Origin of the sequence: Janthinobacterium sp. BJB401, assembly GCF_013372745.1 — a bacterium.
Taxonomy (GTDB): domain Bacteria; phylum Pseudomonadota; class Gammaproteobacteria; order Burkholderiales; family Burkholderiaceae_D; genus Janthinobacterium; species Janthinobacterium rivuli.
Window position 1 is genome coordinate 1 of the sequence record NZ_JABXFH010000041.1, and the last position, 56,943, is coordinate 56,943.

50 protein-coding genes and 1 pseudogene are annotated in these 56,943 nt (G+C 61.3%); 23 read left to right on the plus strand and 28 right to left on the minus strand.

The window, feature by feature from the left end:
- Positions 1-21: 21 nt before the first annotated feature.
- The 12 genes from HWE17_RS21805 to aspT (HWE17_RS21860) all read right to left on the minus strand — a co-directional run bounded on the left by HWE17_RS21805 (position 22) and on the right by aspT (HWE17_RS21860) (position 15,570).
- Positions 22-1,785 carry a VWA domain-containing protein gene (locus tag HWE17_RS21805; RefSeq protein ID WP_176390208.1) on the minus strand — a complete coding sequence of 588 codons (1,764 nt, stop codon included), beginning with the start codon at positions 1,783-1,785 and terminating at the stop codon, positions 22-24.
- Entirely contained in the window at positions 1,782-2,753 is a 972-nt protein-coding gene (locus tag HWE17_RS21810; RefSeq protein WP_176390209.1) for a hypothetical protein, read from the minus strand. Before HWE17_RS21810 ends, HWE17_RS21805 begins: the two co-directional genes overlap by 4 nt.
- A 9-nt stretch (positions 2,754-2,762) precedes the next feature.
- Positions 2,763-3,230 carry a hypothetical protein gene (locus HWE17_RS21815; RefSeq protein ID WP_176390210.1) on the minus strand — a complete coding sequence of 156 codons (468 nt, stop codon included), beginning with the start codon at positions 3,228-3,230 and terminating at the stop codon, positions 2,763-2,765.
- Positions 3,227-4,804: an AAA family ATPase gene (locus HWE17_RS21820; RefSeq protein WP_176390211.1), complete on the minus strand. Its 1,578-nt coding sequence runs from the start codon at positions 4,802-4,804 to the stop codon at positions 3,227-3,229. Before HWE17_RS21820 ends, HWE17_RS21815 begins: the two co-directional genes overlap by 4 nt.
- A 281-nt stretch (positions 4,805-5,085) precedes the next feature.
- Positions 5,086-5,604, minus strand: coding sequence for a hypothetical protein (locus tag HWE17_RS21825; protein ID WP_176390212.1), 519 nt, complete (start codon positions 5,602-5,604; stop codon positions 5,086-5,088).
- Between the two features lie 2 nt (positions 5,605-5,606).
- Positions 5,607-6,755 (minus strand): ABC transporter permease, encoded by a 1,149-nt coding sequence (locus HWE17_RS21830; protein ID WP_176390213.1) that lies wholly within the window; start codon positions 6,753-6,755, stop codon positions 5,607-5,609.
- The gene (locus HWE17_RS21835) at positions 6,752-7,933 is read right to left on the minus strand and encodes an ABC transporter permease (protein WP_176390214.1); all 1,182 of its coding nucleotides are present in this window, start codon (positions 7,931-7,933) and stop codon (positions 6,752-6,754) included. The genes HWE17_RS21830 and HWE17_RS21835 overlap by 4 nt, the downstream gene beginning before the upstream one ends.
- A 6-nt stretch (positions 7,934-7,939) precedes the next feature.
- Positions 7,940-8,914, minus strand: coding sequence for an HlyD family secretion protein (locus tag HWE17_RS21840; protein ID WP_176390215.1), 975 nt, complete (start codon positions 8,912-8,914; stop codon positions 7,940-7,942).
- 2 nt (positions 8,915-8,916) lie between these two features.
- Positions 8,917-10,326 carry a TolC family protein gene (locus HWE17_RS21845; RefSeq protein ID WP_255206346.1) on the minus strand — a complete coding sequence of 470 codons (1,410 nt, stop codon included), beginning with the start codon at positions 10,324-10,326 and terminating at the stop codon, positions 8,917-8,919.
- Positions 10,327-10,503: 177 nt separating this feature from the next.
- Positions 10,504-12,108, minus strand: coding sequence for a bifunctional aspartate transaminase/aspartate 4-decarboxylase (locus HWE17_RS21850; RefSeq protein WP_176390216.1), 1,605 nt, complete (start codon positions 12,106-12,108; stop codon positions 10,504-10,506).
- A gap of 46 nt (positions 12,109-12,154) precedes the next feature.
- Positions 12,155-13,843 carry an aspartate-alanine antiporter gene (aspT, locus tag HWE17_RS21855; RefSeq protein ID WP_176390217.1) on the minus strand — a complete coding sequence of 563 codons (1,689 nt, stop codon included), beginning with the start codon at positions 13,841-13,843 and terminating at the stop codon, positions 12,155-12,157.
- A 44-nt stretch (positions 13,844-13,887) separates the two neighbouring features.
- A complete protein-coding gene (gene aspT, locus HWE17_RS21860; protein WP_176390218.1) occupies positions 13,888-15,570 on the minus strand; it encodes an aspartate-alanine antiporter in 1,683 nt (560 codons plus the stop codon).
- A gap of 522 nt (positions 15,571-16,092) precedes the next feature.
- Here aspT (HWE17_RS21860) and HWE17_RS21865 point away from each other — a divergent pair.
- Entirely contained in the window at positions 16,093-16,341 is a 249-nt protein-coding gene (locus tag HWE17_RS21865) for a heavy-metal-associated domain-containing protein (protein ID WP_158300164.1), read from the plus strand.
- A gap of 31 nt (positions 16,342-16,372) precedes the next feature.
- On the opposite strand, the gene HWE17_RS21870 is transcribed toward HWE17_RS21865, so the two are convergent.
- From HWE17_RS21870 to HWE17_RS21880, 3 genes are read right to left on the minus strand one after another with little or no spacing between them, the layout of a single operon-like run.
- The gene (locus HWE17_RS21870) at positions 16,373-16,900 is read right to left on the minus strand and encodes an SCP2 domain-containing protein (RefSeq protein WP_099402486.1); all 528 of its coding nucleotides are present in this window, start codon (positions 16,898-16,900) and stop codon (positions 16,373-16,375) included.
- A 20-nt stretch (positions 16,901-16,920) separates the two neighbouring features.
- Positions 16,921-17,817, minus strand: a complete 897-nt coding sequence (locus HWE17_RS21875) for a U32 family peptidase (protein WP_099388543.1) — start codon at positions 17,815-17,817, stop codon at positions 16,921-16,923.
- 9 nt (positions 17,818-17,826) lie between these two features.
- Entirely contained in the window at positions 17,827-18,861 is a 1,035-nt protein-coding gene (locus tag HWE17_RS21880) for a peptidase U32 family protein (protein ID WP_035826745.1), read from the minus strand.
- Between the two features lie 165 nt (positions 18,862-19,026).
- Here HWE17_RS21880 and HWE17_RS21885 point away from each other — a divergent pair, with 165 nt between their 5' ends.
- The 7 genes from HWE17_RS21885 (at position 19,027) to HWE17_RS21915 (ending at position 28,037) form a co-directional block, all read left to right on the plus strand.
- On the plus strand, positions 19,027-19,443 hold the full coding sequence (locus HWE17_RS21885) for a hypothetical protein (RefSeq protein WP_176390219.1): 417 nt from the start codon (positions 19,027-19,029) through the stop codon (positions 19,441-19,443).
- A 118-nt stretch (positions 19,444-19,561) separates the two neighbouring features.
- Positions 19,562-21,310 carry a ribonucleoside triphosphate reductase gene (locus HWE17_RS21890; protein WP_035817517.1) on the plus strand — a complete coding sequence of 583 codons (1,749 nt, stop codon included), beginning with the start codon at positions 19,562-19,564 and terminating at the stop codon, positions 21,308-21,310.
- On the plus strand, positions 21,307-21,504 hold the full coding sequence (gene nrdD / locus HWE17_RS21895; protein WP_035817515.1) for an anaerobic ribonucleoside-triphosphate reductase: 198 nt from the start codon (positions 21,307-21,309) through the stop codon (positions 21,502-21,504). The genes HWE17_RS21890 and nrdD overlap by 4 nt, the downstream gene beginning before the upstream one ends.
- Entirely contained in the window at positions 21,497-22,201 is a 705-nt protein-coding gene (locus tag HWE17_RS21900) for an anaerobic ribonucleoside-triphosphate reductase activating protein (protein ID WP_176390220.1), read from the plus strand. The genes nrdD and HWE17_RS21900 overlap by 8 nt, the downstream gene beginning before the upstream one ends.
- A 148-nt stretch (positions 22,202-22,349) precedes the next feature.
- Positions 22,350-26,405 (plus strand): Pls/PosA family non-ribosomal peptide synthetase, encoded by a 4,056-nt coding sequence (locus tag HWE17_RS21905; protein WP_176390221.1) that lies wholly within the window; start codon positions 22,350-22,352, stop codon positions 26,403-26,405.
- A 9-nt stretch (positions 26,406-26,414) separates the two neighbouring features.
- Complete coding sequence (locus tag HWE17_RS21910; RefSeq protein WP_176390222.1) at positions 26,415-26,942, plus strand: 4'-phosphopantetheinyl transferase superfamily protein; 528 nt, start codon at positions 26,415-26,417, stop codon at positions 26,940-26,942.
- A gap of 198 nt (positions 26,943-27,140) precedes the next feature.
- Entirely contained in the window at positions 27,141-28,037 is an 897-nt protein-coding gene (locus HWE17_RS21915; RefSeq protein WP_035817505.1) for a LysR family transcriptional regulator, read from the plus strand.
- Here HWE17_RS21915 and HWE17_RS21920 read toward each other — a convergent pair.
- The gene (locus HWE17_RS21920) at positions 28,034-28,711 is read right to left on the minus strand and encodes a phosphoribosylanthranilate isomerase (RefSeq protein WP_176390223.1); all 678 of its coding nucleotides are present in this window, start codon (positions 28,709-28,711) and stop codon (positions 28,034-28,036) included. The two genes, HWE17_RS21915 and HWE17_RS21920, sit on opposite strands and share 4 nt — an antisense overlap.
- 221 nt (positions 28,712-28,932) lie before the next feature.
- Here HWE17_RS21920 and HWE17_RS21925 point away from each other — a divergent pair, with 221 nt between their 5' ends.
- Positions 28,933-29,337 carry a hypothetical protein gene (locus HWE17_RS21925; RefSeq protein WP_176390224.1) on the plus strand — a complete coding sequence of 135 codons (405 nt, stop codon included), beginning with the start codon at positions 28,933-28,935 and terminating at the stop codon, positions 29,335-29,337.
- Between the two features lie 89 nt (positions 29,338-29,426).
- Here the strand turns inward: HWE17_RS21925 and HWE17_RS21930 are convergent, their stop codons facing one another.
- From HWE17_RS21930 to HWE17_RS21940, 3 genes are all read right to left on the minus strand, one after another.
- Positions 29,427-30,461: an RNA methyltransferase gene (locus tag HWE17_RS21930; protein ID WP_176390225.1), complete on the minus strand. Its 1,035-nt coding sequence runs from the start codon at positions 30,459-30,461 to the stop codon at positions 29,427-29,429.
- A gap of 64 nt (positions 30,462-30,525) precedes the next feature.
- Positions 30,526-30,867 (minus strand): zinc ribbon domain-containing protein YjdM, encoded by a 342-nt coding sequence (locus HWE17_RS21935; protein ID WP_034756972.1) that lies wholly within the window; start codon positions 30,865-30,867, stop codon positions 30,526-30,528.
- A 98-nt stretch (positions 30,868-30,965) separates the two neighbouring features.
- Positions 30,966-31,844, minus strand: coding sequence for an alpha/beta fold hydrolase (locus tag HWE17_RS21940; protein ID WP_255206347.1), 879 nt, complete (start codon positions 31,842-31,844; stop codon positions 30,966-30,968).
- A gap of 169 nt (positions 31,845-32,013) precedes the next feature.
- On the opposite strand from HWE17_RS21940, the gene HWE17_RS21945 reads away from it, so the two are divergent.
- Together HWE17_RS21945 and HWE17_RS21950 are read left to right on the plus strand one after the other, a co-directional pair.
- Positions 32,014-32,589, plus strand: coding sequence for an ABATE domain-containing protein (locus tag HWE17_RS21945; protein WP_035817497.1), 576 nt, complete (start codon positions 32,014-32,016; stop codon positions 32,587-32,589).
- Positions 32,590-32,635: 46 nt separating this feature from the next.
- A pseudogene (locus tag HWE17_RS21950) lies at positions 32,636-34,017 on the plus strand (NAD-dependent succinate-semialdehyde dehydrogenase).
- Between the two features lie 23 nt (positions 34,018-34,040).
- On the opposite strand, the gene dmeF reads toward HWE17_RS21950, so the two are convergent.
- The 5 genes from dmeF to HWE17_RS21975 all read right to left on the minus strand — a co-directional run bounded on the left by dmeF (position 34,041) and on the right by HWE17_RS21975 (position 37,645).
- Positions 34,041-35,000 (minus strand): CDF family Co(II)/Ni(II) efflux transporter DmeF, encoded by a 960-nt coding sequence (gene dmeF, locus HWE17_RS21955; RefSeq protein ID WP_176390226.1) that lies wholly within the window; start codon positions 34,998-35,000, stop codon positions 34,041-34,043.
- Positions 35,001-35,010: 10 nt separating this feature from the next.
- Positions 35,011-35,286 carry a metal/formaldehyde-sensitive transcriptional repressor gene (locus HWE17_RS21960; RefSeq protein WP_176390227.1) on the minus strand — a complete coding sequence of 92 codons (276 nt, stop codon included), beginning with the start codon at positions 35,284-35,286 and terminating at the stop codon, positions 35,011-35,013.
- Positions 35,287-35,323: 37 nt separating this feature from the next.
- Positions 35,324-36,154 (minus strand): TlpA disulfide reductase family protein, encoded by an 831-nt coding sequence (locus tag HWE17_RS21965; RefSeq protein ID WP_176390228.1) that lies wholly within the window; start codon positions 36,152-36,154, stop codon positions 35,324-35,326.
- 74 nt (positions 36,155-36,228) lie between these two features.
- Positions 36,229-36,765 (minus strand): DUF2325 domain-containing protein, encoded by a 537-nt coding sequence (locus HWE17_RS21970; RefSeq protein WP_255206348.1) that lies wholly within the window; start codon positions 36,763-36,765, stop codon positions 36,229-36,231.
- A gap of 274 nt (positions 36,766-37,039) precedes the next feature.
- Positions 37,040-37,645 carry a hypothetical protein gene (locus tag HWE17_RS21975; RefSeq protein WP_176390229.1) on the minus strand — a complete coding sequence of 202 codons (606 nt, stop codon included), beginning with the start codon at positions 37,643-37,645 and terminating at the stop codon, positions 37,040-37,042.
- Between the two features lie 223 nt (positions 37,646-37,868).
- Here HWE17_RS21975 and HWE17_RS21980 point away from each other — a divergent pair, with 223 nt between their 5' ends.
- From HWE17_RS21980 to HWE17_RS22035, 12 genes are all read left to right on the plus strand, one after another.
- Entirely contained in the window at positions 37,869-41,033 is a 3,165-nt protein-coding gene (locus HWE17_RS21980) for a type VI secretion system Vgr family protein (RefSeq protein ID WP_176390230.1), read from the plus strand.
- Complete coding sequence (locus HWE17_RS21985) at positions 41,030-42,790, plus strand: hypothetical protein (protein ID WP_176390231.1); 1,761 nt, start codon at positions 41,030-41,032, stop codon at positions 42,788-42,790. The genes HWE17_RS21980 and HWE17_RS21985 overlap by 4 nt, the downstream gene beginning before the upstream one ends.
- Positions 42,791-42,792: 2 nt before the next feature.
- The gene (locus tag HWE17_RS21990; protein WP_176390232.1) at positions 42,793-43,818 is read left to right on the plus strand and encodes a PoNe immunity protein domain-containing protein; all 1,026 of its coding nucleotides are present in this window, start codon (positions 42,793-42,795) and stop codon (positions 43,816-43,818) included.
- The gene (locus tag HWE17_RS21995) at positions 43,781-45,115 is read left to right on the plus strand and encodes a PoNe immunity protein domain-containing protein (RefSeq protein ID WP_176390233.1); all 1,335 of its coding nucleotides are present in this window, start codon (positions 43,781-43,783) and stop codon (positions 45,113-45,115) included. Before HWE17_RS21990 ends, HWE17_RS21995 begins: the two co-directional genes overlap by 38 nt.
- Positions 45,116-45,141: 26 nt before the next feature.
- The gene (locus tag HWE17_RS22000; protein WP_176390234.1) at positions 45,142-46,395 is read left to right on the plus strand and encodes a type VI immunity family protein; all 1,254 of its coding nucleotides are present in this window, start codon (positions 45,142-45,144) and stop codon (positions 46,393-46,395) included.
- Positions 46,396-46,531: 136 nt separating this feature from the next.
- Positions 46,532-47,557: a PoNe immunity protein domain-containing protein gene (locus HWE17_RS22005; RefSeq protein WP_176390235.1), complete on the plus strand. Its 1,026-nt coding sequence runs from the start codon at positions 46,532-46,534 to the stop codon at positions 47,555-47,557.
- 90 nt (positions 47,558-47,647) lie between these two features.
- Positions 47,648-48,673, plus strand: a complete 1,026-nt coding sequence (locus HWE17_RS22010) for a PoNe immunity protein domain-containing protein (RefSeq protein ID WP_176390236.1) — start codon at positions 47,648-47,650, stop codon at positions 48,671-48,673.
- Positions 48,673-49,749, plus strand: coding sequence for a type VI immunity family protein (locus HWE17_RS22015; protein WP_176390237.1), 1,077 nt, complete (start codon positions 48,673-48,675; stop codon positions 49,747-49,749). Before HWE17_RS22010 ends, HWE17_RS22015 begins: the two co-directional genes overlap by 1 nt.
- A complete protein-coding gene (locus HWE17_RS22020; protein WP_176390238.1) occupies positions 49,746-50,627 on the plus strand; it encodes a PoNe immunity protein domain-containing protein in 882 nt (293 codons plus the stop codon). The genes HWE17_RS22015 and HWE17_RS22020 overlap by 4 nt, the downstream gene beginning before the upstream one ends.
- A gap of 1 nt (position 50,628) precedes the next feature.
- Positions 50,629-51,546: a PoNe immunity protein domain-containing protein gene (locus HWE17_RS22025; RefSeq protein ID WP_176390239.1), complete on the plus strand. Its 918-nt coding sequence runs from the start codon at positions 50,629-50,631 to the stop codon at positions 51,544-51,546.
- 2 nt (positions 51,547-51,548) lie between these two features.
- Positions 51,549-52,385: a PoNe immunity protein domain-containing protein gene (locus HWE17_RS22030; protein WP_176390240.1), complete on the plus strand. Its 837-nt coding sequence runs from the start codon at positions 51,549-51,551 to the stop codon at positions 52,383-52,385.
- Positions 52,382-53,485, plus strand: a complete 1,104-nt coding sequence (locus HWE17_RS22035) for a hypothetical protein (RefSeq protein ID WP_176390241.1) — start codon at positions 52,382-52,384, stop codon at positions 53,483-53,485. Before HWE17_RS22030 ends, HWE17_RS22035 begins: the two co-directional genes overlap by 4 nt.
- A gap of 18 nt (positions 53,486-53,503) precedes the next feature.
- Here the strand turns inward: HWE17_RS22035 and HWE17_RS22040 are convergent, their stop codons facing one another.
- From HWE17_RS22040 to HWE17_RS22055, 4 genes are all read right to left on the minus strand, one after another.
- On the minus strand, positions 53,504-55,147 hold the full coding sequence (locus HWE17_RS22040; RefSeq protein WP_176390242.1) for a DUF2235 domain-containing protein: 1,644 nt from the start codon (positions 55,145-55,147) through the stop codon (positions 53,504-53,506).
- A gap of 3 nt (positions 55,148-55,150) precedes the next feature.
- Complete coding sequence (locus HWE17_RS22045; protein ID WP_176390243.1) at positions 55,151-55,813, minus strand: hypothetical protein; 663 nt, start codon at positions 55,811-55,813, stop codon at positions 55,151-55,153.
- On the minus strand, positions 55,810-56,745 hold the full coding sequence (locus tag HWE17_RS22050) for a DUF4123 domain-containing protein (protein ID WP_176390244.1): 936 nt from the start codon (positions 56,743-56,745) through the stop codon (positions 55,810-55,812). Before HWE17_RS22050 ends, HWE17_RS22045 begins: the two co-directional genes overlap by 4 nt.
- 2 nt (positions 56,746-56,747) lie before the next feature.
- On the minus strand, positions 56,748-56,943 hold a 196-nt coding region (locus HWE17_RS22055; protein ID WP_176390245.1), incomplete at its 5' end, for a DUF2345 domain-containing protein.

Here is a 56,943-nt window from a genome sequence, read left to right on the forward strand (position 1 = left end):
AGGTTTAGACTTTGGGGTAATTTAAACATAATGCCTGCGGCTGAACGCCCGCGCAAAGTCCAGCAAGTCCTCGTAGCGCTCGACGGCGTGGATATCCCAGCCCTGCTCGCGGCGCGCGCGCTTCAAATCATCGTAGGTTTTCTGCAGCCATGTGTGGCTGGCCGCGCCCTCCCAGTCGCGCTCCAGGTTCAGGGCCATGGTGCCACCCGCGCCCCCCTGCGCCAGCGCCTTGGCGGAAATATCCCAGCCGCTGTTGCCCAGTTCATCCTTGTCGAACATGGTGGTGATGCCATCATCGGAAATCATCAAAATGTGCGCGGGCCGCTCGCGCTTTGCCGCATAGGTCTGGCGCAGGCGGTGGATGGGGAAACAGGTGCCGCCGCCGAAAAATTCCGTCAGCACACCCAGGATCAGGTCTTCATCGCGCACGAAACCGGGCGTTTGCATCACTTCGTTCTTGCCGCTCCACAGGGTCACCTGCACTTTCGCGCCAGCGCGCAAGGCCGATAGCGCGATGACGGCGCCAGCCAGTGTCAAAAACGAGGTGTGCGCCTGCGGGTTCGGCATGGAACCGGAACTGTCCACGTACATGTCCAGGTCCACGGGCACGGCGTCGATGGCGCGCGCCGGTTCGCGGCCGTACACGCGGCGCACGGTGGTCACACCCGGCACGGGGCGCGGCGATTGCATCACGGATTGCAGCCAGTCGATGTCTTCCAGCGGGTCGCCGATTTCCCATGGCTCCAGCCCTTCCATTTGCGGCTCCTGCGACTCGGGTGCAGGACGGCTGGGGAATGCGACCAGGTGCGGCAAGGCCCGCTCGCGGTAATAGCGGATGGCGATTTCATGGTCGCTCAGGTCCACGCCCGACGCCTTTAGAATGTCGCCCAGCTCGAACGGTTCGCGCAGCTGACCGGCACCCTGCCTGGCCGGCGCCTCGGCTGGCGGTTCTTCACCATCAAGGCCCGAGATGCGCTTGTCGTGCACGGGATGGATGGCGCCATCCGCCTCGTCATCCTCGATCTGCTGCGCGCCATACGTCTGGCAGCCACGGGCCGCATCGCGCGTGTCGAACAGGTAGCGGCTGGGGCTCAGAGCGTCGGTATCCTCGACCAGGTAAGGCAGCAGCAAGGTGGCGAAGCGGCCCGCCGCCAGCATCCAGTCGTTCGCGTAGACGCGGATCAGGCGCGCACCGAGCCAGGCATCCGTGTCCAGGCGTTCATCGGCCTGGCCGCCTCCCAATTCACCCTTTTCCAGCTGCCACAGGTTTTCATAGATGCGCATGTACAGGGTCCATACGCCGCCGCTGCTTTTTGCGTTAGCATCCGCCGCGCGCCCATGCTGCAGCTTGCGGTAGATGTCGGCCATGCGCAGATTCGCCTGGCGTTGCAGACGGTCGTTGATGAACAGGTCCGTGTACAGATTGGCCACCATGGGCGCGTGCTGCTCCAGGGTGGGCAAGGCGCGGCGCATGCGCGCCAGCAGGCGAAACTGGTCGCTGGCGCTGCCCGGCGCGAGGATGTGGTGGCCGATTTCATGGGCGAGCACTTCCAGCGCATAGTCGTCCAGACCCAGCTCCGTCACCAGCGGCAAGTCCACCACCACGCTCTGGTCCAGCAAGCGGATCATGGCAAAGCTGCCGGACAAGCCCTGCTTGCTGGCCTCGACGCGGCTGGCGCACAGGTTCGGATCGCGCAAGCGCGTAAATTTGCTCCACACGGCCAGGGCCTCGGGCCAGGCGGCGCGCCAGGCGTCGATCAGCGCGGTGTCGGCGGTCGTCTTCATGCGAGCGGCAGCAGGCGGATCGCGTGCGTCCACGGCGACGTGATGGCCAGCGTATGCGCATTCGCGGCAAGCGCGATGTCGCCGGCCGGCAGGTCGAGCGCGATGCTGCGCGCGCCGACGTGCACGGTGGCGCCATCGAGGCGCACGGATGATGGCATGCCGGTATTGGCCTGTTCATACTCCTGCGCCGTGGCGCTGTGCAGCACGGCGCCATAGGCGTCGGCCACCAGCAGGTAGTGGCGCTCGGCGCTGCGCACGACAAAACCATCGTTTGTCGCGCGCACTTGCGGCGGCGTGCCGAAATCGCCACCGAGGCCACTGAAGCTGCCGAACTCCCTGCCCTCGGCATTGCCGCGCCATGGATTCGCCATGAGCTGCGCATGCACCTGCGGCCATTGCGCACCCGGCTCGTCAAACGCGGCCAGCGCCAGCGCGGGCGGCAAGGTGTCGGCGGCGGCCAGCGCGCCCAGGCGGAAATGCGCGACGCCGGCGCGCCAGGCCAGCACCTGCCCGACGGCGCGCAGCTGCGCGACGCTGCCCACTTGCGGCGCCACGGCAGCCATCCCGGCCTGCCACTGCGCGGGCCGCGCGCCAGCCACGGTGCAAATGTGGATGGCGGCGTTGCTGAGCATGCCCAATACATCCACGGGCGCCGTCGCCAGCAGCGGCGCAAACTGCGGCGCCAGTTCTCGCCAGACGGTATTCAAGAAGGTATTTTTCGCGACCGGTCCGGCCAGGCCATGGCCCACCAGTTCCAGGGCCATGTCGTAGGCGGCCAGGGTCACGCCGCCCACGCGCTCGGGCGCGGCGGCTGCCACGGCCTGCACCAGCGGATCGACGCCGTCGTGCAAGAAGACGCCAAAGGAGGCCATATCGAGCGAGGGGAAACGCCGGCGCGCTTCCACAGCGCGCGCATTGAACTGGGCGCGGCCGCTGGCAAGTATCGAGGCGAAGGCAGGAGAAATCATCGCAGCCTTTCAGTCGCTGTGCGACAAGTGCAACAGATAGCGTTCGCCATCGCGCTCGAATGCGATCTCGTTCCAGTGGATCGCGTACCACATTGGTGGCGTCATCGTCACGGCGTGCAGGGAAAATCCGCCGAGCGCGTCGTCGAGCGATTCCAGGAAGGCGGCCACCAGCTGCGCGCGAAAGCGCCCGGGGGGCGCCGCCTGCATGTGCCGCGATGAGAAAAACCAGCGCTGGCATACCTGTTCCAGCTGCGCGCGTCCGCACGGCGCCGCACTAATGTGCCACAGCGGCGCCGGCAAGTCGCGCGCGGGTGCGATGACGCGCAAGGCGTAATCTTCCACGCGCAAGCCCAGCGCCGTCGTCAAATCGGGCGCATCGGGCAGGCGCTGCAACTCGTAGCTCGCGCACAGGTCGCTCGCTTCACTATTCAGTAGCGCCAGCGCTTCCAGGAAGCCTTGACAGCGAAGGACGCTCATTGCGAACGCAGCCAGCTGCGGTAATTCGTATAGCGCTGGTGCAGATACTTGAGTTTCAACAGATCGTCGTACAGGGGACCGTACAGTTTTCTCCCCTTCGTGCGTTCGCCGATCAGCTTTTCGATGCGGTTCAAACGCGCCAGGGTTTCGCGCTCGCTGACGCCGTCGAGGCCCAGGTCGAATTCGGCCGACAGCACGCCGACAGGATCGTCGCGGTCCAGGTCCAGGCGGTTGAATTCATCGTTCGACAAATCGAACAAACGGCGCAGCCAGCCCAGTCTGTCGCTGCGGTAGGCGGCGTTTTCCGGCAGCGCGAAAAATGGCGCGTCCGAGTCCGGCTGCAGCTTGTTATGCAGGACGAATGGCAGCACCTGGCGCAAGTCTTCCAGCTCCACCTCGCCATTGCCGCGGAAATACGCCATGGCCTTGGCGTAGATCATCAGCGCCATCAGGGTGCGCACGGAGATGCCGTTCAGGGTCTGGCAGCCCAGGTCCTTCAGGCGGTCGCGCCCATTGTCGGCCGCCTGCGCCTGCCCCCGGTCGGCGCCGGCCAGGCGGGCCGTATCCTTGGTCATGTATTCGAACTGGCCACCGGCCGTCTCGAACAGCTCGAACTGGCTGGCGAAGAATTCCAGGCGCCGGCGCACGGCGTCGGGGATACCCACCTGGCGGATCGCTTCGCCGATCTGGTCCACTTCCGCTTCCGTGAAGATGATATCGGGCGGTACCAGCTCTTCGGGGCGCACGTTTTCTTCCACGCGCAGCAGCAACTCGTTCAGAAAGCGCGGGTTGAAGGCCAGCGCCTGCACCGTCACGTCGACCCGGTCGCGCAGCGCTTCGATCACCTGGTAGGTGCCGCCGCCCTGGTCGTCGTTGGCCGTCAGATACCAAGCCGCTTCCGGGCATTCGTAAATATGGTTCAGCACTTCCGCGTAATTGTCGCCCATGACGGTGAGCAGCGCGCTTTGCGTGCGCGTGGGGATGCGGTTGTATTCATCGACGATCTTCACGCGCATGCCCAGCCAGGCGCGCCAGGCGATGCGGATATCGTCCATGCTTTGCGCGTTCACCAGATCGGCGGGCAGCGGATTGCCAAGCAAATCGGCCACCGTCATCTGCGGGTGGCCATGCTGCATGGCGCGTTTGACTTCCTTGACGGTGGAACCGGCCAGCACGCCCATCAGCAAGGCGCTGGCCGTCTTGCCCCGCCCCGGTCCGCCGACGAACAGACATTTGCGGCGCGTGGCGAACGTCAGCAGCGGCAGCAAAATGAAGCTCGAATAGCTTTGCGCCGACGGCAGATTCAGGGTGCGGCGGCTGTCGCCCACCGAATACGTCTGCGACGGGCCATCGTTGTATTCGATATCGTAATGGGGACTGATGATGGCGTGGTTGACGATCCAGAAATACGCCTGGCGCAGCTTTTCATCGAAAGGCCGCGCCTGCGTCTCGCCTTCCGCTCCCAGCGCGATGGGGCCCTGGTACAGGTCGGCCACGTCGAACTGCCGCGCAACGGGCGCGGACTTGGGTTTGGTGGGGGCCTGGGACAGGCGCTGGAAGAGGTTGAAAGCCATGGACAATTTTCAGAAAATCAGTAATTTCGAACCCAGCCATTTGCCGGGTTCACCTAAGTAAAATTATTACATAAAGTACCAGCTAGCATTGTTCAGTTCGCCAGCCGCGCGCGCCAGTGACAAGCTGCCCGATCCCGTGCGTGACGGTTTTTGCCGGCTGCTGCCGGCAGCATTGCAGAAAAAGAGCCAAGCGACCATGAGCCTGCCTTGCCCCACCACGACAGCACGCCACCGCCCTGGTGTGCCAAGCTTGCATGGTGTACACATGATGGATACCGTCGCTAGCGTTGCGGCCAGAGTACATCAACCTTCTCGTCGTCGGTCAACCACAAGCGCTTTCCGTCCTTGTCCTTGTGCGCACCGAATATTTTCTTGTAGTTATAGCTCTTGCAGTGCAGCTTCAACCAGGCGTGGTAGTAGTCATCAAGAAAAGCGCTGAATGTCTGCTGGAAGCCTGGTTCGCTTGCGTCTTCTTCGGACAGCTCGAAGCGGCCTATCCTGGCAACGATGTGTGCGATGTCCATCCTGCTGACATCGTCAAGTTTCACGGGGTCGGGCAAGGCGATCCTGAACGCCAGCACTTCCGCGCCCTCCTCTTCCCACCACTCGCGCAAATTGAAGCGGGAGATATCTTTTCCCGTTAGCGTCTGCAATTGATCCGCGAGTCTGTCGTATTCGGCATTGTCGTCGTCGCCATGTACGTCACAGAACTGTGCAAAAGCCTGGATCGATGCCAAAATCATGGCATATCTTTCTTCCGCCACGGCCAGCTGGGGCTCCAGCGCTTTCTCTGGTTTCATGCTCATCCTTGCTGGACGATGGTCGCTGGCGCCTCGGCGCACCAGCGCCACCAGCCCAGCGCCACGCACGCTACCAGCAAGGCCAGCAAGCCCGCCACTTCATGGCGAATTTCATACAGCGAAGCGCCCATCTGGTTGAGCGCGACAAAGCCCTGGATGCCGGCCGTCGATGGCAGCAGCCAGCGCAGCCATTGCAGCACGACGGGCATGGACGACACGGGCCACGTCAGGCCAGCGAGGAACAGCACGGGCATCGAGGTGGCGATCATCAGCTGCGTGCCCCGCTCGCGCGTGCGGAACAGCATGCCCAGCAGCATGCCGAAGGCCGCTTCCGCCAAGGAGAACAGCACCAGCAGCAAGAGCATGCCGCCGAAGTTGCCGCCACGGGGGTAATCCTGGAACCAGAAGACGAAGCCGAAGAAATAGCAGCAGTTGAGGAACGCCACGCAGGCAAACGCCAGCAGCATGCCGATGTAAGCACCCGCCGTGCGCTTGCCGGTCACGGGGAAACTCTTGCGCTGGTACCAGGTGCCAAACAGCATGGTCATGCCGATCAGCAAGGTCTGCTGCACGATCAAGGTCGCCACGCCGGGTACGACATACGCGCCATAACCTTCCTTAACGTTAAACAGGGGCACGGCGTCGAAGGCGATGGGCGAGCGCTGCTGGTTGGCTTGGATGGTGGATGGCGTGCCCGCCCCCAGACGTTTCAATTCAATACCGGCCGACACCGTGCCCACCACTTCGGCCAGGCCATTCAAGGCCACCTTGTTGAGCATCAGATACAAGCCATTGCCCGCCACCTGCGCGTGGGCGGCGCGCCCGGCCAGCACGTCCGTCTGCAAGCCGTCGGGAAGGATCAAGACGCCCATGACCTCGTCGCGCCACAGCAAGTCCTGCGCGACGGGCAAGTCCGGCGTGACGGCGATCACTTGCAGCGATGGATGGGCCATGGCAAAGCGCGTCAACTGGCGCGACATGGCGCTGCGGTCCTGGTCGACGACGGCCACGGGCACGCGCTGGACGATTTCCGTCGAGTACGGCAGCGGATAAAAGAAGGAATAGATGATGCCGCCGATGAACAGCAAGGTCAGCGCGCCCTTGTCCGTCAGCATGGCGCGCCAGGTGGCGAGAAATGCCGGCCACATCATGCGCGTCCCCAGGCGGCAGGCGCATTCGCGCGGCGCGCCAGCAGGAGTATGCCCACGGCGCCGCAGCCGATGGCGATACCGGCCAGTATCAGCATTTCCTGTACGCCATAACGCCACGGCGCGCCGGCCAGCCAGTATTTCGTTTGCAGCTGCAGATAATGCGTGAGCGGCAAGGCTTGCGCCCAAGCGCGGGCCGGCGCCGGCATGGCCATCAGGGGAAAGGCCTGGCCCGCAAACGCGAAGGCCGGCGCCGTGATGAAGGCCGCGCCCGACAGGGCCAGACGCAGAGACAGGGTGGCGCCGATCAGCAAGGTGGCCAGGCCGCAATAGGCCAGCACCAGCAGCAGCATGCTCAGTAGTAACGCCGGCAAGCTGCCCGCCACGGCCCAGCCTCGCACCAGGCTGAAGAACAGCAAGTACAGCAGCGCCAGCGCGCAGTAGGCGATGAGGGGAAACAGCAGCTTGGCGCCGATGGCGCGCAGCCAGCTGCCATGGGCCGAGGCCAGCCATTGCGGCACCGTGCCGTCGCGTAACTCGCGTCCGATGCTCGTGACGATGGCGACGACGATGAAAATCTGCAGCATGGCCGGCATCAGGGCCAGGGTCAGAAACGCTTCATAGCTGGTGTTCTCGTTGTATAAACTGTTCAGTGTCGTGCGTATCGGTTCGAACTGGGCGGCAGCCTGCACGCCCGACATGCCCTTTTTCACCCGCGCCGTCATCTCGATGCCGGCCGACAAGGTCGTGCTGACCGTGCGCACGTCGCGCAGCAAGGCGCCCGCGTGCGAGGAAAACTGCGCGTTGTACAGCCATTGCACGGTGGCTTGGCGTCCGCCCAGCAGTTTCTGCTCGAAATCGTCGGGGATCAGCAGGTAGCCGAATGCCGTGCGTTCGCGCAAGCGGTGCAAAGCTTCGTCGCTGGACGCCACTTTCGCCGCCACGGCGATGCCTGGCGAGGCGTCGAGCCAGCGCGTCAGCTGGCGCGACAAGGTGGAGTTATCGTTGTCGATGACGACGATGGGCAAGTCGCGCGCGATGCCGGCCGAAAACACCAGCCACAACATGCCGCACAGCACGACTGGAATCCAGCTGAGCATGCCAAAGTCCCAGAAGTCGCCGCGCAAGCGCCGCCACTCGCGTGCCAGCGCCGCCGGCTGCTCTTTGTCAATCTCCCTCATCTCGTATCAGAGCGGTGGAAACACGACCGACATGCCCGGACGCAAGCCCTCGACCTTGATGGCGGGACGCAAGCGGATCTCAAACGTGCGCAAATCCGTGCCGCCCGGACGGGCCGCGCGCCACGTGGCGAAGTCCGGCAGCACGGCGACCGAACTGACCTTGAAGCTCAGCTGCTGTTTCAGCGCCGGCACATTCGCCGTATGCGTGCTGCCCATGGCAAACGCGGCCATTTCATCTTCGCGCACCTGCAGCACGGCCCAGGCGTCATCGAGGTTCACCAGGGTGATTACGGGAAAGCCTTGCGGCGCCAGTTCACCCGGCTGTATCTGTATCTTGCTGACCTGGCCCGCCACGGGCGCGGCGATCTTCGTTTCCGCCAGAGCGATCTGCGCTTCCGTCAGCACGGCCCCCACCTGGCGCGCCTGGGCGGCGGCGGCCGTCTTGTCTTCCGGACGAGCGCCCTTTTGCGCCATGTCATATTGCGCGCGGGCCGCCTGCGCCAGCTGGTCGGCGGCGCGCCATTGCGCTTGCGCCTCATCGCGTTTCTGCTGGGCGATCACGCCTTGCTCGTACATATTGTTGACGCGGGTGTACGTGGTTTTGGCGATGGTGGCGCCCGTTTGCGCCCGCTCCCAGTTGGCTTTGGCGGCGGCGACTTCTTCCGGACGCGCCCCCGCTTGCGCCTTTTGCGCCACGGCCTCGGCCGCTTGCGTGGCGGCCGTCGCCTGCGCGATCTTCGCATCCACTTCCGGACTCGTCAGCTGGAACAGCAGCTCACCTTTCGGCACCGTCTGGCCCAGTTTGACGTACAGCTCGCCCACCCGACCCGGCACTTTCGACGAGACATTGACTTCCTGCGCATCCATCTGCCCCTGCAAAGGCAGGCGCTGCGGCTGGAACGCCTGGTACAAGCCCCAGCCGACGAAGGCAATCACGATCACTGCGGCGACTATGGCCAACGGTTTTTTGGAGGTGCTCATTATTATTTGTCCACAGGTAATTGGATATCGGCCGCGGCGGCCAGGCTGCCCAGGCGCTGCGTCTCGCCCGTCGCTTCCAGCAATTGCGCCAGGCCCATCACATAGTTATAGGCAGTCTGCGCCCGCTGGGTCTCGACCTTGGCCAGGTTCAGGCGCGCGTCGACCACTTCCAGCGACGTCACTTGCCCTTGCTGGAAAGCCACCGTTTGCAAGCGGATATTTTCGTGCGCCAGTTCCACCGACGACGCCGTGGACAGGTACTGGATGCGGGCGTTTTCCAGCGCGCGCCAGTTCTTTTCGATCAGGGTCGGAATGTCGCGCTCGGCCTGGCGCGCCACCACTTCCACCCGCTCCTGGTCCAGCTTGGCGGCGGCGATCATCTTGCCCGTATTGATACGGTGCACGAGCGGCACGGACACGACCAAGCCGATGGCCCAGTTCGAGCGCACGAGTTTTTCATTGCCGCGGTTCAAATTGTAATTACCGATGGCAAAGACGGTGGGCGCGTATTCCTTGCCGTGCAGCTTCAAGGCTTGCTCGGCCTGCACGCGCTTGCTGTCGATCTTTTTCCAGTTCGCATTTTCCCGCATGCCCGTGCTGATAAACGATTGCAAAGTACCGACCGGCAAGCTGTTGACGAACAGCGGCGTGCTGGGCAGCACTTGCGTGTTGACGGCAAGCAAGCGATCAAGCGCCACCTGGGCGATTTCCTCGTCGCTGCGCGCCTGTGCTTCGTCGCTGCGGGCGCTGTCGAGGGCCACGTCGGCGCGCAGGCGTTCCGCGCGCGAAATCAGGCCGCCTTTTTCCAGCCTGGCCGCGTCACGCTGGTGCTGCGTCACGCCGGCCGTCACTTCGGCCCGCACGGCCACCACTCTTTTCGCCAGCAGCAACTGGAAGTAGCGCTGCGCCACCAGGGTGGCCAGCTGCTCTTCCGCTTCCGTACGCTCGGCCTGGGCGGCCAGAGTCAGACTCGATGCGAGTCCCTTGACGGCGTCCAGGCGCCCGCCCGTGTAGATGGGCCACATGCCCAGCAAGCCGAACGACGTCAAATCCGTCACCACTTCGCGGTTCAGGGAATTGGGAATGTGCGGCGTGGGCAAGCCGGGAATCGCCGGCAGCGCGGATTCGATGCCGCCCACCACGCCGGCCAGGCCGCTCGTATCGATACTCAAATCCGTCGACAACCGGCCGCGAAACGCCGTCAAGTCCACGGAAGGACCATCGATATTCGACAAGGCTTCGGCCTTCAGTGTTTTGGCCCGCGCGTCGAGCGCGGCGCCCTGCACGGCGCCCGAAGCCTTGGCCGCTTGCTGCAGCGCTTCGTTAAAGGTCAGCGGTTCCGCCTGGGCGGGTATGGCCGCGCCGAGCGCGCCCGCCAGCAATAATGATATGTGTCCTTGCAATCTGCCCATGTAGCGTCCAGTCAATGAATGAGGGGAAAGCACGGGGTTGCCATGTTTATACTTTCACAATAACAATTATATCCACGGATGTCCATTCCAGCCTGCACTATTGGTTACTGGAACTGAAACAAAAAAACGGGCGCCTCTTGCGGGGCGCCCGTTGCGCTCAAACCTCTGCCAAGCCAGTTATTTCTTGGCCTTCTTGCCGCCCTTCTCCTTTTCAAACACGGCAAAGAACTCGGACGCCATGTTGCGGATGGCGCGGCCGATGTTGGCGTAGTCGTATTCGTTCAGGTTGGCCAGCGACACGCGGCCGGACGGGTGCGTGGTGCCGAAGCCGCGGCCCGGCAACAGGATGACGCCCGTCTCCTCGGCCAGGCGGAACAGGGCTTCGTTGGGTTTGAGCTTTTTCAGCAGCCACTGCGAAAACTCCACGCCATGCATCTGCGCGGCCAGGGACTCCATGTCCAGCAGGTGGTAGTAGCGCACGGAATTGGCGTCGTGCACCATTGGCAAGCCCAGTTCGCGATACAGCGCTTCCTTGCGGCGCAGCACGATGCGCTTCATCGACTGCTTGTACTTTTGCTCTTCATCCATCAGCGAGAACAGGGAGAACAAGGTCATCTGCGCCTGCACGGGCGTGGACAGGCCGGCCGTGTGGTTCAGCGCCACCGTGCGGCTGTCGGCCACCAGGCGGTCGATGAATTTCAGCTCGCGCGGCTCCGTCGTGATGGAGTGATAGCGCGCATCGAGCTGCTTCTTGATGGTTTCCGGCAACTTGGCAATCTTGGCGTCAAGCACATTGTCTTCATGCGTGGCCACGACGCCCATGCGCCAGCCCGTCGCGCCGAAATATTTCGAGAACGAATACACGAGGATGGTGTTGAACGGGCAAATGGCGAACAGCGAAACGAAATTGTCGGCAAAGGTGCCGTACACGTCATCGGTCAAAATGATCAGGTCCGGGCGCTTCTTGATGATCTTGGCGATGTATTCCAAGGTTTCGTCATCGATCTTGACGGATGGCGGATTGCTGGGGTTGACGAGGAAGAAAGCTTTGACTTTGGGATCGAGCAGCTTGTCCAGTTCCTTCTTGGTGAATTGCCAGTTATTCGATTGCGGCGCATCGATGTGCACGGTGTTCAGCTTGTAATCGTTCAGCTGGGGAATTTCAATGTAGGGCGTGAAGATCGGCATGCCCAGGGCGATCGTGTCGCCTTCCTGGATGATGTGGTTCGATTTCAGGCTGGCGAACAGATACGTCATGGCGGCAGTGCCGCCTTCGACGGCGTACATGTCGAAGTTGCCGACGAACGGGTGCTTGCCGATCATTTCGCGGTGGATATACTGGCCGACGATTTTCTCGGACAGGCGCAGCATGCGGTCCGGCACCGGATAGTTGCAGCCGAGGATGGCTTCGCACATCTCGTAGAGGAAGTCGCCCGCGCTCAAGCCCAGCTGGTCGCGCACATACGACACGGCCGCCTCGATGAAATGCACGCCGGGGTTGCCTTCGTGTTTACGCACGAAGATTTCAAAGCGCGCCTCGATGCCCTCGCGCGTGGGGAAACCACCCACATCGTCCATGTACACATAGGAACGTTCCGCTTCCGTCATGGCGAACTGGCCGAACTGGAAGAAGCCGTGGCGCGGCGTGGTCGCCAGGAAATTCGGGTTGCCGCGGCCCGCATTGAGCATCAAACGGTTGCTTTGCTTGGCCGTCTGGATCAGCGCATCCTTTAATTCGAATGGGCTCAACAGGGCGAGTTTGCTTGGGTTACTGAAATCCATGTGTGCTACTCCTTATAGACAGACAATGTGCAGGGTTCTTGCAGACTCAAACGAAGGCCACGATGAGCGGCCCCAGCAAGGTCAGGAAAACGTTGGCCAAGGCATACGTGATGGCAAACGGTACGGTGGGAATCGAGTTTTGCGCCGCGTTCAGCACTTCGCCGAACGCGGGATTGGCGCTGCGCGAGCCGGACAAGGCGCCCGCAAACACGGCCACGTTGTCATAACGCAAGATGTAGCGGCCGATCAGCATGGTCAAAATCATCGGCAGGATGGTCACCACCACGCCGACGCCAAACAGGGTCAGGCCATGTTCGCCCACGGTTTGCACGGCTTGCAGGCCGGACGTGAGGCCGACGACGGCAACGAAGCCGGCCAGGCCCAGGTCTTTCAAGATTTGCACGGCGCCGCTGGGCATGTAGCCGAAGGTCTGGCGCTTGGCGCGGAACCAGCCGAATACCAAGCCCGACAGCAGAACGCCGCCGCCGCTGCCCAGGGTCAGCGGAATCGAACCGATGCGCGCCACCAGCAAGCCCACCAGCAACCCGACGACGAGGCCGGCGCCCATGTAAACAAAATCCGTCTTGGCGCTTGGCACGATCATGTAACCCACTTCGGCCGCCACGCGCTTGACGTCCTGCTCGGCGCCGTAGATGGTCACCACGTCGCCCGTCTGCACGATGGTTTCCGCCTGCATCGGCAGGATCTTGCCCATGCGGCTCAGTTGCACGACAAAGATGCCGTGACGCACGCCCGGCGCCGTGGCGCTGCGGATCTCGCCCACCGTCTTGTTGTGGTAAGCCTTGTTGGTCAGCACCATGTCGCGGCGCTGCATCACCAGCTCCATGCCTTCGACGGCCAGCAATTCCTTGCCCAGCTGGGAAGACACGCTGAGCATGGCTTCGCGCCGGCCCACCAGCAGCACGATATCGTCGGCCGCCAGCACCAGATCCGGACTGACGTCGATGATCTGGCCATTGCGTTTCACGCGCTCGATGGTAATCGCCGTGTTCGGATGGGCGCTTTCGATCTCTTCCACGGAGCGCCCGGCACCGGGGCCCACGTCGTAGATGCGGCCGATCAGGTCGGGCGCGGCCGGCGTCTGGCCCGGCCCCAGCACCTGCACGCCCGCCTGCAGCGCCGTTTCCGCCTTGATCGCATCTTCGCGGATGGTGCGCCCCATGAGCTTTGGCAAGATGTTGACGCAGACGATGATGGCGCCAAACGAACCGAACACATACGTGACGGCATAGCCGACGGCCACGTTGCCCTGCAGGCGCGCCACTTCCTCGGCCGCCAGGCCCAGCTTGGTGATCGCGTCGCCGGCCGTGCCGATGATGGCCGACTGCGTCAAGCCGCCCGCCGCCACGCCGGCCGCCAGGCCCTTGTCCAGGCCAAAGAGCCTGGCCAGGATGACCACCGTCAGCAGCGACGTCACGGCCAGCACGACGGCCAGAATGATTTCGCGCACCGACTGGCGCCCCAGCGAATTGAAAAATTGCGGCCCGCTTTCATAGCCGACCGCGTAAATGAACAGGGCGAACAGCACCGACTTGACGCCAGGATCGATGGCGACGCCTACCTGGCTGACGAGTACCGCCACCAGCAATGAACCGGCGACCCCGCCCAGCTGAAACGAGCCGAACTTGATCTTGCCGATGTAGTAACCCGCTGCCAGGGAGAGAAACAAGGCAATTTCAGGCGACTTCTTGAATAACTCATGCAACCATTCCATGCGGACCGCCTTTCATGTTGAAGGATTTCTTTACTGCATCTGCCTCAGGCGTGCACCGAGCCGGCCAGGGCCACGATGAGCGGCCCCAGCAGGGGCAGCACCACGTTCGAGATCGCATACGTAATCGTGTAGCCCAGCAAGGGCGTGGAATTGCCGGCCGCGTTCTGCACGGCCGACAGGGCCGGCGTGCTGCATTGCTGGCCGGCGATGGCGCCCAGCAGCACGGGCGCTTCCAGCTTGAGGAAAAAGTGCCCCACCAGCAGGGACAGCGAAGCGGGGACGACGGCGATCAACACGCCCATCAGCGGCAGCGACAGGCCGTACTGGCGGATCAGATCGATCGCCTGCGGCCCCGACGCCAGGCCCACGCAGGCGATGAAGGTGGCCAGGCCGATATCTTTCATCATGTCGAGCGCGCTCGGGTGGATGCCCGGCATGCCCGGTTTTCGCGCCTGGTACCAGCCGAACACGAGGCCTGTGAGCAAGGCGCCGCCGCCCGTGCCCAGCGAAAACGGGATGCCGCCCAGCTTGGCACTGAAGCCGCCGATATACACGCCCAGCACGATGCCGATGCTGGCGTAGACGATATTGCTGCGCTCGCCCGTGGGCACGCGCTTGCCGATGGCGGCCAACGCCGTGTTCAGCTCGCGCCCTTCCGTCGTGCCATACAGGCGCAGCACGTCGTCGCGCTGCAGGGACAGATCGGGCAGCGGCGGCATGCTGTGCTCGCCACGGACGACGGCCGCCACGTGCACGCCGGACGGCAAGGCCAGCTGACGCAAGGGCTGGCCCAGCAGCGCCGCTTGCTGCAGCACCACTTCGACGGCCGAGACGGCCATGTTCAAGCCCGTCGTGTCGGCAAATTCCTCGCCCAGAATGGCTTCGGCCGCCACCAGCGCGGGACGGTGGCCGATCACCAGCACTTCATCGTTGTTGCGCAGGCGCAGTTCCGGTTCCAAAGGCAATACCTTGCCATGCCGGCGCACACGCGTGATGCTGGCGCGGCCCGCGAAAATATGCTGCAAGGCATCGAGACGCCGCCCCGCGTCGCGGCTGATGCGGTAAGCGCGCCCCACCATATCCGGCGTCGCCTGCACGCCGTCGCCATCGCTCTGCGCGCCGCCCATCTTTTCCCACAATTTATCGGCTTCCTCGCGCAGGTTGACGCGCAACAACAGCGGAAAAATCTGGCTGGTGGCGATGACGATGGCGATCAGGCCGAAAATATATGTGATGGAATACGCGGTCACCACGTTGGCCTGCAGCTCGGCGATGCGGGCGGCTGGCAGCGCCAGCTTCGAGATGGCGTCCGTGGCCGTGCCGACGACGGCCGATTCCGTCGCCGCGCCCGCCATCATGCCGGCCGCCGTGCCCTGGTCCAGGCCCAGGAAACGCGTGGCCAGCAGCACCAGCGCCAGCACCACCACCACTTCGATCAGGCACAGCAAACCCAGGCGCAAGCCCTTGGCGTTGAGGTTGGCAAAGAACTGGGGACCGCCCGCATAGCCGAGGGCAAAGATGAACAGCATGAAAAAGACATTCTTGACGCTGGCGTCCAGGGTGATGCCCAGCTGGCCGATCAGCAGCGCGGCGATCAGGGTGCCGCACACGCCGCCCAGCTGGATGGGACCGAAGCGTATCTGCCCTACCGCATAGCCGAGCGCCAGCGCCAAAAACAGGGCCAGTTCCGGCACTTGATGCAATACCGACGTGATCGAATCGAACATGGGCAAACCTTCGAAAAGATAACGGATGGTTACAAGGGGGACAGAGCGTTCGGCGGCTGGCGGCGGCTGACTTTCGAACGGGCGCACGGGTCCCGCACGACACCTGCGGTAAACGCTTGTGCTGGGAGAGTCTTGCAAAATGTTGCAACGTGGAATTATGTTCGGTGAAAATTTTATAAGTGTCAACAGGTGTTCTGTTGAACTCGTCTTGCGTTTTATCAAACATCGTGCGCACGATTCAGCGCTTGTTTGACATTGATCAATAAAACCATTAGTAATGTTTTGGACGATACCAAAGCGCCTGGCGCGCCAGCGGCGTTGCCTCCGGCAAACGGAAATAAGGCAGCCATGGATGGGGCAACAGCACTTCCAGGCTGGCCAGCAGGGTTGGGAATTAATCCAGATCAATAAAACCGCAAATACAAAATAAATCTTGCGTGCTGCTCTGGACGGCATGCGCGCCCCTCGCCTACGCTGTTTTTTTTATTTGAAAAACAAGAGGAACCCATGCGGACAGCGCGCTTGAATATTATTGGAATGGATCACGAAGGCTGCGCCGACAGGCTGACGGGGGCGCTCGAAGCCGTCACGGGCGTGGCCACCGTGTGCGTCTCGCTGGCGCGCCACGGCGCCACGGTGCAGTTCGATGAACGGCTGGCCACGCAGGAGCGCCTGCTGGCCGCCGTCAATGACGCCGGCTTCATGGGCGAGGCCTCCAACGAAGAACAACTGCCGTCCTGCAGCGGCGCCTGCGGCCACTGCCGCCATTGAGTACCGTCACTGCGCGCCGCCATCTTCCCGCTCAGCCTTCCCGCGCGCCCCGGTCGCGCAGATGCGCCAGCACGCGGCGCGGTCCCAGCGCCTGCAGGTCGAACGGCGGCAACTCGATGGCGTCGAGCGTATTCTTGAACAGCAGACCCAGTTCCGTGTCCCCTTCCAGGCTCAGGCGGCGGCTGAAGAACAGGGTGTCGGGATCTTCCTGGCGCCGCGCCAGCAGCATCAGATCATGCACGCTGGCGGCGATGCACAGGTCCGGTACATCGACATAGCGCTCGGCCACGAACACCGTGCCCTGCCACTCGAAATCGAAGGCGATGCCCGCGTCCAGCAGCCGCAAACGCAGGCTGCGCCCTTCCAGGCTGCGCCGCACGTCGTCGGGCAATTGCGGCGCCAGCAGGCGGTTCAAACCCTGCACGAACAGCCAGGAGGCGGGATACGGCGGCAGCTTGGACAGCAATTCGGCCAGCGGCTCGGGCAGCCGATACGACACGGCGGGCTTGCTCGCGGGAGGCTTGGCCGGGACGGGCAATCTTTCCAGTTGATCTTGCATGGTGCTTCCTTTCAATGCGTTCAATGGGCGGCGTGCTGTTCCATGCCGGGCTGGCCGTGCCAGTAACCGTCACAGGCGCCGGCCGGCTGGCAGGCCGCCAGCTGGGCCTGGGCGCCGATGCCGCTGACCTGGCCGCGGCGGGCGCGGTCAAAGATGGCGATCACCTGTTCCGTATGCATGGCCTGCGGGCTGATACGCGCCACCGCCACGCCCATGTCGCGCATGGCGTCGAGTTCGCGCACCAGGTTGTAGACCAGCGCCGACTGCGTCTGCGTGCCGTTCAACACGAGGAACGGCACTTCGTCGCGCGTGCGCAGCAGCAGGCCGTCCGGCTCTTCCAGGCAGCTGTAGCCGCAATCGTCTTTCGGCAGGTTGCGGTTGCGCGCCGTGAAGCAGCGCGCGGAAAACGCCAGCGGCATGCGGCCGTAGGCGAACACTTCCGTCTCCAGCCCTTCCGGTTTCTGGCGCTGCATCTCGGCCAGCGCCGTCTGTCCCATTTCCAGCGGCATCACCCAGCGCCGCGCGCCCAGGCGCGCCAGCAACTGCAGGCTGGGGCCATTGAACAGGTTCAAATGGGGGCCGGCGACGAAGGGCGTGCCCTTTTCCATGCAGTGCACGGCGCCCATGTCGTTGGCCTCGACGCCGTAGCGGCCATTGCCCGTGATGCGGCGCAGGGTCGCCAGTTCCGCACCCGCCTCGATCAGCGCCTGCGTCGACAGCACCACTTCCTTGCCGGCAGCGGCCAGCATGTCGGCGATATCGAGCCAGTCGGCCAGGCGCACCTCATGCCGGCGCGAGCACACGGTTTCGCCCAGATACACGATATCGACGGCCGTGCCGGCGATCTGCTGATAAAACTCGAAAACGGTGGCGCGCGGCCAGTAGTACAGCAAGGGGCCCAAAGAAAGCTTCAGCATGTTCATCCTTTATTTCCAAGATCTATGGTAAGCGCCGAGGGTGTGCTGCTGGCCCTCGGCCAGCTTGTCCATGGCCGCCATCCAGCCCGGCTTGACGGCGTAGCGCGCATTGCCTTCGCGGCAGGCGTCGATCGCTTCGCGCCACACGCGCGTCACCTGCGCCACGTAGGCGGGGCTGCGCTGGCGTCCTTCGATTTTCACGGCGCGCACGCCCATGGCGATCAGCTGCGGCAGCAGCGCCAGCGTGTTCAGACTGGCCGGCTCCTCGATGGCGTAATACTCTTCGTCATTGACTTCGAAACGTCCCTTGCACAGGGTCGGATAGCTGGCGTTTTCGCCCGGTGCATAGCGGTCGATCAGCACGCCGTTCAGGCGCGATTCCAGGCCGTTCGGCGTTTCCAGCCAGCGCACGGATTTCGCCGGCGAGCACACGCCGTGCGTGTTCGGCGCCTCGCCCGTCGCATACGACGACAGCGCGCAGCGCCCTTCGACCATCACGCACAGGCTGCCAAAACCGAAGACTTCGATCTCGACTTCCGTCTTGCTGATCAACTGTTCCACCTGCGCCATCGACAGCACGCGCGGCAGCACGGCGCGGGCGATGCCGAAGTGTTCATGGTAAAAATTGATGGCTTCGTAGTTGGTGGCCGAGCCTTGCACGGACAGGTGCAAACGCAGCTGCGGGTGGTGCTGGGCCGCATACGCCATCAGGCCCGGATCGGCCACGATCATGGCGTCGATGCCGGCCTGCGCGGCGCGGTCGATGGCGCTGCGCCACACGGCCCAGTTGTGCGGCTGCGGATAGGTGTTCAGCGCCAGCAGCACCTTGCGTCCATATTGATGGGCGTAGCGCACGCCCTCGGCGATGGCCTTCTCGTCGAAATTGAGGCCGGCGAAATTGCGCGCATTGGTGGCGTCGCGAAAACCCAGATAGACGGTATCGGCGCCATTGTCGATGGCCGCTTTCAGGGCAGGCAGGCTGCCGGCGGGGCAGACCAGTTCCAGCGGTCCGGCCACGCGGGTGGCGGTGGTTGAATCAAGCATCATGATATTCACAGTCCTGTATCGGCTCAGGGTGCAGACTATAGCCCCGCCCATGCCGCCCAGTCCTTGACGCAGGTGAAGGAATGCATGCATGGCTGGCGCGCGTTCAACTTGCTTGACCTGGCTGTAAAATGCCCCACTTTTCACCCTCGTCGATTGACCGCCATGACCCGCAAACCGCTGCTGATTTTCCTGCTCACCCTGTTCCTCACCGCGCTGCAAGTGCAGTGGGCCGGCCCGGCCGATGGCTATGACGCAAACACCATCTCCGTGCTGTCGCCCGAAGTGCTGGGCGCGTATCCGGGCGTGCTGCTGCTGTTCCTGCTGGCCGTGTTCGCGCGCCGCCAACTGCCGCTGCTGCGTCAGGCCGCCATCTGCACGGGCCTGCTGGCCGTCTACTGGCTGCTGGCGAATTACGTCACGTTCGACGCACGCGTGGCCAGCTGGAGCACCTACTCGCCGCTGGAAATCTGGGCACACGTGCTGCCCGCCTCCGTCGCCAGCATCGCCGCCTGCGGCGTCGCATTCTTTTGCGCGAGCTGGCTGATCCTGCGCGAAACGCGCTGGAACAAAACCGGCTGAGGTGGTTTTTTCACCTGCATCAAGGATTCGTCACGCAACTGCACGCACCCTTTGACGCCACTATATTTAGTTATTAATCTCCATAAAAACACCGCATGTTGTGTTTATTGGAGGTTTCATGACGACAAATGCAGTTTCCCCCACACGCGGCCAGGTCGATGTCGCCGCGTCCATCAATGAATACCTGGACCGGCGCGACTGGCGTGTCAACGCCAACGCCAACCAGGGCTACTCGCTGGGCGGCCTGATACTCAATGTGTCGGGCAAGGTCATCGCCAACTACTGGCTGGACCAGGTGTATCCGCCGGAAGTGGGCGCAGCGCACCGCGAAGCGGCGCTGCACATCCACGACCTCGACATGCTGGCCGGCTATTGCGCCGGCTGGTCGCTGCGCACCTTGCTGCACGAAGGCTTGAATGGCGTGCCGGGCAAGATCGAATCGGGCCCGCCGAAGCACATGTCGAGCGCCATCGGCCAGATCGTCAACTTCCTCGGCACCCTGCAAAACGAGTGGGCCGGCGCGCAGGCGTTCAGCTCCTTCGACACCTACATGGCGCCCTACATCCGCAAGGACAGCCTGCGCTACGAAGACGTGCGCCAATACATGCAGGAGCTGATCTTCAACCTCAACGTGCCATCACGCTGGGGCACGCAGACGCCGTTCACCAACCTCACGTTCGACTGGGTCTGCCCGGACGATTTGCGCGAACAGATTCCCGTCATCGCCGGCCAGGAGATGGACTTCAGCTATGGCGAGCTGCAGGCCGAGATGGACATGATCAACCGCGCCTACATCGAGATCATGATGGCGGGCGACGCCAAGGGCCGGGTCTTCACCTTCCCCATCCCCACCTACAACATCACCGAGGATTTCGACTGGCATAGCGAAAACGCGGAACGCCTGTTCGAGATGACGGCCCGCTACGGCCTGCCCTACTTCCAGAACTTCATCAATTCGGAACTCAAGCCGAACATGATCCGCTCCATGTGCTGCCGCTTGCAGCTGGACTTGCGCGAACTGCTCAAAAGGGGCAATGGCCTGTTCGGTTCCGCCGAGCAGACCGGCTCCCTGGGCGTGGTGACGATCAACTGCGCGCGCCTGGGCCACTTGTGGCGCGGCGACGAGCCTGCGTTGCTGGCCGACCTGGACCGCCTGCTGGAGCTGGGCAAGACCAGCCTGGAAATCAAGCGCCGCACCATCGAGGAACTGATGCAGCAAGGCCTGTTCCCGTACACGAAACGCTACCTGGGCACCTTGCGCAATCACTTTTCCACCCTGGGCGTAAACGGCATCAACGAGATGATCCGCAATTTCAGCGGCGATGCTTACGACATCACGTCCGCCGAGGGCCATGCGCTGGCGATACGCCTGCTCGACCACGTGCGCGCCCGCATGGTGCAATTCCAGGAAGAGACGGGCCATATGTACAACCTGGAAGCGACGCCGGCCGAAGGCACGACGTACCGCTTCGCCCGCGAAGACCGCAAGCGCTATCCCGCCATCCTGCAGGCGGGAACAAGCGACAACCCGTATTACACGAATTCATCGCAGCTGCCCGTCGGCCATACGGACGATCCGTTCGAGGCGCTGGAATTGCAGGACGCGCTGCAGCGCAAGTACACGGGCGGCACGGTGCTACACCTGTACATGACGGAAGCGCTGTCGGACGCCAACGCCTGCCGCGAGCTGGTCAAACGCGCGCTGAGCCGCTTTTCGCTGCCCTACATCACCGTCACGCCCACGTTTTCCATCTGCCCGCGCCACGGCTACCTGGCCGGCAAACATGAATTCTGTCCCACCTGCGACGCGGAACTGATCGCCCGCAAGCAGTCCGATCTCGCTCACCCACTCAAGGAAACGCCATGAACGCACGTCCCGACTTCACTCCCGCCATCACCCTGCTCGACACCGAACGCCAGCGCTGCGAAATCTGGACCCGCGTGATGGGCTACCACCGCCCCGTCGCCTCGTTCAACATCGGCAAGCAGGGCGAATTCCACGAGCGCCAGTATTTTACGGAAGCGAGCGCCAAGGTTGGCCAGCCCGCCTGCCATGGCTGAGTTGAAAGTGGGCGGCCTGACGCCCTTTTCCGCCACCGACTACCCGGGCAAGCTGGCTGCCGTGGTGTTCGTGCAGGGCTGCCCCTGGCGTTGCGGCTATTGCCACAATCCGCATTTGCAGGCGCGCACGCCGGAAGGCGCCATGCCCTGGCAGGACGTCCTGACCTGGCTGCGCCGCCGCGTAGGCCTGGTCGACGCCGTCGTCTTCAGCGGCGGCGAAGCGTGCATGGACCCGGCGCTGGCGCGCGCCATGCAGGACGCCAGGGAACTGGGGTTCGGCATCGGCCTGCACACGGCCTGCATCTATCCGCAGCGCCTGCAGGAAGTGCTGCCCCTGGTTGACTGGGTCGGCTTCGACATCAAGGCGCCGTTTGCCGACTATCGTCATGTGACCCGCGTGGCCGGCAGCGGCGACCCGGCGCGCGCCTGCCTGGACGCCATCCTCGCCAGCGGCGTGGCTTACGAATGCCGCACCACCACCCACCCGGACCTGCTGCCGGACGAGCAGTTGCTGGCCCTGGCCGCCACCCTGGCCGCCAAGGGCGTCGAGAACTACGTGCTGCAGCAGTTCCGCGCCGAAGGCTGCGCGGACGCGGCGCTGTCCGGCCGCCCCTTGCACGGCTATCCGGCGGCGACTACTGTGGCGCAAATCGGCGCCATGTTTCCGCGATTTACATTCCGTAATCATGGCGGTTGATCCTGCAGCCACATAATTGTTGAAAGTCCCACAAAATTCCCCGTTCTGCAACGCTGAAACGTCTTGCGTGCTGTAATGTATCAACTGTGCCGCGCACCCTGCGCGGCCCGACAGATTCCTCACTCCGCATTACAGATAAGCGTCATCCATGAACGATTTCACCGCAGTCAGCCCAGGCCTTCCTTCCACCCACGCCGACATCCTGTACGGCCCGCCGCGACCGGATTTGCTGCGCGAGGAAGTACTGGCCGACCTGCTGGAAGCGACGGCCCGCCGCTGCCCGGAACAGATCGCCCTGATCGACGGCGCGCGCCGCATCACGTATGCGCAACTCGACGCGCAGGCGGGTCTGGCCGCGTCGCGCCTGGTGGCGGCCGGCGTCAAGCCCGGCGACATCGTGGGCCTGTGGCTGCCGCGCGGCGCCCATCTGCTGCTGATGCAGGCGGCGATTGCCAAGGCGGGCGCCGCCTGGCTGCCCGTCGATGAAGACACGCCCGTCGAGCGCCTGCAGGTGTGCCTCGATGATGCGAATGGCTTTGGCGTCGTCAGCTGCGCGCAGTTCGCGCCGCGCCTGGCCGATGCCGGACTTGGGCGTCCCGTGTGGACGGCGGAAAGCCTGCTGGCCCCCGCCGCGCCGGGCGAAGTGCTGCCGACGCGCGGAGCCGTGCTGCCCGAGCACCCCGCGTATGTGATCTACACCTCCGGCTCCACGGGCAAACCCAAGGGAATATTGATCAACCAGCGCAGCATCTGCCACTTCCTGCGCAGCGAAAACGCCGTGCTGGAAGTGACGCAAAGCGACACCGTCTACCAGGGATTTTCCGTCGCTTTCGACATGTCGTTCGAGGAAATCTGGATCGCCTACCTGGTGGGCGCCACCCTGTGGCTGGGCCCCAAGGAGATTTCGGGCGACCCGGAAGCCTTGCCGCGCGCGCTGGCAGCCAATCACGTCACCGTGCTGCACGCCGTGCCGACCTTGCTGGCCCTGTTCGCCGAGGAAGTGCCGAGCCTGCGCCTGATCAACCTGGGCGGCGAGATGTGTCCGGAGTCCCTGGTCGAACGCTGGTCGCGCCCTGGCCGCGCCATGTTCAACACCTATGGCCCGACGGAGGCGACCGTCTCGTGCAGCCTGGCGCGCCTGCAGCCGGGCGAACCGGTGACCATCGGCACGCCGCTGCCCAACTACGGTTTGCTGGTGCTGCAAGTGGCAGAAGCGGGAGAAAACCGTCCATTGACTTTGCTGGCGCGCGGCGAGACGGGGGAGCTGTGCATCATCGGTCCCGGACTGGCCGAGGGTTACCTGGGCCGGCCCGACCTGACGGTGGAAAAATTCCTGCCCAATCCCTGGAGCACGGGCCCTGACGATGTGCGCCTGTACCGCACGGGCGACCTGGCCCGCATCGATCTTGATGGCCAGGTGCTATGCCTGGGCCGCGCCGACGACCAGGTGAAAATACGCGGCTTCCGCGTGGAGCTGGGCGAGATCGAAGCCGTGCTGGCGCAGCAAACGGGCGTAGGCACGGTGGCCGTCTTGCTGCGCAAGGATGACGGCATCGACCAGCTGGTGGCGTACATCGTCGGCAGCGACGAGGCGCCGGCCGACGCCCTGGCCGCGAAAACCCTGCGCGCGGCCCTGAACCTGCACTTGCCGCCATATATGGTGCCGGGCCGTTTTGAATTGCTGCCGCTGATGCCGCGCCTCACTTCCGGCAAGATCGACCGGAAAGCCTTGAAAGCCATGCCCCTGTCCGCCCCGCCGGCTGGCGAAGCGGGCGAATCGGACGTGCCGGAAACCCCGGCCGAAGCGGCCCTGTTCGCGGCGCTGGCCAAGCTGTTCCCGGGCCAGGCGATCTTGCGCCAGCTGGACTTCTTCAGCGACCTCGGTGGCCATTCCTTCCTGGCCGCGCGCCTGGCCTCCGCACTGCGCGCCGATCCGGCCTACGCCCACATGACGGTGCGCGATATTTACCAGAACCGGCAGATCGGCAAGATCGCCGCCGTGCTGAATGAAGCGCCGGCGCTGGCCACACCAGAAGCGGAGTGGACGCCGCCATCGACCGTGAAACGCTGGCTGTGCGGCGCGGCGCAGGCGGCGGCCGTGCCGGGTCTCGTCACCCTGCGTATGGCGCAGTGGATGGCGCCGTTCTTTACGTACCACTTCTTCACGGGCGACACGGGCGACACCGTGCCGCGCGCCATCGCCGCCTCCATCGGCGTGTTTTTACTCGCGACCCTGGCCGAATTTGCCATCGCGATTGCCGGCAAGTGGCTGATCGCGGGGCGCTTGAAACCGGGCAGCTATCCGCTGTGGGGCGTTACCTATTACCGCTGGTGGCTGGCCGACCGCCTGGTCGAATCGGCGCCCGCCTACCTGCTCAGCGGCTCGTCGCTGAACAGCTGGTGGCTGCGCGCGCTGGGCGCCAAAGTGGGCAAGGAAGTCGTCATCGGCTCGATGACCCTGCGCGCGCCCGACCTGCTGTCCATCGGCGACAACGTCAGCGTGGGCAATGCCGTCAACTTTGAAAACGCCCGGGTCGAGCGGGGCCGTTTGCTGCTGGGCCGGATCAGCATCGGCGACGATGCCTGCATCAGTTCTTACGCGATCATGGAAGGCAATACCACAGTGGGCGCGTTTGGCCACCTGGAAGGTCAATCGGCGCTGGCCGATGGCGCGGCGGTGCCGGCTGGAAGAGTCTACACAGGTTCTCCCGCGCGCGACATTGGCGCGTTCGACCCTGCCAGCCAGCCGCCGCGCCCCGCCGTCTCCCGCCTGCGCCTGACGGGCGAAACCGCGTTCTTTTGCTTCGGCATGGTCCTCATCGCCGTGCTGTTCTTCATGCCCGTTTTCCCCAGCTTCGTGCTGATCGACTGGTTCGACGAGCGCGAAATGATGCCGTGGCTGCAGGGCCGCGACGTGACGACCCAGCTGGCCCGTTACTTCCTGCTGGCCTTCCCCGCCAGCGCCGTGCTGATCGTACTGACCGCCCTGCTGTCGGCCGCCATCCGCTGGGGCGCGCTGCCCCGATTAAAGCCGGGCAGCTCGCCCGTGCACAGCAATATCTATTGCGCCAAGTGGCTGGTCAGCCATATCCAGGAATCGAGCCTGAACGTCCTGCACGGCATCTACGCCACCGTCTACGCGCCGTACTGGTACCGCCTGCTGGGCGCCAAGGTGGGCAAGGGCGCCGAGATTTCCACGGCGCTGGGCGTGGTGCCCGACATGCTGACCCTGGGCGACGATACCTTCATCGCCGACGCCGTCATGCTGGGCGACGAGCAGATCGACGGCGGCTGGATGACCATGCGCCCCACCGTCATCTCGCACCGCAGCTTCGTCGGCAATGGCAGCTATATCCCGGATGGCACGGTGCTGCCCGAACACGTGCTGATCGGCGTGCACACGCATGCGCCGCGCAATGAACAGATGCACAGCGGCGACACGTGGCTCGGCTCACCGCCCATGCATTTGCCCGCGCGCGAACAGGTCAGCGGCTTTGCCGAACACCTGACGTTCAAGCCGTCGCTGTTGCGCCGCCTGGGCCGCAGCCTGATCGAAGCGTTCCGCATCGTCGCGCCGCACGCCGTGGTGATCGCCGTCGGCTATACCCTGGTGCTGGACGTGATGCCGATCGCGGGCGCGGGACGCTGGGGCGAAGTGGTGAGCGACCTGGCGATTGCCGGCCTGGCCTACGGCGTCGGCAATTTCCTGGTGGTCGTACTGTTCAAGTGGCTGCTGCTGGGACGCTACCGCAAGCACGCGGCCCCCATGTGGACACCGTTCGTGTGGATTTCGGAAGGCGTGACCAATCTGTACGAAGGCATCGCCGTGCCCAACTTCATGCGCTACCTGCGCGGCACGCCGTGGCTGCCGCTGGCCTTCCGCCTGTTCGGCTGCAAGATCGGCCGCGGCGTCTACATGGACACGACGGACATCACGGAATTCGACTGCGTGCACATCGGCGACTACAGCGAATTGAACGCCCTCACCTGTCCGCAAACGCACTTGTTCGAGGACCGCGTCATGAAGATCGACCACGTGGAGATCGGCCAGCGCGTCTACATGGGCCCGCGCAGCTCCGTGCTGTACAGCGCCAAGGTAGGCGACAATGCGCGCCTGGGACCGTTGACCCTGGTGATGAAGGGCGAGCACATCCCCGCCGGCAGCAACTGGGCGGGCTGCCCGGCCGCGCCGCTGCGTAGCTGATCGCAGCTGATGGATGCCACGGTGTTCTGGTCAACGGATGGCGTGCTGGTGATCGGCATTGCCGCCGTGCTGCCGCGCTTGGAGGCCCGGTTGCGCATCCGCGATGCCGTGCGCGAGGCGATGGCGACATGGCTGAAGATGGATATCGAGGCGATCTCGGTGGAGTCAACGCCGGGCGCCCCTCCCCGCCTGCTGTTTCCCGGCGGCGTTGCGGGCCTGTCGTTCAGCCATGACGAGGGCATCTCGCTGGCCGCCATCGGCCTGCATGGCCCTGTCGGCATCGACGTGATGCGGGTGCAGGACATCCCCGACTGGTTGAATCTGGCGCGCGATTATCTGGGGCCGCAGGTGACAGCGGAACTGGTCGCCTGCACCGATGCGCAGCGCCCATTGGCGCTGGCGCAAGCATGGACGGCGCGCGAGGCGGTGCTCAAGTGCGCAGGGCTGCCGCTGGCGGAGTGGAGCGGGGTAGCACCGGCTTGCCGCCTGCAAGCGCTGGCCTTGCCGGCACTGTATGTCTCGACTCTGGCATATTAATCTTCCTTGCCTTTGCCAGCTCCGCCGATCTGGACGAAAATCAATTTTACGATAATACTGACGAACAGTCCCAGCACCCCGATCAATTCCAGCATGGCCATTCCTTTGCAGTGACAGCAGACCAGGCCACTGTAACGCGAATACCGGGGCCAGGCTAATATCAAATCAGGCAGTCTCCGATCTCGAAAAGGCATACGATTGATTTCCATCAGACAGTTCCGCTATTTTGTCGAAGTCGTCGATGCGGGCAGCTACTCGCGCGCGGCGGAAAAGCTGTACATCGCGCAGTCGGCCCTGAGCCGCCAGATCAAGGAGCTGGAAGGTGAAGTGCAGGCCCTGCTGCTGACGCGCGACTCTCGCCATATCGAACTCACGCCCGCGGGCCAGGTCTTTTATGAGCGGGCCAAGCGCATCCTCGACGACATCGAGGAAACCGTGCGCCAGACGCGCCACGTGGGACAAGGCGAGCAAGGCATCATCCGCCTGCTGCATTCGAGCTCCGTCACCCTCACGCCCGCCATTGGCGCCGTGCTGAACCGGCTGCTGGCGCAGTTCCCCGGCGTCTCGCTCGATGTATCGAAGGGATCGTCGGAAAACCAGGCTGCCGACATCGAGGAAGGCCGCGCCGACCTGGGCCTCGTGCGCCTACCCACCCTGCGCAAGCATGCCAATATCGTCGTGCGCGAACTGTTTGCGGAAAAGCTGGTGGTGGCCGTGTCAGCAATATCGCCGCTGGCCGCGCTGGAGCGTACGACGATAGCCGCGCTGCGCGACGAAGCGTTCGTCTCGATCCCGCACAAGGACCGCGGAGGCCTGAGCTACCTGGTGGCGGGCCTGTGCCTGGCACAGGGTTTCTTCCCGAAGGCGGCGCGCGCCCTGTCGCGCAAGACCTCGCAGCTGAACCTGATCGAGGCCAACATGGGCATCGCCATCGTTCCCGACAGCATGCGCCTGGTAGCGCCGCCCGGCGTGCGTTTTATCGCGCTGCCCGACGAGGAGTCGCACTCCGTCGTCGGCCTGATCTCGCCGCGCGCGGCCAGCGGCATGGTGGCCGCGTTTACGGAAGCGTTCGTGCGCGAGATGAATACACTCTAGCCTTCCGCATACAGCGCCGCATCCACGTCGCGCACGGCCGCCATCAGCAAGGCCAGCTTCATGACATCGAGCTTGCCATCCGTGCGCACGCGCGAGCACAGGTCGATGCCGTAGGGGCGCACCTGGCGCAGCGCGTCGGCAACGTTGGTGTCGTCCAGCCCACCGGCGAGGAAAACGGGACGGGGGCTGGCGCGCACGAAGCGCGCGCTGACGGACCAGTCGTGCGTGCGGCCCGTGCCGCCCAGTTCCGGGACCAGCGCGCCAGGGCGGCCCGAATCGAGCAGGAAAGCGTGCACGTGGGGCGCGTAGGCCGGGATCAGGTCCAAAGCCTGCGGCCCCTCCACATGGATCACCTGCACGCGCCGCACGTGCGGCAGCAGGCGCGCCAGTTTCTCGACTTCGCCAGGGTCGATATGGCCGACGATCTGCACGGTGGACGGCTGCGTGGCGCGCACGTGTTCGGCGATGGCTTGCGCCGTCGTCTCGGACGTCAGCAGGAACGTGGCCACGGGCGGCGGCGTCCAGGCGGCGATCTGCGCGATGCGCGCGTCGGGAATCGGGCCGGGGCCGGACGGCATGGCCGCCACCAGGCCCAGCGCGTCGGCGCCGGCAGCTATGGCCAGTTGCGCTTCGTCGATGGAAGCGATGCAGCAAATCTTGATGCGGGTTCTCATGGCCTTGCGTGTTCAAATGGAATGAGCAACATTACAACACAGGGCGGCACGCGCGCCAAGACACGCGGTCAAGGCCGCGTCATGCCGCCGCAAACCCATCACCAGCATAGCAACGAGCAAGGGCAGACTCTTTGGCGTCTGATCGTCAGCCCGCGCTGATTGACATGCGCCAGGTGGCGGACGATACTTGATTTATCCGGGATCGCCATTGGAAGCCGCACATGCGTATCGTCGACTTTGAAGTCCGCAAGGAGTGCCCGCCGCAGTTGTGCGACTGCGCGCGCGAGCGACTGCTCGGCGATGCACAGGCGGACCTGTCCATCCTGCGCCTGAACCTGACGGAAGAAAAGCGCCTGCTGGCGCACATCGACGGCATCGCCACCCTTGCCCAGCTGAGGAAGCTGCAATTGCTGTTGCAGAAAAACCTGGGCGTGGAATTGCAGATCGCGCCTGGCAGCGGCGAAGTGCGCACCGTGCGCGGCTTCCAGATCCGCCTGCTGGAACGGCCCGGCCTGTGCCGCAAGACGCGTGCCGCCATTCCGGCCGCCGTGCGGCGCTGCCTGGTCGCGCACCCAGAGATCGCGTTTGCGATATTGAATGAAAACGATTTGCTCGGTGGGGGCTGAGCCGAGTAGGTCGGATTAGCGGGCACCGCGTAATCCGACACCATTCTTGGCGTATGTGCGAATGTCGGATTACGCTACGCTAATCCGACCTACGCCGCCACGCTGGCGCGGATGGGAATGACCTTGCCCTTCGCTTCGCGCGCCCGCAGCTGCCCGCAGCCGCCTTCCACGTCCTGCCCGGCCGAATCGCGCAATTTGGTCAGCACGCCGCGCGCGTGCAGGGCGGCGGCAATGGCGCGCGCCTTTTCCCAGCTGGGGCGCTTGAACGGCAAGTCGGCGATGGTGTTATACGGGATCATGTTCAGCACCGCGTACTTGCCCTGCAAGAGCGCGACGATGCCATCCATCTCGTCGTCGCCATCGTTGACGCCTTCCATCAGGGTCCACTGGTACTGCACCGGGTAGCCGGTCAGGCGCGCATATGATTCGCCGAAGTCCACCAGTTCGCGCGGAGTGAGCTTGGGCGCGCGCGGCAGCAGTTGTTCGCGCAGTTCCGGCTTGGTCGTGTGCAAAGACAGGGCCAGCGCCGGCTTGACCCTGCCTTGCGGCAGGCGCTCGAAGGCGCGTGGGTCGCCCACGGTGGAAAACACGAGGTTCTTGTGGCCGATATTTCCCTCGGTGCCCAGCAGCTCGATCGCTTCCATCACATTGTTCAGGTTATGCGCCGGCTCGCCCATGCCCATGAAGACGACTTTTTTCACGGGACGCATGGTGCGCGCCAGTACCACCTGGGCGACAATTTCTCCGCTGGTGACTTGCCGGATCAAGCCGTCGCGGCCCGTCATGCAGAACTGGCAGCCGACGGCGCAACCGACCTGGCTCGATACGCACAAGCCGTCGCGCGGCAGCAGCACGCTTTCCACCGTCTGGCCGTCGTGCAGTCCCACCAGCAGGCGCGCGGAACCGTCCGCGCCCGGGTGCGTGCTGAGCAATTTCAGCATGCCCTGCAACTCGAGGTCGAGCGCGGGCAAGGCCACGCGCACGGGCAGCGGCAAAAAGTCTTCGGCGCGGCGCCGGCCCTGGTCATGCGGCTGCCCCTGGATCCAGTCGCGCAGCACGCGCTGTTCGTGCAGGGGCTTGGCGCCCAAGGCGCGCAGGCGCTGGCGGAGATGGTCGATTTGCATGGCGTCTGAATAAAAAAACGGCGCGCAGGAATGAAACCGGCGCGCCGTGTTAGGGGTAAAAGCGTTAGACTTTCTTGACGAATTCCGTCTTCAGGCTCATGGAACCGAAGCCGTCGATCTTGCAGTCGATATCGTGGTCGCTGTCGACCAGGCGGATGTTCTTGACCTTGGTGCCCATTTTGACGACACCGCCGCCGCCCTTCAATTTCAAGTCCTTGATGACGCTGACCGTGTCGCCGTCCTGCAGGATATTGCCGGCCGAATCGCGGTACACCTTGGCGCCCTCTTCGACCGCTTCGCCAGCCGTGGCCGACCATTCATGCGCGCATTCAGGGCAGATCAACTGGCTGCCGTCTTCGTACGTGAATTCGGATTTGCATTGCGGGCATGGTGGTAATGTGCTCATTTTATTCTCTGTCTGGTGAACAGCGCGTGCTGTAAAAGCCGACATTATAAGCGCTACGCCCGCCATCGGCGGGCTTTTTCGCATATGACGTCGCAGCCTTATTTGATATTTTTATCCAGGAAGGCGCGGATCACCTGCCCGATCTCGCGGGCATGCGTTTCAAGGGCGAAGTGGCCGGTGTCGTAGAACCGGATATCGGCGTTGGGCAAATCGCGTTTCCATGCCTGCGCACCGGCTGGCAGGAAAAACGGATCGTTCTTGCCCCAGACGGCCAGCAGCGGCAGTTGCTGCTGGCGGAAATAGGCCTGGAATTGCGGGTACATGCGCACATTGGACGCGTAATCGAGGAGCAGGTCGAGCTGGATGTCGGCGTTGCCAGGACGCGCCACCCGCATGCCTTCCAGGGTATAGCCGTCGGGAGAAACGCTGCTCGGATCGGGCACGCCTTCCAGATATTGCCATTTTATCCCGGCCGGCGTCGGAAAGTCGGCCAGCGCCGCGCGGTTTTGCGCCGTCGGCGCCTGCCAGTATTGCCTGATGCCGTCCCAGCCCTTCGACAGTCCCTCTTCATACGCGTTGCCGTTCTGCGAGATGATGGCCGTGATGCGCGCAGGATGGGCCAGCGCCAGGCGCCAGCCCACTGGCGCGCCGTAGTCGTGCACCATGATGGCGTAGCGGTCCAGCTTCAACTGCTCGGTAAAACGGTCCATGGTCCGGGTGATGTTGTCGAAGGTGTAGGCGTAGTGTTCGCGCGCCGGCGCTTCGGTGTAGCCGAAGGAAGGCAGGTCCGGCGCCACCACGTGATAGCGGTCGCTCAGCGCCGGGATCACGTCGCGGTACATGAACGAGGACCCGGCAAAGCCATGCAGCAGCACGATGGTCGGCGCGGCAGGGTCGCCCGCCTCGCGATAAAAAACATTCACGTCGCCGACTTTTTCAAACCGGTAGTGTACTTGCGCCTTGTCGGCTGCCGACATCGGGGCGGCGCCGGCGCTGGCCGCCATGGCCACGGTGGTGGCGGCGGCGAGAGTGGTGGTCTTGATATTCATGGCAATGTCCTTGTAACCTTTAAAGTGAGTATTTGAAGGTTACAAGCATTTCTGGTAACCTGTCAATATTATTTTCAGAGGTTACAAAGGATTTCAAATGACGCCGCATCCCGAGCACGCTCCGCACTTCATCGGCAACCACCTGGCGCTCGATTTCATCAACAGCGCCTTTGGCATGGGGGATGACAGCTGGGATTGCCTGGCCGACAACGCCGGCGCGCTGGCCTGGCTCAAGGCAGCGGGCCTGCTGGCACCCGACTTCAATACACCGCCTACCGGACTGGCAACGCTGGCACAGTCGCTGCGGACGGCGGCGGGACGGCTGATCGATTTGAACATGCCGCGTGAGCCAACCGACTTCGCGGTGGTGAACCGGATACTGGAGGCTGGCCGCCCTGTGCGCACGCTGGCGCAGGGCGAAGGCGATAACGTCGTATTATGGAAACGGCGCCGCGACGACAGCGCGGCCAGCTTGCTCGAACCGGTGGCAGCGGCGCTGGTCCAGCTGCTGACGCAGGGCGAGCTGGCGCAAGTGCGCCAGTGCGAAGCGCATGATTGCACGCTGCGTTTCCTCGATGTCACCAAATCGGGCCGCCGGCGCTGGTGCAGCATGGCCGTTTGCGGCAACCGGATGAAGGTCGCCGCTTTCCGGGCGCGCAAGGATGCCAGATAGCGCCGGCAGGCAACACCCTAATTTTCACTGACAGGAGTGACCAGTAATGACGACATCCAGCTATCCCGATACCCGCCTTTGATCGCCAACGCATGGGTGGAGGCCAGCGGCGGCAAATCCATACCCGTGCTCAATCCTGCCACCGGGCAGGCCATCGGCACGGTGGCCCATGCCAGCATCGCCGACCTCGATCGCGCGCTTGCCGCCGCCCAGCAGGGTTTCGAAACGTGGCGCGCCGTCGATATCGCCCGGCAGATGACGCAGGAGCAGGGCAAGCCGCTGACCGAAGCGAAAGTGGAAATACTGGCCGGCGCCGACATCATCGACTGGTTTGCCGCCGAAGGCATGCGCGTCTATGGCCGCATCGTGCCGTCGCGCAATCCGGCCGCGCAGCAACTGGTGCTCAAGGAACCAGTCGGCCCGGTTGCCGCCTTCACGCCGTGGAATTTCCCGATCAACCAGATCGTGCGCAAATTGTCGGCCGCGCTGGCCACCGGTTGCTCCTTCCTGTGCAAGGCCCCGGAAGAAACGCCGGCCTCGCCTGCGGCGCTGATGCAATGCTTCGTCGACGCCGGCCTGCCACCGGGCGTGGTGGGCCTGGTGTTCGGCGACCCGGCCGAAATCTCCGGCTATCTGATCCCGCATCCGGTGATACGCAAGGTGACGTTCACTGGCTCGACGCCGGTAGGCAAGCAGCTGGCCGCGCTGGCCGGCGCCCACATGAAGCGCGTGACGATGGAACTGGGCGGCCACGCCCCGGTGATCATTGCCGAAGACGCCGATGTGGCACTGGCCGTCAAGGCCGCCGGCGGCGCCAAGTTCCGCAATGCGGGCCAGGTGTGCATTTCGCCGACCCGCTTCCTCGTGCACAACGCCGTCAAGGCCGAATTCACCAGCGCGCTGGTCAAGCACGCCGAAAGCCTGAAGCTGGGCGATGGCCTGCAACAGGGCACCACGCTGGGGCCGCTGGCCAATGCGCGCCGCCTCAGCGCCATGGCGAAGGTAGTCGAAGACGCGCAGGCCAGAGGCGCCACCCTGGCCACCGGCGGCAGCCGCATTGGCGACACCGGCAACTTTTTCGCGCCGACCGTGTTTGCCGACGTGCCGCTCGACGCGAGCATATTCAACGATGAACCGTTCGGCCCGATCGCCGGCATCCGCGGTTTCGACAGTCTGGAGGAAGCCATCCTTGAAGCGAACCGCCTGCCGTTCGGCCTGGCCGGCTACGCTTTCACGCGCTCGATCAAGAACGCCCACCTGCTGATGAACCGCATGGAGGTGGGCATGTTATGGATCAACCAACCCGCCACCCCGAGCGCCGAAATGCCCTTCGGCGGCATCAAGGATTCGGGACATGGCACGGAAGGCGGGCCGGAGGCGCTGGAGTCCTACCTCAATACCAAGGCCGTATCGCTCGTTGGCGTGTAAGCGGGTATCGGCGACGCCGTCGTTCAGCTACGCAGCACTATCTCGATGGTGCTGTGGACGATTTCCTCGTGGATGCTTATCCGTGCGCGCAGCCGCGCAGCCGTCAGGGTAGGGTCGCGGCTGACCACCGACAGCGCGCACGAATACAGCTGCTTGCCAACGCGCCAGACATGCAGGTCGACGATGCGCGGCGTGTCGCCCCCCTCTTCCACCTCGACCGCCTCGCGGATTTCCTGCACCACCGGGTGATCCATTTCGCGGTCCAGCAAGACCTTGCCCGTCTGCTGCATCAGCTTTTTCGCCCACAGGGCCACCAGCACGGCGCCAGCGATGCCCATCACCGGGTCGAGCCACTGCCAGCCGTAAGCCCAAGCGCCGCCCAGCGCAAGGATGGCCAGCACGGACGTGGCGGCGTCGGCCAGCACGTGGATGTACGCGGCTTTCATGTTCAGGTCTTCGCCGTGGCCATGGTCGTGATCGTGGTGATGGTCGTGGCCGTGATGGTGATCATGGTCGTGATGGCCACCGAGGATCAGCGCGCACACGAGGTTGACAGCCAGGCCGAAGGCCGCTACCGCCATGGCCTGCGCATAGTGGATGGGCTGCGGCGAGAACAGGCGCTCGACTGAGGCGGCCACCATCAGCACGGCCACCCCCAGCAGCAGGATGGCGCTCGTGTAGCCGGCCAGCACCTCGATCTTCCACGTGCCGAAGGCAAAGCGCGGGTCGCGCGCATAGCGGCGCGCGGCCGCATACGCAAACGCGGCCAGGCCGATGGCCAGCGCGTGCGAACTCATATGCCAGCCATCGGCCAGCAGGGCCATGGAGTTGTACCACCAGCCGGCCACGATTTCCAGCACCATGGTGGCCAGGGTGATCCACATGACGATGCGCGCGCGGCGTTCGGCCTTGCCATTGCTGCTGTCAAAAACGTGTTCGTGCTGCCAGGCGGAGAGGTCTTCCTTGATGAATGGCGTTTGCATGACGGTCTCCTTATTTGAGGTAGGTGCGCAGGATGCCCGCGATGTCGTCGGCGCCCCTGGCCCGCTCCTCGCCGGAGATATCGGGACTGGCCACGTGCTCGCGCAAGTGTTCTTCGATGACTTCGGCCATCAGGCCATTGACGGCGCCGCGCACGGCGGCGATCAGCTGCAGCACTTCGCCGCAATCGCGCCCCTCTTCCAGGCCCCGCTCCAGGCCCTCCACCTGGCCCCGAATACGCTTCACGCGATTGAGCAGCTTGCTCTTGTTGTGCGCCGTGTGTCCCATGATTCACCCTCGATAAATACTATAGGGGGGTATACTATCAGAGGGAACCGGACGGCGCGATCTTTTGCAGCTTGCTGGCCAGCGAGGCGTCGGACAATTCGCCCAGGTGCGTATCGACCAGGCGCCCTTGTGCGTCATAAAACAGGGTGGTGGGCAGGGCCGAGGAACCGGCCGCCTTGCCCAGCGCCGCGTCGCTGTCGAGCAGCACGTTGCGCAGGGTCACGCCGCTCCGGTCCAGAAAAGCGCTGGCGGCAGGCGCATCCTCGCGCTGGTTCGCATACACGAAGACGATATCGGCGCGCGCCTGCTGCGCGGCGGCCAGCACGGGCATCTCGCGCCGGCATGGCGGGCACCAGCTGGCCCACAGGTTGACCACCATGGGCTTGCCGCTGGCCAGCGCCGCCAGGGTCACCGGCGCGCCGTCGAGCGCCTGCAACGCCACGGCCGGCAAGGCCGTCGGCTTGTCGTACGCCAGCGAGATCCCTGCACTCAGCACGCCCCAGGCCAGCGCGCCAGTAGCCACGCTGATGGCCAACGGACGGCGCATGGCCGCCATGGCGGGACGCCGGCAGCGCCACGCGGCGATGGCCAGCGCGGCCGCGATGCCGGCCGGCGCGAGAAAACCGCCATCGCGGATATTGATGATGGACCACGGCGCCACCAGATATTGTTCGTGCCAGCGTAGAACGAATGCCAGGCGCGCCGCCAGCAGGCCGGCGATCAGCATGTCGGAAACGAGAGGACCGGCGTCCGGCTGTTGGCGATACCGCCTTAGCGACCACGCCGCGCCATAAGCGACGCACAGGGAAACGAACAGCAGGACGAGGCCCGTGGGCAGGGCCAGGGGACCGATTTGCAGGGACAGCATGGGCGCTTTCAGGAACGTCGAGGGACGGCCATTGTGGCCCATGCGGATTAAGCAGGCGTTAAGCGGTGCGAAGGTCAGGTGAGCAGCGCTTCCTTGCGCACAAAATGCATGGCTTGCGGCTGGTCCACCAGCACGCACTGCTTGCCCGTGCGCTTGCAGTGGTCGTGCACGCGCCAGTAGGCGTCGTGGCTGACGCAGCCCGTCTGGCAAATCACCAGGTCGGCCGCCACCAGGCCCGCTTCCAGCGCCGCTACGTCGTCGGCGCCATCGTCACCGCCAGCATGGTGCAGGAAGCGCCCGCCGGCCTGCTCGATGGCTTGCTGCGCCACGTTGGCGCCGGCGGCCTGCTGGTCCGCATTCTGCTCCAGATAGCTGCCCACATACAGCACGGCTTTTTCGCGCACGTCGGCCTGCAAGGTAGGCGCGGGCAGCCACTGCAGGCGCAGCAGCTCGCGCATCAGGTCCTGCACCCGATCGCCGAGCCACTCGACCCGGCGCGCCAGCCTTGCACGCGTCGGCAAGCCCGGCACGCTGGCCGCCAGTTCGGCCAGTGCATCGCGCGCCAGCGCCAGTTTTGTATCGCGGATCACGACCTGCGCCCGCGCGCGCATCAAGTCCGACTCCAGCTGCGCGATGCGGACCGCCTGCGCAGCCAGCTGCGCACTGCAGCGCGCCTGCGCGCGGCCATATTCCCCCATCAGCACGCGATGCTCGCGCGCGATCATGTCCTCGTTGCCATACATGCTGCCCATCATGCCCTCCTTCACCGACCGTGGCGCCATGGCGCCAGCCCATCGCTACCCCATGGATCCGCATTATAAATGAGAATCATTATTATTTGTCCATGCGCGTGCGCTCAGTAGGGGTATGCGGTGGCCGCCAGCGTCACGCAGCCGGCGGGCAAGACAGCAGGCGCTTCCATACGTCGTCCTGCACCTCCCGCACATGCCGCAGGCCATCGGGGCCACGATAGATCCCCAGCGTGTTCGGCCACGCCATATCGATGAACAACAGCCGCACCGGATCGATCAGCAGGGACTGGCCCACATAATTACCCTTGATCTCGCCCTTGTTGACGGTCAGCAGGCGCGCGCCACCGGCAAGCGCCCGCTCGTCCAGCGCCACGCCGCTGCGCTCGGCCACATCGCGCAGCCAGCGTTCACGCCAGCGCGCCTGCTCGCCGAACTGCCCCTTGGGCGGCCGGTCCAGCTTGACGATGGCCGCCACGGGCCCGTCTATCCCCGCCTGCAGCGAAAAGCCCAGGCGTTCCTGCAGTTCGACCGTGTAGGCCTCACCCTTGACGTCGATCTGGTAGCGCCCCACCCCGTCCTGTACCCGCAGGTCAGCCTGATGGTAGGAAGGTTTGACGCAATTGGCGTATTGATCGACGAGCACATCGAGAAACGGCGGCTCGACGGGGGATGTCGCCGCCATGGCGGGCGACAGGCTGGCACACAACATGGCGGCAGCCACGCATTGCATCGTATTCATTCTTGCTCCGGTTATTGCACAATTTTTTTCAATGGTGGAATTGGCAAGATCCGCACTCTACCTGATAGGGAGAAAACAGCCCGCACGACATGGAAGGACAGGCCCCGGCGCACGATTCAATTGAATCGCGCTTGTTAAATCATTATTTCTGAGGTGTAATCTTATAAGTAAATCATTGAATTAATTGCAAGCACACTCATCTCGCCACACGGAGTTCCAGTCCATGTCCGAATTGGTCCAAACAAACGCGTCGTCATCATCCGGTGCAGCACCCGTCGCCAATGGCTACAGCCAGGCCACGCGCCTGCTGAAGCTGAGCACGCCCCTGGGCCCGGACAAGCTGCTGGCCGAATGCGTGCGCGGCGAGGAAGGCCTGGGGCTGGGCTATACCTTCAACATCGCCGCCCTGTCGCTCGACGCGGCCATTCCCCTCAAGTCGCTGATCGGCCAGCCCATCCTGCTGGAATTGCTCATGGCCGATGGCGGCTGGCGCCCGTTCCATGGCCACGTCACCGCCGTCGAACTGGCGGGCGCGAACGGCGGCTTTGCCCGCTACAACCTGACCATGCAGCCGTGGACGGCCTTCCTGGCGCACGGCCGCGACAGCCGCGTCTTCCAGGACCTGGCGGTGCCCGACATCCTGGAAGTCGTCTTTGCCCGCTACCAGGGCCAGGGCATGCTGGCGCCGGCCTGGCGCTTCGACCTGCTCGACCGCGCAATCTATCCGAAACGCAGCATCTGCAGCCAATACCAGGAAAGCGACTGGGCCTTTGCCGAGCGGCTGATGAGCGAGGAAGGCCTGTTTTACTATGCCGAACACACGGGCGACGCGGGCAGCGCCAGCCTGGGCAGCCATACCCTCGTCATCGCCGACCACAACGGCAGCTTCAAGCCCAACACCCAGGCCAGCATTGCCTACAGCCAGCCAGGCGCCGTCATGCCGCAAGACACGATGGATCGCTGGCGCATGCAGCTGCGCCAGCAAACCAACGGCATTGAACTGTCCAGCTGGGACTACCGCGCACTGGGCCAGCGCCCCATCAGCGCCGCCAGCGCCCATGACGGAACGATGGCGCTGGTCAGTCGCGACGCGCCCGGCGCCTATGCCTACCCGTCGCGCGAACACGGACAACGGCTTGCCGAGCGCCAGTTGCAGGCGCTGACGGCGGCCAGGGAAGTGTTTACGGGCGCCGGCACCGTGCGCACCCTGGCGCCCGGCACCACGTTTACCCTGAGCGGCCAGGCGCAAACGGATGCGGCGGGCGGTGGCGACGCTGCAAGCTTCCTCGTCACCCGCACGGTGCACCTGATGCATAACAACCTCGATGCGGAACTCGGCGGCGGCCTGCTACAGCGCTTCGGCCAGGGCTTGCTCGACGCGCTGATCGGCGAAGAGGCGGCCGGCAGCCTGCATGCCGTCGGCGACACCATCAGCGAACGCCCGCCCTACCGCAACCGCATCGACGCCATCCGCAGCAAGGTCCCCTACCGCAGCACCTATGCCAACGACCACGGCCAGCTGCTGCATCCACGCCCCGTCATCATGGGCCAGCAGACCGCCATCGTCGTCGGCCCGGCCGGCGCCCAGCTGCATACGGACCGCGACCACCGCATCAAGGTGCAATTCCACTGGCAGCGGGGCGCGCAAAGCCATAGCCGGCTGGCGCATCCGGCGGCCGACGGCCACACGGGCGCGCCCGGCAACGATAGCGCCGGCACCTGGGTCAGGGTGGCCACGCCGCTGGCGCCCGTCGCTGGCGCCAACTGGGGCAGCAACGCCCTGCCCCGCGTGGGCCAGGAAGTGCTCGTCGATTTCCTGGAAGGCAATATCGACCGCCCCGTCGTCATCGGCACGCTGTACAACGGCCGCGGTCAGGCCGACGCGCAAAACAATCAGGTCAGCCAAGGCACGGGCGCGGCGACGGGCAACGCGCCGGCCTGGTTTCCCGGCCAGGCCGGCGCCCACGCCCACCCGGCGGCCTTGTCGGGCATCAAGACGCAGGCATTGCCAACGAGCCAGGGCGGCGGCGGCGCCTACAGCCAGCTGGTGTTCGACGACAGCCCGGGCCAGGGCCGCGTCGCCCTGCAGCGCCACGCCGGCCCTCACCAGGGCACGGCCGAACTGAACCTGGGCCATTTGCGCCACCAGAGCGACAACCAGCGGCTGGCGCCGGCAGGCTTTGGCGCCGAGCTGAAAACGGAACACAGCGCCGCCCTGCGCGCGGGAGCGGGCATGCTGCTGTCGGCGCATGGCCGCGATGCCAGCGGCAGTCAGATGGATGCGCAGGAAGCGCTGGAACAGCTCAGGCAAAGCTTGCAACTGCAGACCTCGCTGACTGAGCAGGCGCAGAAACATTTCGCGCTCGAAATGCCCAGCCCGGCCACAGCCGGTGCGGCCGCGCCAGCTTCCACTGCCACGCCGGACCAGGCGGAGACGCCTTCGCCAGCCGCCCAGCTCCCCGCCCTCGCCCAGATGCAGCACAGCATCGAGGTCCTGGGCGCGACGGCCGAGGGCGCCGCCACGACGGGCCAGGGCCAGGGCCAGCAGGCGGCGGGCGGCGAAGGCCAGGCCAGCGCGTATGGCGACCCGCAACTGCAATTATCCAGTCCGTCCGGCATCGCCGCCACCACGCCAGCCAACGCCGTGCTGGTCGCTGGCGGCAATGGCAGTCTGACGGCGGGCGCGGATCTCAACTTTGCCGCGCAGGGCAACAGCCTGTACGCGCTGGGCAAGGGCATCAGCCTGTTCACCTACGGCAAGGCCAGCAGCAAGGACAAGCCCAACCAGGAAACCGGTATCCGCCTGCATGCGGCCAGCGGCAAGGTCAGCAGTCAAAGCCAGTCCGATGCGACACGGCTGACAGCGGACAAGGCCATCACCGTCAGCAGCACCGCCAAGAGCGTCACGGCGGCGGCCAAGCAGCACATCCTGATGACGGCCCAGGGCGCGTACATCCGCCTCGAAGGCGGCAACATCATGCTGCATGGCCCCGGAAAAATCGATTTCAACGCCAGCATGAAGGAATTGACGGGACCGGCAAGCAGCCAGCCCACCTTGCCGGCGATGCCGAATGCGGCCGACCTGGGCCGGGCAGTCGAGCTGAACCTGCATTATGGCGATCTCGAGCCAGTCATGAACTCGCCCTACAAAATCACGTTCGCCAATGGCACTTCCCTCAGTGGATTGCTCAACGACAAGGGCCATGCCCGCCTCGAAAACATTCCTCCCGGCGCCTATCACATTGAATATGGCGAAGACCAGCGCGACTGGGTGGCGCCCCCATTGGTAGCGGAACCCCGTTTGCAGCAAGCGAGGCAGCAGCTGAAACAGGCATCCGCATTGCTGGAGGCAGCCCGAAAAAACAGTAAGCCGGAGCCCAAGGCATGAGCCAGAATTTTGTCGACGAGATTGTCGAGTTTTTCAAGGACCTGATCCTGGGCGACTTCGAGGATGACCAGGGCAAGGCCGCCATGATCGTCGGCGGCGCCATTTCCCTGATCCCCGTGGTTGACCAGGTGATGGACGTGCGCGATGTCTCGGGCATGATCTACCGCGTCGGCAGGAAAGGCGTGTCGCGCGCGACCCGCGATGACTGGGTCGACATGGCGCTGGCGGCGTTCGGCTGCATTCCGGAAGTCGGCAGCCTGTTCAAGACCATCATCAAGCCTTTGCGCAAGTACCGCAAGGAGGTGGGCGCGGCGGCCGCTGGCGGCAATGTCATGATCGAAGCGATGCTGGGCAAGAGCAAGGGCGCCGCGATCAAATTCCTGAAAACCTTCCAGTGGGCGCAAAACACCCAGCTGGCAATCAGCACGGCGATGAGCGCGCTGGACAATTGCGTGCAATTGCTCGGCTACCTGTCGACCAGCCATTGGTGGCTGCCGTCGGACTTGCAGCATCTGGCCCGCGACATGAAGCCGCAAGTCGAAGCGGTGCGCGGCCCGCTCAAGGCCGGCATTGCGCAAGGCGCCAAGGCGTTGCAGGACTTGATCGAGGACATGCTGGGTGAAGACGCGTTATGGGCGGCAAAAAAAATCGCCGTCGCAGCCGGCACCGGCGCCAATACGGCGGCCAGGCACAATCACAAGCCAGGCAACACGCATCCGCACAGCGCCAACGCCCAGTTCAAGTCGCCCACGACAAGCTCAGATAAAAAGTCAAAGGGCGTGGATGCCAAAGCAAAAACCAAAGAACGGGACTCGCCGGGCAAGGGCAAGGAACACAAACCCGTGGACGACTCGCACCGCCAGAGCAGCGACGGTGGCACCGCGCCGGTGAAGAATACGTCGCGGCCGATTCGCGAATTGCTGTCCAAAGTGCCATTCGGGCCAAAGGGACTCCTCGGCGAGCATATGGCAGATTATTATCATATGGAACACGTGCTTAAAAAAGCCACCGCCTGGCCGCACGGTAACGTCAATGGAAAATGGCGCTTTGACTACCCGCGCATTGTTGGCCCCGATAACGCACACAGACGCCCGACAGAGCTTGTACCCGAAGACTTAAAAAAAATGGTACAGAATGGTGTGGATACCATCTGGCAGACGAATAGTGACACATTCCATTTCATCGAAGCAAAATTCAGTGGCAGTGCCTACACGCTGTTCCAGCGGCTGCAAAAGGAAGTGGAACGTGGCAACATCCCACGCCCCCCAGCATCCCTCAACGATAGAGAGCTGATGTTATGGACTTTGCTCAGTGATCGTATCAAGGGTACACAGATGGGCATAGAATGGCTACGCAACAGCACAAAAACCCCCGCAATGAAATTAGACAGAAACTTAAAAAACCGCTGGGTGTATCTGATGCTGGGAAGCACCGCGTTCTCCAATCCTTTCGTGACGGCAGGCCACCCAAACGGCAAGCTCAAGTTAGTAGCAGCGCCTGGAGTTGTCGATCATCTTGAAGCGACATTGGAGTTACTCGCCTCAGGCGATCACTACAATATAAAAATACATGACAAACACAAAAAAACTCACGGCATAAGCGATACCTTTGATTATATTGAAATTGACCTCATAGAAAAAAATCGTAGGCGCGCCAAAAAAATATCATCGAAGAATATCACCACTCAACAAGAGCCACCAGAAAAAGATAAAAAATCAGGCAAACCAATTTCAAATAATAGATCCAAGAGAAAATAACAATGGAAATTCTGCCATTTCACCAGCGCCGCCGCCAGCAATTCCTTTACGAGGATCTATACGCAAAGACAAGAAAAAATCAACTCGCGATAATAGATGTTGAACTCGAAAATAAAAGAATAACCGACTCAATGCAGGGAAAATCTTCAGTCCATCATTTTTTGTATTTAGAAGAATTCTGGATCTGGATGCTCGACTATACGGCTGGCGAGCCGATTGATTCACTGGCTCCGCGCATCGCAGACATCGTGGATAAATTTGAAGAATGGAACGAAGTGGATCAACTCTATCAGCAGGAAGCGGCGCTTGAGCTTCCAGAGTATGGAGCATACGAATACGAGGGAGCACCACAGTTTTCCATCCTTTCCGATTATGAAGACACGCTTCAACTACTCAGCATCGCCATCCTGCTACGCGATCAGTGTTCGGTGCGACGCATCATCCACGTGCTGCGCAGCCACCGTGGCAACGATGGGCTATTCGAGCATTTGATTGGCGCATATGTCGAGGACAGTCAAGACCTGGACACCTGCATTATCGGCAAGCCCTACGACACCCTACTGCAAGTATTCTATGAGGAAGATGAGAAAGCTAGCTTAGTCCTGCTTCAGAAATACCTGAAACAATGGTATCCAGCCATGAAAAATCATCCGCGCTGGTACGATGAGCATCTCAACATCAACGAGGAAGGCTATGCCGCGTATTACGGTTACTGGGCCTTTGAAGCGGGGGCGGCCGTCTTTATACTCGACCTGGACGACAGCCAGATCGACCATTTGGTCTACCCCAAAGACCTGGTCGATTATGCACGACAGTTATGGGAAGAGGGCCGCTACACCAGTCAGGAAACAGAACCACTGATACGCAAGGGACGCGTCGAGGGTGGCCAGCCCTGCCCTCAAACAGGTTTCTGGGAAACCCCAGCAAAGTTACATAGCCGCAGCCATTTTGAGCAGGGCCAAATCATGCCTGTTTTTGATGATGCTGCATATGGTGAAACCATCTGGCATTGGAGCGAAGAACAATAGCCAATTTTCCATCTGGCACAGTCAGCGACTGGCCCCGCGCCGAGCTGCGCCAGCGATCAGAAAAAACGACGGAAAAACAATGAGGACAACCCCGTTCGACATGCGTCGCCGACAGCAATTTCTCTACGAAGATCTTTATAATAAAACGAGGGTAAATCAATTTGCGTTAATTAACGGGGGCATTGAAAACAAAAAAGTAGCCGACTCGACGCTGGAAAATTCTTCAGGGCATCAGTTTTTATATTTAGAAGCGTTCTGGATATGGATGCTCGACTATACGGCGGGCGAGCCGATCGCTGCACTGGCGCCGCGCATCGCCGACATCGTGGATAAGTTTGAAGAGTGGAATAAGGTCGATCAATTCTGTCAGCAGGAAGCAGCGCTCGAGTTTCCAGAGTTTGGGCCGTACGAATATGAGGGAGCACCGGAGTTTCCCATCCTTTCCGACTATCAGGACACACTGCAACTACTCAGCATTGCCATCCTTCTGCGCGACCATCATTCGGTTAAACGCATCATCTACATGCTACGCAGTCACCGTGGCCGCGATGGCCTGTTCGAACAATTGATTGACGGGTATGTGGAGAATGGACAAGCCCTCGACACCTGTATCATCGGCAAGCCCTATAGCACGCTGTTGCAAGTGTTCTATGAGGAAGATGAGAAGGCCACGCTCGACCTGCTCCAAAAATACCTGAAACAGTGGTATCCGGCCATGAAAAATCATCCGCGCTGGTATGACGGGCATCTGAGAATCCGGGACGAAGGCTACGCGCCCTATTACGGTTACTGGGCATTTGAAGCGGGTGCGACGGTATTTTTACTCGACCTGGACGACAGCCAAATCGACCATCTTGTCTATCCCAAGGACTTGGTCGATTATGCACGTCAGCTGCGGAAAGATGGCCGCCACACTCGCCTGGGCACAGAACCTCTGATACGCAATGTGCGCGTCGAGGGCGGCCAACCCTGCCCCCAAACTGGCTTCTGGGAAACCCCAGCCGTAGCCATTTTGAGCAAGGCCAAGTCATGCCTGTTTTTGATGATGCGGCATACGGTGAAACCATCTGGCATTGGAGTGAAGAACAATAGCCAATTTCCCATCTGGCACAGCCAGCGACTGGCCCAGCGCCGGGCTGCGTCAGCGCATGAGCCTTTGAAATGGCGCGCCTACGCAGGCCGGTCAGCAGCAAGCACTGGACATTCCGCCGCCCCCAAAAGATTGGAGCAAGGCAAGATCATGAGCAATCTGGATGCTGCCTGTGGCTTGACGGTGTGGCATTTTCTGAAGGTATAAAAAACAACGACGTGAGAGGAGAAAAGATGAGCACAACGGAACGTTTTTTTACTGCCGAAGATGTAGAGGGAATGGTTGCTGACCTCAAGGAATGGCCAAACATGTCCAGTGACGATGGAAATCAAGATCTAGGTGTGTCTCCATTTACTACTTTCTATTTCCTCTACAACACTAAGCATCACCTTGATACGTCACTGCTGATGGTGGGTATTCATGAGGAATTTGAACGACTGACAGGGAATCCCTATCTTATCGGCACACATCCCGACTCGGAACGTCCCCACCCTTACGGGTCCAAGCGCTTACCCGATCTGCGTGAATTTGCGCGAAAAACAAAAAAAACAGACTATTTCGCCTTCAAATTTACCGATCAGAAAAAACACAACTCGTCTCCTTCTACTGCTGGATATTTCTGGAAAATGCGGGATCATATGAACGATAATCCAGAACCATCAAACAGGGATTACTCATTCATTCAATTCTACTATCGCTGGTCATGGTGGAAGGACAACAAGATAGCATGGCGGCAGTTTGTTCTGGAAACCATGGAAAAACTAAAACCCGATCAGGTTTACAGCGCCTTTTCGATGGCCAATCCGCTTGCCTTCGGTACCCGCTCGGCAGTGACCGTGTGGGAACGCTCTCTGGCGCCGCGATTTTTTGGTTTGGACATTGATTATCCTTTTTCCATGAGCGGCTCGCTGGCAGACGGCATCCGTCCGCCAACCTGGGGCTTTTTGCTATCAGATACGTGGCGTGAAAAATTGGACCTCAGCCGCGACCAGATAAAACTCAGCCTGCAGCATCCTCAAATCCGGATCGACGAGCTAGATTCCGGCCTATGGATCGAACTGGGCGAGGAGCCGGCGCTCTACCCGGTAGAGGACGGCGTGCCGGAATTGCCGGCGCTGCTCAACAAGCTGCTCAAGCCGATCCGCAACGACCACATGGCGCTGCTGGGCTTTGGTCAATGGGACGGCGATCCCAACGAACGCTTCAACGATGCCGACTCGCTGCGCTGGATGCGGCGCTTCGACGCCGACAGCGACTGGCCCAGCGCCGAGCTGCGTCAGCGCCGCGATGACGGCGGCCCGGATGACGCCGCGCCAGCACAGGAGCCATTGGAATTGCGCGCCTACGCCGGCGAGGCCTGCCCGCAGGCCGGACAATGGCAAGCGCTGGACATTCCGCCGCAAACCCGGCGATTTGAACAGGGCGAGATCATGAGCAATCTGGATTCCGCCTATGGCTTGACGGTGTGGCGCTTCCTGAACGCATGAAGAAACAGCGACGGTACCGAGGTTCGAGACCATCGACCTGATGCTCGATTGGAAAAGGCAATCATGCATTGCGGTTCGAGATACGCGTACCTTCTTTGACACGAATACAATTTACCCAAGAGAAAAACACGTAACCATGGAAGATTTACCCTTTCATCAACGACGTAGACAGCATTTTCTCCATGAAGAACTTTATCAAAAAACACGGACAAATCAACTTTCCTTGATCCGGGGAGGAGAAGAAAACAGAAAGGATGCATATTCGATAGGCGAAAGTTCCTCCGTTCATCATTTTCTGTATCTGGAATTGCTCTGGATATGGATGCTTGACTACACGGCAGGCATAGCCCTCGATCAACTGGCGCCTCGAATCGCCGATATTGTGGACAAATTTGAAGAGTGGAACGAAGTGGATCAAAGGTATCAACAGGAGTGTGCGCTGAAGCTGCCTGAATATGGTCCGTATACATATTCGGGGGCGCCCGATTTCTCGAAACTTTCCGACTACGAAGACACGCTGCAACTGCTGAGCATTGCCATCTTGGTACGCGATCAGCGTTCTGTGCAACGCATCATCCACGTACTACGTAGCCATCGCGGTCAAGATGGCCTGTTCGAGCAATTGATCAGTGCTTATGCCGACAACGTCGTCGAGCGCGATACCTGCGTACTTGGCGCCCCTTATGACACCTTGCTACATGTGTTTTATGAAGAAGATGAAACGGCCACACTCACCTTGCTCAAGAAATATCTGCAACAGTGGTATCCGGTAATGAAGGATCATCCAAGCTGGCATGACGAGCATCTTAGAATCAGAGAAGGGGGCTATGCCGGCTATTATGGCTATTGGGCATTTGAAGCCGGAGCGGCGGTCTTTATTCTCGACCTGGACGACAGCGCTATTGATCATCTGGTCTACCCCAAAGACCTGGTCAATTATGGCCGCAAGTTACGCGCGGAACACCGTTACACCAGTGTTGATACTGCCTTAATAAATAAGGCCGGTCGTATCGAGGGAGGCCAACCCTGCCCGCAAACCGGCTTCTGGGAAACCCAAGCAAAGTTACACAGCCGTAGCCATTTTGAGCAAGGTGACAGAATGCCAGTTTTCGATGACTCTAATTATGGAGAAATCATTTGGTATTGGAGTACGGAACAGTAGCCTCCATGACAGCATGGGAGATGCTTCCCTCGAAATTCGTCAGCGCTGAGATAAATTAACGTTCCATGGTGTTTAGCTTACAGGAAAACAATGAGTACCAGTCCATTCAATGCGCGGCGCCGGCAAAAATTTCTCCGTGAAGACATTTACCATAACACGCGAAAAAACCAACTCGAATTATTTGAAGGACAACTTCTCAACAAAAATATCGCTGAGTCGACACAAAGTCAAACGGTCATTTACCAGTTTTTGTATTTGGAAGCGTTCTGGATATGGATACTCGACTATACGGCAGGTGAGCCGATTGATGCACTGGCGCCGCGCATTGCAGACATCGTGGATAAATTTGAAGAATGGAACGAGGTGGATCAACTCTATCAGCAAGAATTGGCGCTCGATTTTCCAGAAGATGGGCCATATGAATATGAGGGTGCGCCGCAGTTTTCCACCCTTTCCGACTATGAGGACACACTACAACTGCTCAGCATCGCCATCCTGCTGCGCGATCAGCGGTCGGTGCGACGCATCATCCACGTGCTGCGCAGCCACCGTGGCCACGATGGGCTGTTCGAGCAATTGATTGGTGCATATGTGGAGGACAGTCAAGACCTGGACACCTGCATTATCAGCAAGCCCTACAACACTCTGCTGCAAGTGTTCCATGAGGAAGATGAGAAAGCTAGCTTGATCCTGCTTCAAAAATACCTGAAACAGTGGTATCCGGCCATGAAAAATCATCCGCGTTGGTACGATGAGCATCTCAACATCAACGAGGAAGGCTATGCCGCGTATTACGGTTACTGGGCCTTTGAAGCGGGTGCGACCGTCTTTATACTCGACCTGGACGACAGCCAGATCGACCATCTGGTCTACCCCAAAGACCTGGTCGATTATGCGCGAACATTATGGGAAGAAGGCCGCTACACCAGTCAGGAAACAGAGCCACTGATACGCAAGGGGCGTGTCGAGGGCGACCAGCCCTGCCCTCAAACAGGTTTCTGGGAAACCCCAGCAAAGTCACACAGCCGTAGCCATTTTGAGCAAGACCAAGTCATGCCTGTTTTTGACGATGCGGTACATGGCGAAACCATCTGGTACTGGAGTGAAGAACAATAATGATTACAAGGGACAGTTTTCTTGGCAATGATGATATCGAAGAATTTGTTTCCGATCTCAAGGAGTGGCCGAATTCATCTTATGGAAATGACCATATCACACATAATGTCAGCCCTTTCGTCAGCTTTTATTTTCTCTACGACAGCAAGCATTATCTTGATACGTCACTGCTGATGGTGGATATACATGAGCAATTTGAGCGTCTGACGGGAAACCCCTATCTTATTGGCGCGCACCCTGATTCGGAACGTCCTCACCCTTACGGCTCAAAGCATTTGCCAGATCTGCGTGAATTTGCCCGAAAAACAAAAAAAGAAGACTATTTCGCCTTCAATTTTACCGATCAGAAAAATCATATTTCCTCACCTGCCACGGCAGGATATTTTTGGAAAGTTCGGGATTATATGAACGACGACGCGGTCCCATCAAACAGAACCTATTCGTCGATTCAGTTTTACTATCGTTGGTCATGGTGGCTCGAGAATAAAGACGCCTGGAGACAATTTGTCCTTCAAACGGCTGAAATCCTTGATGCTGCGCAGGTATACAGCGGCTTTGCCATGGCGACGCCATTGGCGTATGGCTCCCGATCAGAAGTCTCAGTCTGGGAACGTTCTCTGACAACCCATTTTTACGGACTTGATATCGATGATTATCTCGGCATGCACGGTGAATTGGCGGTAGGTATCCGTCCCCCCACGTGGGGCTTTCTGCTGTCGGACACCTGGCGCGAGAAACTGGATATCAGCCGCGAGCAGGTCAAGCTCAGCCTCCATCATCCAAACATCAAAATAGAAGAACTCAGCGTGGGGCTATGGATTGAATTGGGCGATGAGCCGTCGCTTTACCCGGTTGAAGATGGTGTCCCGGCACTGCCGGTATTACTCAACAAATTGCTCAAGCCAATACGTCATGATCATATGGGCCTGCTAAGTGGCGCCCAATGGAATAACGACCCCAACGAACGCTTCAACGACGCCGACTCGCTGCGCTGGATGCGGCGCTTCGACGCCGACAGCGACTGGCCCAGCGCCGAACTGCGCCAGCGAGCAGCAAAAACGACGGAAAAACAATGATCACCGCCCCGTTCGACGTGCGGCGCCGGCAGAAATTTCTCTACGAAGATCTTTACCATAAAACACGGGAAAATCTGCTCGCATTAATTGAAGTCCGACTTGCAAATAAAAAGATAGTGGAATCAACGCTGGAAAACTCTGTGGTCCATCAGTTTCTGTATTTGGAAGCGTTCTGGATCTGGATGCTGGACTACACAGCGGGTGAACCGATCGATGCACTGGCGCCGCGTATCGACGGCATCGTGGACAGGTTTGAAGAATGGAATGAGATCGATCAATTCTGTCAACAGGAGGCGGCGCTTGAGTTTCCGGATTATGGACCGTACGAATACAACGGAGCGCCGGACTTTTCCACCCTTGCAAATTACGAGAACACGCTACAACTACTCAGCATTGCGATATTATTGCGCGATCAACATTCGGTCTTACGCATCATCCATGTGCTACGCAGTCACCGTGGCCAGGATGGCTTATTTGAGCAATTGATAGGCGCATATGTCGAGGATAAGCAAGATCTCGATTCGTGCATTCTCGAAAAGCCCTATGATACTTTGCTTCAGGTTTTCTATGAAAATAATGAGAGAGAGACACTCAAACTGGTCCAGAAATACCTGAAACAGTGGTATCCAGCCATGAAAGGTCATCCCCGCTGGTACGACGGGCATCTGAGAATCAGGGACGAGGGATACGCTCCCTATTACGGTTACTGGGCATTTGAAGCGGGTGCGACGGTTTTTTTACTCGACCTGGACGACAGCCAGATCAACCATCTGGTTTACCCCAAAGACCTGGTCGATTATGCGCGCCAGCTACGGAAAGAGAGCCGCCACAGCAGCGTGGAGATGAAACCATCGGCCAAACGAGAACGCGGCGAATAAAATGAAAAATCCACCATTCGATGATCGCCGCCGCCAACAATTTCTTTGTCGGCAGTTATATGAAAAAACCCTGGAGAATTCACGTGCGCTGCTACAAGTTCAGCTAAGAAACAAGGAATTAGCTGAATGCGCTGGAGACACCAGTTTGGCTTGCCATTTCCTATATCTGGAAAATTTCTGGATCTGGATGCTGGATTACACCGCTGGCGTGCCAATCGAGGAACTTGCGCCACGGCTGTCCGATATCGTGGACAGGTTTTCGGAATGGAACGAAGCCGATCAACATCAACAAAAGAAAATATTGTCGCAATACCCCGAGTATGGCCCATATAAATACAGGGCGGCGCCAAATTTCGGCGACCTTTCCGATTATGAAGATACGCTGCAATTACTAAGTGTCGCCATATTATTGCGCGATCAGCGCTCGGTCATGCGCATCATCCGCATATTTCGCAGTCACCGAGGACAGGACGGCCTGTTTGAACAGCTGATTGGCGCATATGTGGACGATGACATGCCCCTCGATACCTGCGTACTGGGCCAGCCCTACGAGACGTTGCTGCAGACGGTATATGAAAGCGATGAAGGTGCGGCACAAACTCTCATTAAAAAATATTTGAAGCAGTGGTACCCTGCCATGAAGGATCATCCCCGCTGGTACAACGGCCATCTGCGCATTAGCGACGAAGGCCACGCTCCCTATTACGGTTACTGGGCATTTGAAGCGGGTGCGACGGTTTTTTTACTTGACCTCGATGACAGCGGTATCGATCATTTCGCCTACCCGACAGATCTCGTTGCGTATGGGCGTGCACTGCGCGAGGAAAACCGTTATACCAGCATAGATATGAATGCGGCGGACGATGTCGGACATGTCGAAGGCAAACAGCCCTGCCATGACACGGATTTTCGGGAGTAAGGATGCAGACTCTGGACGAACACACTTTTTTGGCCAGGCGCAGGGAACCGCTGCTGTCCTACGCGATTTACCTTGAAAGCAAAGACAGCCAGGACGAGTGCTTCGACATGGTGGAGGCAGGCTTGCAACAGCCTGCCGAAGTGCTGAAAAATATCCCGCCAGAACACTTCATGACGGCCACGCGCCAGCGGGCATGGGATGGCATCGACCTGCTCAGCCTGGCCTACAGCGCCGGCCATACGACAGCCGATCTGCGCGCGCTGTACCCCACGATACTCGAATACTGGGAAGAGTTTGCCAACTATGACAGGGCTTTTGACGTGCAGGCCAGCGCCGCGGAACAGGGATTTCCCCACTTCGCCCTGCCCGGTGACGGCTACGAGCAGGTCAACCGGATGATCTGCCTTGGCATTCTCCTGGGTTGGGGTAATTTGCTGCCCCGCCTGGCGCCTGTCATCGATTTCAACAACCATGAAAAAGATGGGCTGGTCGAACGCCTGCTGGCTTTTTCCGTCGATGGCAGGGACACCGCCTGGCCAACATGCACGCGCCGCCAGCCCTATGTCAAGACGCTCAAGATATTTGCGGCAGAAAAACAAGAGCGTCCGGCATTGATGCAGGACTACCTGGCAAAATGGTATGACGCCAGCCGCCGCGAACCCTACCATGACAGCCACGCGCGCGACACGTCATTTTCAGGCTACTGGTCATGGGAAGCGGCAGCCATCACCTGCCTGCTCGATATCGACGACAGCAGCTATCGCGATGCCGCATTCTATCCCGCCGACCTGGTGGCATTCCAGCGTCAGCCACCCTCCATGCGATTGGATCCAGCATGAGCAACAAACCCGCCGTGATGGCAGCCTGTCTCATTTTCGCCATGCCCGCGCTTGCGCACGCCACCGACGGCCCCTTCCCAGGGATTTACTCCGTCATCGATCCCGTCACGGGCATGACACAGGATGTGCTGAAGATCAAACCCTTCATCGATGGCGAATTCAACGTCTTTCCCCGTTTCGCGGGCGAACGGGCATGGGCCGGCGTGCTCTCCGCCAAGGTCATGGGCGCCAGGGATCGCTACCTGGCGGAAGCATTATTCCCTCAGGACGGCAAGGTGCGCGCCCTGGCGATAGAGGACATCGGCTACCTCTACTACACGCCCGGCGGAAGTTATTCGCGCGACGGCCGCTCGGAGACCGGCTACCTGAGCCATATCTTTGCCATCGGCATCAAATCCATGCAGCGCCGGCCGCTGCTGGCAGGCCATGCCGAACGGGGCGAGCGCGGCCAGCATGACTACCGGCCTGGGGCCGATGAGGCAAAGATAGCGGTCAGCACCTTGAACTACAGCGCCCGCTCCATCCAGGTCGGCGTCAGCGATGCCGGCAATCCTGCCAACGCCGTCGATACCGATCCCCTGAACCCTTACATGAGCAGCGCCGCCAATTGCTGTTTCTACCTGCCAGCCGCCCCACAGAAGCCAGTACAGCTCAACATCGAGTACCGCTGGCTGCCGGACGGCAAGCCGGAAACGCGCACCTTGCCGCTGCCGGCCGGCACTGTCACCGAGGAACTGCTGGTCATCGTGCAGGCCGATGGCAAGCTGGCGCTGGAATTTCGCGCCCCGCACGCGTCGCTGTCGATGATGGCCGATGGCAGTGTCGAGGCTGGCAATGGCCGGCTGTATCCGGCCCTGCCCGCCGCCGAGCGCAAGGCCGTGCTGGCCGCGGAACTGGCGCGTCAAAAAAATTCGCTACAAGACATCACCAGGAAACTGGAGAAAATGCCCGCGACGACAGCGATGCAACTCACGCAGCAGGTGGCAGAACAGGTCGCAGAGCGGCAGAGCGCCGTGACCTATCTGGAAGCATTTTCCGCATGCAAAGCGGCCGTGCGCGAGTGCGACAAGCAAGCCAGGGAGGCGGTCCGCGCCAGATAGCGGCAAAGCCCGTTTCTGCTAGGCTATCGCCGTATCGCCACCTGCCGACGCTTCTTTCGGCACCAGCATCGCCTCTTTTACGCCGCCCAATTCCGGTTTTGAACCCTCATATCGCCAATAAAGATATTTCTTGCCCCGTTTCCCCATGAAATACTGCCGGTTTCGGGACCAGCGACTGGCTTCAACAAAGCCGATACTGGCGTCAGTCATCTGATTCTTGAATCCCGCAACAGAATCATGCACATAACGATCGAAGAATTTGTCAAATAAAGTCCGCTCCGCAACCGACATCGACTTTCGGAGCTTGCCTTTCCAGGCATCGTAGATCGCGTCTTCCAGCGGTTCCGTGGCACTACGAAAAAAACCTGTCTTCTTTTCTGCGATGTTCTGCACGTCGCGTTCCCATTCGCTGTCCGTCGTGGTCATGTATTTATCCGGCGTGGCATACATGACGGACTGCCCCTTTGCGATGATGGCTTCGCGTTCTTTGCGCGCCGCGCGCTGGCGTTCCGTGCGCCCCCAGCGCCAATGATAGTAATTGTTCATGTGGCTGATGACTTGTTTCTCGAGCCGCTTGTCTGCGCTGACGTGCTTCATGTAGGTGTCGAAGCATCCCTGCAATTCGCTGCTGATGTTAAACAGCGAGCCATAATCCTGAAGAACCTCTTCGGGAGACTTGAACGGCACCCCCGCCGCATATGCCGACAGATACATATTGCACAGCGGAATGCGCGACAACTCGTTTGAGCGTCCCTCCTGATTCATGTCGTCATAACCGCCGCCCACGTCGGAGTGGGCCCCGGGATAAAGGGTTTCCCGGCAGTTTGAATCAGTGGCCTGATCGATTCGAATAGAATCGGATGGGAATTTCTCCCGCACTTCATGCGCTGCGACATAATGTTCGCAGAAGCGCACGTATGGTGGAATACGCAGATCGGCGGCCCATTCCGCATGGCCGCCCTCGTCCGCCAAATACATCACGCCCCCCCACACAGGCCCCAGGTAATATTTGAGATCGGACTCAAGGCGACTGCCGCCAAACCCCACCGAGGCCACGGTATCAAAAATACCGAGGAAGTAAATCACCAGACGCGGCTGAATAAATCCGCCACTTTTGGTCCAGATCAACCCATCTCCTTGCTGATAACATTGTCCTGCCAACTGACGTACAAAGGCCCGCGCCTGGGCTGCCCCCCGGCTGAAGCCAAACACCGCAACATTGATTTGATTTACATGCGGCATGTGTTTGTCCACCCGCATCTTGAACTCCTTCAGCATCCAGCTGATCCGGGCCTGCCCTTTTGCAGCAGATGCCATGCCGAGCGCCCCATCGATTCCATCACCACTATCCTGAACCTCTGGAAACGGCGTGCCGACCCCTGGCGCATATATCGCGTAGGTCTTGTTTTTTTCATCTTCAGCCGTATGCGCAAATTTTCCCAATTTCGCAATATTGCTGTACTTTACCTTCGACGAAGCCAGCGAGCCATTGCCATCTTTTTTGAAATTATTTCCAGTGCCGTCAAAAAAACAACTGATCCAGACGGGCTTTCGGCAATCCGACTCCTTCGCACATTTTTCCAGTTCCTTGCGATAAATTCCTCGCGCAAGCCGCTCACTCTTCGTGACGTCGCTAAGCCGGCGTATCGTTGGATTGCTCATGGTCTATTCCCTGTGCGGTGTCCGCGGTATGCCATAAAAAGGATTCTCGATTTCCTGCTTGCAGAACTGGCCTTGGGGAAGGCGCGCCGAATGCAGTTTTACCTGCTCGGCAGCAAGCGGCGCCTGCGTCTTGAATGTGCCCAGATGTGCCTGAACCGTACCATCGGCAAGAAAGTGCAAAAGCACGATGGTTGGGCGCTCGGGCCCTTTGGCGGGCAAGATGTCAACAGTAGCCTGACACCAGCGGCTTCCAGGAGCACTCATCCTGGAAGTGCGTTCGTCATAGTCGACACTCGATTTTCCATCGTGGTAGGTCGTATCGAAAACCACGCTCCAGACCACGCGCACGCGCAGCGGTTTATCCACAGGACTATCCCAGATGAAACAGCAATTTCCACTGCTGAAACTGACTTTTTCACCATTGTCCATTTCCGCCTCGCTTGCGTCGCGAAAAAAAATGGAACCGCCGCTGGGCGCTTCATCGACATTGAATGGCAGTGAAATGCCCTTGAATGCGATCGAATAAATATCGTACGGCGTGTAGTTATATGACGTCGTAGTGAAGGTTTTCTCGTTTAATTCCTGTTGCAAGCGTTCTTCCTTCGCCCTGGAATCGCAAGCGGCCAAAATAAATAGGCACAACACGATGGAGGTCAGTTTTTTCATGTCGGGATCGCATTCATATTAGAAGCGGAAACTTCTTCGAGCGCAGCCCATTGCCCAGGAGTCCAGGCCAGGATCCGGTCACTGAAGGACTGCGCCGTTCCTTCGGCCTGCAAAGCGATGGCGGCGAGTGGCGCCAGATGAAAATCGGCACCTAACATGAGCGACAACATGCAGTAACTTTTCAAGTCTGTGGGCGAACTTAATCCATATGCCTGCGCCCTGCCCAGTTGTTCAAAAAAAAAGTCGTAGCGCTGATCCGGAGGCAAACCATCGAGCGCCTGCGGATCATCGCTCTCCATTTGCTTCATCAGCATGAACGGCGATGCTCTATGCATCAGTTCGAGATATTGATGTTGTGTCAAAAGCATGCATTCACTGCCAGGCGGGGCAGGCGCCTCATTTTTCTCGCCATGAACAATTTGTGGCACCCCACGCACGTCCTTGTACAACCAGCCCGTGATGCCTGCGAGTGCAGTCTTGCGCTGCGCCGTTTCCAGCACGTCCAGCCAGTGCGGCAGGATAAGCGGATCGTAGTAGCGCATGATCCACTCGGTACCGTCATCGTGCACCACCTCTGTCAACCAGGTCAGCCGTTCTAACAATTGCTGCAGGGGCTGGCCAGAAACAATCAGCGACATAAAATGGGCGCTGCCGGCAGTGCACAGCAATTTGGCGAGCAAGGGACATTTCTCGCGCTGCATATGCCGCAACAATATCGGGCCAGCGTACAGGGCGTCCGGCTCAGCCAATTCACCCAACAGGGAATACAACTCAACGCTGTGATCGCCAGGCAAGCGGATACGGGCCACACCATCCAACTTGGCACCATCAATCAAGCTGTAGAGGGACTCCCCCTTGTCGAGAGCAGGACGATCGAGCAGCGCAAGCAACTGCAAACCACACGCGGGGGTCCCGCCATCGTTTTCGCGCATGATCATTCCCCCTTCGCGGCAAAGGGCGAGCCGCTCCTGGCCGCATTTAACAGACATTCCTTGCAAATACTGCGAGGCATTACCGGCAGTGGATAGCTTGCACGGGATGGCCCGTCAAAACTCTTCTTGCCGGCATGCACCGTGATCTTGCCCGGGCACTGCACGGTGATGTTGCCGCCCTCGATGGTGATGTTGGCG

Coding starts and splice junctions, on each gene's coding strand:
- HWE17_RS21805 (WP_176390208.1), bottom strand. CDS start 1,785: ATGAAGACGACCGCCGACACCGCGCTGATCGACGCCTGGCGCGCCGCC.
- HWE17_RS21975 (WP_176390229.1), bottom strand. CDS start 37,645: ATGAATACGATGCAATGCGTGGCTGCCGCCATGTTGTGTGCCAGCCTG.
- dmeF (WP_176390226.1), bottom strand. CDS start 35,000: ATGCAAACGCCATTCATCAAGGAAGACCTCTCCGCCTGGCAGCACGAA.
- HWE17_RS21810 (WP_176390209.1), bottom strand. CDS start 2,753: ATGATTTCTCCTGCCTTCGCCTCGATACTTGCCAGCGGCCGCGCCCAG.
- HWE17_RS22000 (WP_176390234.1), top strand. CDS start 45,142: ATGAGCACAACGGAACGTTTTTTTACTGCCGAAGATGTAGAGGGAATG.
- HWE17_RS21905 (WP_176390221.1), top strand. CDS start 22,350: ATGAACGATTTCACCGCAGTCAGCCCAGGCCTTCCTTCCACCCACGCC.
- HWE17_RS21940 (WP_255206347.1), bottom strand. CDS start 31,844: ATGTCGGCAGCCGACAAGGCGCAAGTACACTACCGGTTTGAAAAAGTC.
- HWE17_RS21845 (WP_255206346.1), bottom strand. CDS start 10,326: ATGGGCAGATTGCAAGGACACATATCATTATTGCTGGCGGGCGCGCTC.
- HWE17_RS21945 (WP_035817497.1), top strand. CDS start 32,014: ATGACGCCGCATCCCGAGCACGCTCCGCACTTCATCGGCAACCACCTG.
- HWE17_RS21900 (WP_176390220.1), top strand. CDS start 21,497: ATGGCTGAGTTGAAAGTGGGCGGCCTGACGCCCTTTTCCGCCACCGAC.
- HWE17_RS21820 (WP_176390211.1), bottom strand. CDS start 4,804: ATGGCTTTCAACCTCTTCCAGCGCCTGTCCCAGGCCCCCACCAAACCC.
- HWE17_RS21880 (WP_035826745.1), bottom strand. CDS start 18,861: ATGCTTGATTCAACCACCGCCACCCGCGTGGCCGGACCGCTGGAACTG.
- HWE17_RS21870 (WP_099402486.1), bottom strand. CDS start 16,900: ATGCAAGATCAACTGGAAAGATTGCCCGTCCCGGCCAAGCCTCCCGCG.
- HWE17_RS21815 (WP_176390210.1), bottom strand. CDS start 3,230: ATGAGCGTCCTTCGCTGTCAAGGCTTCCTGGAAGCGCTGGCGCTACTG.
- HWE17_RS21885 (WP_176390219.1), top strand. CDS start 19,027: ATGACCCGCAAACCGCTGCTGATTTTCCTGCTCACCCTGTTCCTCACC.
- HWE17_RS21910 (WP_176390222.1), top strand. CDS start 26,415: ATGGATGCCACGGTGTTCTGGTCAACGGATGGCGTGCTGGTGATCGGC.
- HWE17_RS22020 (WP_176390238.1), top strand. CDS start 49,746: ATGATCACCGCCCCGTTCGACGTGCGGCGCCGGCAGAAATTTCTCTAC.
- HWE17_RS21995 (WP_176390233.1), top strand. CDS start 43,781: ATGGTGAAACCATCTGGCATTGGAGCGAAGAACAATAGCCAATTTTCC.
- HWE17_RS21965 (WP_176390228.1), bottom strand. CDS start 36,154: ATGCTGTCCCTGCAAATCGGTCCCCTGGCCCTGCCCACGGGCCTCGTC.
- nrdD (WP_035817515.1), top strand. CDS start 21,307: ATGAACGCACGTCCCGACTTCACTCCCGCCATCACCCTGCTCGACACC.
- HWE17_RS21875 (WP_099388543.1), bottom strand. CDS start 17,817: ATGCTGAAGCTTTCTTTGGGCCCCTTGCTGTACTACTGGCCGCGCGCC.
- aspT (WP_176390217.1), bottom strand. CDS start 13,843: ATGGAATGGTTGCATGAGTTATTCAAGAAGTCGCCTGAAATTGCCTTG.
- HWE17_RS21830 (WP_176390213.1), bottom strand. CDS start 6,755: ATGATGTGGCCGGCATTTCTCGCCACCTGGCGCGCCATGCTGACGGAC.
- HWE17_RS21825 (WP_176390212.1), bottom strand. CDS start 5,604: ATGAAACCAGAGAAAGCGCTGGAGCCCCAGCTGGCCGTGGCGGAAGAA.
- HWE17_RS21985 (WP_176390231.1), top strand. CDS start 41,030: ATGAGCCAGAATTTTGTCGACGAGATTGTCGAGTTTTTCAAGGACCTG.
- HWE17_RS22050 (WP_176390244.1), bottom strand. CDS start 56,745: ATGCGCGAAAACGATGGCGGGACCCCCGCGTGTGGTTTGCAGTTGCTT.
- HWE17_RS21980 (WP_176390230.1), top strand. CDS start 37,869: ATGTCCGAATTGGTCCAAACAAACGCGTCGTCATCATCCGGTGCAGCA.
- HWE17_RS22025 (WP_176390239.1), top strand. CDS start 50,629: ATGAAAAATCCACCATTCGATGATCGCCGCCGCCAACAATTTCTTTGT.
- HWE17_RS22015 (WP_176390237.1), top strand. CDS start 48,673: ATGATTACAAGGGACAGTTTTCTTGGCAATGATGATATCGAAGAATTT.
- HWE17_RS22010 (WP_176390236.1), top strand. CDS start 47,648: ATGAGTACCAGTCCATTCAATGCGCGGCGCCGGCAAAAATTTCTCCGT.
- HWE17_RS22005 (WP_176390235.1), top strand. CDS start 46,532: ATGGAAGATTTACCCTTTCATCAACGACGTAGACAGCATTTTCTCCAT.
- HWE17_RS22030 (WP_176390240.1), top strand. CDS start 51,549: ATGCAGACTCTGGACGAACACACTTTTTTGGCCAGGCGCAGGGAACCG.
- HWE17_RS22040 (WP_176390242.1), bottom strand. CDS start 55,147: ATGAGCAATCCAACGATACGCCGGCTTAGCGACGTCACGAAGAGTGAG.
- HWE17_RS21935 (WP_034756972.1), bottom strand. CDS start 30,867: ATGAGCACATTACCACCATGCCCGCAATGCAAATCCGAATTCACGTAC.
- HWE17_RS21925 (WP_176390224.1), top strand. CDS start 28,933: ATGCGTATCGTCGACTTTGAAGTCCGCAAGGAGTGCCCGCCGCAGTTG.
- HWE17_RS21920 (WP_176390223.1), bottom strand. CDS start 28,711: ATGAGAACCCGCATCAAGATTTGCTGCATCGCTTCCATCGACGAAGCG.
- HWE17_RS22045 (WP_176390243.1), bottom strand. CDS start 55,813: ATGAAAAAACTGACCTCCATCGTGTTGTGCCTATTTATTTTGGCCGCT.
- aspT (WP_176390218.1), bottom strand. CDS start 15,570: ATGTTCGATTCGATCACGTCGGTATTGCATCAAGTGCCGGAACTGGCC.
- HWE17_RS21960 (WP_176390227.1), bottom strand. CDS start 35,286: ATGGGACACACGGCGCACAACAAGAGCAAGCTGCTCAATCGCGTGAAG.
- HWE17_RS21850 (WP_176390216.1), bottom strand. CDS start 12,108: ATGGATTTCAGTAACCCAAGCAAACTCGCCCTGTTGAGCCCATTCGAA.
- HWE17_RS21835 (WP_176390214.1), bottom strand. CDS start 7,933: ATGAGGGAGATTGACAAAGAGCAGCCGGCGGCGCTGGCACGCGAGTGG.
- HWE17_RS21990 (WP_176390232.1), top strand. CDS start 42,793: ATGGAAATTCTGCCATTTCACCAGCGCCGCCGCCAGCAATTCCTTTAC.
- HWE17_RS21840 (WP_176390215.1), bottom strand. CDS start 8,914: ATGAGCACCTCCAAAAAACCGTTGGCCATAGTCGCCGCAGTGATCGTG.
- HWE17_RS21970 (WP_255206348.1), bottom strand. CDS start 36,765: ATGCGCGCGCGGGCGCAGGTCGTGATCCGCGATACAAAACTGGCGCTG.
- HWE17_RS21930 (WP_176390225.1), bottom strand. CDS start 30,461: ATGCAAATCGACCATCTCCGCCAGCGCCTGCGCGCCTTGGGCGCCAAG.
- HWE17_RS21890 (WP_035817517.1), top strand. CDS start 19,562: ATGACGACAAATGCAGTTTCCCCCACACGCGGCCAGGTCGATGTCGCC.
- HWE17_RS22035 (WP_176390241.1), top strand. CDS start 52,382: ATGAGCAACAAACCCGCCGTGATGGCAGCCTGTCTCATTTTCGCCATG.